The 43157-nt window shown below is 62.3% G+C and carries 35 protein-coding genes and 2 pseudogenes; 16 read left to right on the top strand and 21 right to left on the bottom strand.

Translation table 11 applies throughout. The annotated features are described in order from the left end of the window. Window positions 1-351: 351 nt before the first annotated feature. The gene (gene ppk2, locus PspCFBP13509_RS30205; RefSeq protein ID WP_065928085.1) at window positions 352-1269 is read right to left on the bottom strand and encodes a polyphosphate kinase 2; all 918 of its coding nucleotides are present in this window, start codon (window positions 1267-1269) and stop codon (window positions 352-354) included. A 187-nt stretch (window positions 1270-1456) separates the two neighbouring features. Between ppk2 and pstS the strand changes: the two genes are divergently transcribed. The 6 genes from pstS to PspCFBP13509_RS30235 all read left to right on the top strand — a co-directional run bounded on the left by pstS (window position 1457) and on the right by PspCFBP13509_RS30235 (window position 6636). Beyond that, window positions 1457-2485, top strand: coding sequence for a phosphate ABC transporter substrate-binding protein PstS (pstS, locus tag PspCFBP13509_RS30210; protein ID WP_027603516.1), 1029 nt, complete (start codon window positions 1457-1459; stop codon window positions 2483-2485). Between the two features lie 74 nt (window positions 2486-2559). Then, window positions 2560-3525, top strand: coding sequence for a phosphate ABC transporter permease subunit PstC (gene pstC / locus PspCFBP13509_RS30215; protein WP_027603517.1), 966 nt, complete (start codon window positions 2560-2562; stop codon window positions 3523-3525). Continuing rightward, the gene (gene pstA, locus PspCFBP13509_RS30220) at window positions 3525-4436 is read left to right on the top strand and encodes a phosphate ABC transporter permease PstA (RefSeq protein WP_027603518.1); all 912 of its coding nucleotides are present in this window, start codon (window positions 3525-3527) and stop codon (window positions 4434-4436) included. The genes pstC and pstA overlap by 1 nt, the downstream gene beginning before the upstream one ends. A 76-nt stretch (window positions 4437-4512) precedes the next feature. After that, a complete protein-coding gene (pstB, locus tag PspCFBP13509_RS30225; RefSeq protein WP_010210300.1) occupies window positions 4513-5274 on the top strand; it encodes a phosphate ABC transporter ATP-binding protein PstB in 762 nt (253 codons plus the stop codon). A gap of 55 nt (window positions 5275-5329) precedes the next feature. Further along, the gene (locus PspCFBP13509_RS30230) at window positions 5330-6028 is read left to right on the top strand and encodes a hypothetical protein (protein WP_065947980.1); all 699 of its coding nucleotides are present in this window, start codon (window positions 5330-5332) and stop codon (window positions 6026-6028) included. A gap of 56 nt (window positions 6029-6084) precedes the next feature. Then, window positions 6085-6636, top strand: a complete 552-nt coding sequence (locus tag PspCFBP13509_RS30235) for a hypothetical protein (RefSeq protein ID WP_027603521.1) — start codon at window positions 6085-6087, stop codon at window positions 6634-6636. Between the two features lie 72 nt (window positions 6637-6708). Here the strand turns inward: PspCFBP13509_RS30235 and PspCFBP13509_RS30240 are convergent, their stop codons facing one another. After that, window positions 6709-6960: a hypothetical protein gene (locus tag PspCFBP13509_RS30240; RefSeq protein ID WP_065948007.1), complete on the bottom strand. Its 252-nt coding sequence runs from the start codon at window positions 6958-6960 to the stop codon at window positions 6709-6711. Between the two features lie 172 nt (window positions 6961-7132). Between PspCFBP13509_RS30240 and PspCFBP13509_RS31905 the strand changes: the two are divergent. Beyond that, a pseudogene (locus tag PspCFBP13509_RS31905) lies at window positions 7133-7288 on the top strand (C4-dicarboxylate transporter DctA); the annotation flags it as partial. 41 nt (window positions 7289-7329) lie between these two features. On the opposite strand, the gene PspCFBP13509_RS30250 reads toward PspCFBP13509_RS31905, so the two are convergent. The 4 genes from PspCFBP13509_RS30250 to PspCFBP13509_RS30265 all read right to left on the bottom strand — a co-directional run bounded on the left by PspCFBP13509_RS30250 (window position 7330) and on the right by PspCFBP13509_RS30265 (window position 11971). After that, the gene (locus tag PspCFBP13509_RS30250) at window positions 7330-7677 is read right to left on the bottom strand and encodes a BrnA antitoxin family protein (RefSeq protein ID WP_065947979.1); all 348 of its coding nucleotides are present in this window, start codon (window positions 7675-7677) and stop codon (window positions 7330-7332) included. A gap of 247 nt (window positions 7678-7924) precedes the next feature. Beyond that, the gene (locus tag PspCFBP13509_RS30255; RefSeq protein WP_137213110.1) at window positions 7925-9265 is read right to left on the bottom strand and encodes a c-type cytochrome; all 1341 of its coding nucleotides are present in this window, start codon (window positions 9263-9265) and stop codon (window positions 7925-7927) included. A 16-nt stretch (window positions 9266-9281) separates the two neighbouring features. Further along, the gene (locus PspCFBP13509_RS30260; protein ID WP_137213111.1) at window positions 9282-11513 is read right to left on the bottom strand and encodes a xanthine dehydrogenase family protein molybdopterin-binding subunit; all 2232 of its coding nucleotides are present in this window, start codon (window positions 11511-11513) and stop codon (window positions 9282-9284) included. Next, window positions 11513-11971: a (2Fe-2S)-binding protein gene (locus PspCFBP13509_RS30265; protein WP_137213112.1), complete on the bottom strand. Its 459-nt coding sequence runs from the start codon at window positions 11969-11971 to the stop codon at window positions 11513-11515. Before PspCFBP13509_RS30265 ends, PspCFBP13509_RS30260 begins: the two co-directional genes overlap by 1 nt. A gap of 489 nt (window positions 11972-12460) precedes the next feature. Between PspCFBP13509_RS30265 and PspCFBP13509_RS30270 the strand changes: the two genes are divergently transcribed. Beyond that, entirely contained in the window at window positions 12461-14290 is a 1830-nt protein-coding gene (locus tag PspCFBP13509_RS30270) for a methyl-accepting chemotaxis protein (RefSeq protein WP_446730752.1), read from the top strand. Between the two features lie 55 nt (window positions 14291-14345). Here the strand turns inward: PspCFBP13509_RS30270 and PspCFBP13509_RS30275 are convergent, their stop codons facing one another. The 4 genes from PspCFBP13509_RS30275 to PspCFBP13509_RS30290 form a co-directional block, all read right to left on the bottom strand. After that, window positions 14346-15302 carry a 2-hydroxyacid dehydrogenase gene (locus tag PspCFBP13509_RS30275; protein ID WP_065947975.1) on the bottom strand — a complete coding sequence of 319 codons (957 nt, stop codon included), beginning with the start codon at window positions 15300-15302 and terminating at the stop codon, window positions 14346-14348. Window positions 15303-15336: 34 nt separating this feature from the next. Next, entirely contained in the window at window positions 15337-16095 is a 759-nt protein-coding gene (locus PspCFBP13509_RS30280; protein WP_137213114.1) for an SDR family oxidoreductase, read from the bottom strand. A 42-nt stretch (window positions 16096-16137) separates the two neighbouring features. Then, window positions 16138-16830 (bottom strand): fumarylacetoacetate hydrolase family protein, encoded by a 693-nt coding sequence (locus tag PspCFBP13509_RS30285; RefSeq protein ID WP_137213115.1) that lies wholly within the window; start codon window positions 16828-16830, stop codon window positions 16138-16140. A 98-nt stretch (window positions 16831-16928) separates the two neighbouring features. Further along, window positions 16929-18278 (bottom strand): MFS transporter, encoded by a 1350-nt coding sequence (locus tag PspCFBP13509_RS30290; RefSeq protein ID WP_065947972.1) that lies wholly within the window; start codon window positions 18276-18278, stop codon window positions 16929-16931. Between the two features lie 552 nt (window positions 18279-18830). Here PspCFBP13509_RS30290 and PspCFBP13509_RS30295 point away from each other — a divergent pair. Then, window positions 18831-19763, top strand: coding sequence for a helix-turn-helix transcriptional regulator (locus PspCFBP13509_RS30295; protein ID WP_074846008.1), 933 nt, complete (start codon window positions 18831-18833; stop codon window positions 19761-19763). Window positions 19764-19777: 14 nt separating this feature from the next. On the opposite strand, the gene PspCFBP13509_RS30300 is transcribed toward PspCFBP13509_RS30295, so the two are convergent. Next, window positions 19778-20680 carry a LysR family transcriptional regulator gene (locus PspCFBP13509_RS30300; protein ID WP_065947970.1) on the bottom strand — a complete coding sequence of 301 codons (903 nt, stop codon included), beginning with the start codon at window positions 20678-20680 and terminating at the stop codon, window positions 19778-19780. Window positions 20681-20786: 106 nt separating this feature from the next. Between PspCFBP13509_RS30300 and PspCFBP13509_RS30305 the strand changes: the two genes are divergently transcribed. Further along, window positions 20787-22151, top strand: coding sequence for an MFS transporter (locus tag PspCFBP13509_RS30305; RefSeq protein WP_137213116.1), 1365 nt, complete (start codon window positions 20787-20789; stop codon window positions 22149-22151). Next, window positions 22148-23422: a glucarate dehydratase family protein gene (locus PspCFBP13509_RS30310; protein ID WP_137213117.1), complete on the top strand. Its 1275-nt coding sequence runs from the start codon at window positions 22148-22150 to the stop codon at window positions 23420-23422. Before PspCFBP13509_RS30305 ends, PspCFBP13509_RS30310 begins: the two co-directional genes overlap by 4 nt. A 47-nt stretch (window positions 23423-23469) precedes the next feature. Here PspCFBP13509_RS30310 and PspCFBP13509_RS30315 read toward each other — a convergent pair whose 3' ends face one another. After that, window positions 23470-25152: an AMP-binding protein gene (locus tag PspCFBP13509_RS30315; protein ID WP_065924415.1), complete on the bottom strand. Its 1683-nt coding sequence runs from the start codon at window positions 25150-25152 to the stop codon at window positions 23470-23472. Between the two features lie 264 nt (window positions 25153-25416). On the opposite strand from PspCFBP13509_RS30315, the gene PspCFBP13509_RS30320 reads away from it, so the two are divergent. Continuing rightward, the gene (locus PspCFBP13509_RS30320; protein WP_065924414.1) at window positions 25417-26193 is read left to right on the top strand and encodes an ABC transporter substrate-binding protein; all 777 of its coding nucleotides are present in this window, start codon (window positions 25417-25419) and stop codon (window positions 26191-26193) included. 221 nt (window positions 26194-26414) lie between these two features. Here the strand turns inward: PspCFBP13509_RS30320 and PspCFBP13509_RS30325 are convergent, their stop codons facing one another. The 4 genes from PspCFBP13509_RS30325 to PspCFBP13509_RS30340 all read right to left on the bottom strand — a co-directional run bounded on the left by PspCFBP13509_RS30325 (window position 26415) and on the right by PspCFBP13509_RS30340 (window position 30114). Continuing rightward, window positions 26415-27041, bottom strand: a complete 627-nt coding sequence (locus PspCFBP13509_RS30325) for a helix-turn-helix transcriptional regulator (protein WP_065947967.1) — start codon at window positions 27039-27041, stop codon at window positions 26415-26417. After that, a complete protein-coding gene (locus PspCFBP13509_RS30330; protein ID WP_137213118.1) occupies window positions 27041-28174 on the bottom strand; it encodes an NAD(P)/FAD-dependent oxidoreductase in 1134 nt (377 codons plus the stop codon). Before PspCFBP13509_RS30330 ends, PspCFBP13509_RS30325 begins: the two co-directional genes overlap by 1 nt. Then, entirely contained in the window at window positions 28171-29106 is a 936-nt protein-coding gene (locus PspCFBP13509_RS30335) for an ornithine cyclodeaminase family protein (protein WP_137213119.1), read from the bottom strand. The genes PspCFBP13509_RS30330 and PspCFBP13509_RS30335 overlap by 4 nt, the downstream gene beginning before the upstream one ends. Before the next feature lie 69 nt (window positions 29107-29175). Further along, window positions 29176-30114 (bottom strand): LysR family transcriptional regulator, encoded by a 939-nt coding sequence (locus PspCFBP13509_RS30340; RefSeq protein ID WP_065924410.1) that lies wholly within the window; start codon window positions 30112-30114, stop codon window positions 29176-29178. A 108-nt stretch (window positions 30115-30222) separates the two neighbouring features. On the opposite strand from PspCFBP13509_RS30340, the gene PspCFBP13509_RS30345 reads away from it, so the two are divergent. Continuing rightward, window positions 30223-31722, top strand: a complete 1500-nt coding sequence (locus tag PspCFBP13509_RS30345) for a CoA-acylating methylmalonate-semialdehyde dehydrogenase (RefSeq protein ID WP_027603551.1) — start codon at window positions 30223-30225, stop codon at window positions 31720-31722. Window positions 31723-32193: 471 nt separating this feature from the next. Here the strand turns inward: PspCFBP13509_RS30345 and PspCFBP13509_RS30350 are convergent, their stop codons facing one another. The 3 genes and pseudogenes from PspCFBP13509_RS30350 to PspCFBP13509_RS30355 form a co-directional block, all read right to left on the bottom strand. Continuing rightward, window positions 32194-33291, bottom strand: coding sequence for a methyl-accepting chemotaxis protein (locus PspCFBP13509_RS30350; RefSeq protein WP_419790228.1), 1098 nt, complete (start codon window positions 33289-33291; stop codon window positions 32194-32196). Between the two features lie 195 nt (window positions 33292-33486). Further along, window positions 33487-33783, bottom strand: a pseudogene (locus PspCFBP13509_RS32330) (PAS domain-containing protein); the annotation flags it as partial. 82 nt (window positions 33784-33865) lie between these two features. Further along, entirely contained in the window at window positions 33866-35020 is a 1155-nt protein-coding gene (locus PspCFBP13509_RS30355; protein WP_074846928.1) for a GGDEF domain-containing protein, read from the bottom strand. Window positions 35021-35286: 266 nt separating this feature from the next. Between PspCFBP13509_RS30355 and PspCFBP13509_RS30360 the strand changes: the two genes are divergently transcribed. After that, a complete protein-coding gene (locus tag PspCFBP13509_RS30360) occupies window positions 35287-37485 on the top strand; it encodes an OsmC domain/YcaO domain-containing protein (protein WP_065948281.1) in 2199 nt (732 codons plus the stop codon). A 62-nt stretch (window positions 37486-37547) separates the two neighbouring features. Here the strand turns inward: PspCFBP13509_RS30360 and PspCFBP13509_RS30365 are convergent, their stop codons facing one another. Beyond that, on the bottom strand, window positions 37548-38714 hold the full coding sequence (locus PspCFBP13509_RS30365) for a cystathionine gamma-synthase (protein ID WP_065925186.1): 1167 nt from the start codon (window positions 38712-38714) through the stop codon (window positions 37548-37550). Beyond that, complete coding sequence (locus tag PspCFBP13509_RS30370; protein WP_027608450.1) at window positions 38711-40087, bottom strand: pyridoxal-phosphate dependent enzyme; 1377 nt, start codon at window positions 40085-40087, stop codon at window positions 38711-38713. Before PspCFBP13509_RS30370 ends, PspCFBP13509_RS30365 begins: the two co-directional genes overlap by 4 nt. A gap of 246 nt (window positions 40088-40333) precedes the next feature. Between PspCFBP13509_RS30370 and atzF the strand changes: the two genes are divergently transcribed. After that, window positions 40334-42130, top strand: a complete 1797-nt coding sequence (gene atzF, locus PspCFBP13509_RS30375; RefSeq protein WP_137213122.1) for an allophanate hydrolase — start codon at window positions 40334-40336, stop codon at window positions 42128-42130. A gap of 2 nt (window positions 42131-42132) precedes the next feature. Further along, complete coding sequence (locus tag PspCFBP13509_RS30380) at window positions 42133-42825, top strand: GntR family transcriptional regulator (protein ID WP_065925188.1); 693 nt, start codon at window positions 42133-42135, stop codon at window positions 42823-42825. Window positions 42826-43157 lie beyond the last annotated feature (332 nt).

A 43157-nucleotide genomic window follows, 5' to 3' on the forward strand; every position in this document is an offset into this window, starting at 1 on the left:
TCTTATTGGGGCTGCTACGCAGCCCAGCGCGGGGCAAGCCCGCTCACCACCGGTACGGTGTTCGCTCTTAACTATCCCTGGGTGATAGCCAAGGGCTGGTGTTCAAGGAGGTGGAGCCGACGCCGTAAGCGCAAACGTTATGGCGAATGGACCCTTGTAGTGAGCGGGCTTGCCCCGCGCTGGGCTGCGCAGCAGCCCCAAAACACAGCCCCGGAACTGTCTGGCACACTGCGGCGTTCTTATTGGGGCTGCTACGCAGCCCAGCGCGGGGCAAGCCCGCTCACCACCGGTACGGTGTTCGCTCTTAACTGAACGGCGCGCTCACCACCGGGGAATCTATTGCATCCCGCGTTAATAGACCTGCGGCACGATGATTTCCACCGGCGTCGGATTGCGCGAGTAGTCCTCCTGCCTGACCCGTTGCGGCAGCTCGATCACCGGCAGTTCCACTTCTTCATAAGGCATTTGCCCAAGCAGGTGGTGGATGCAGTTGAGGCGGGCTTTCTTTTTGTCGTCGGCCTGCACCACCCACCATGGCGCTTCGGCGATGTGGGTGCGCTCGAGCATGACTTCCTTGGCCTTGGTGTACGCCTCCCAGCGCCGGCGCGACTCCAGGTCCATGGGGCTGAGTTTCCACTGCTTGAGTGGGTCGTGAATGCGGCTGAGAAAGCGCAGGTGCTGTTCCTGGTCGGAAATGGAGAACCAGTATTTGATCAACTGGATGCCGGAGCGCGCGAGCATGCGTTCGAACTCCGGTACAGTGCGGAAGAATTCCTCGTACTGGTCTTCGTTGCAAAAGCCCATGACTTGTTCGACGCCGGCGCGGTTGTACCAGCTGCGGTCGAACAGCACGATTTCACCGGCGGCCGGCAGGTGCGAGACATAACGCTGGAAGTACCACTGCGTCTGTTCGCGGTCGTTGGGCGCGGGCAGTGCGGCGACGCGGCAGACTCGCGGGTTGAGGCGCTGGGTAATGCGCTTGATCACACCGCCTTTGCCGGCGGCATCACGCCCTTCGAACAGGATCACCACCTTGGCGCCGGTCTTGACCACCCAGCTTTGCAGTTTCACCAGTTCGCCTTGCAGGCGGAACAGTTCGCTGAAGTAAATCCTGCGCGCGGCCTTTTCGGGGCTTTCCTCGACGTGCTCGTCGAACAGCGCGTTGAGGTCGTGCCCGTCTTCGGATAATTCCAGTTCCAGCTCTTCGTCACTGTGATCCAGCAGCTCTCGGTGGATGCGCTGGATCAAGGCGTCGTCTACTGCAGACATGGGAGGCACTCGCGTCGTGGGGGGATGGCAAAGTCTTAGTCGCATTTTGTTACCAACCAATTACATCGAAATACGTGGCTGTGTCGGAAAGACGGGACGAAATAGCGGTTTGCCACCCAATTTTCATAAAAGCGTAACAAAGCTGCTGCAAAGTTCCGGGAGCCCGTAATCACAAGGATTTCCCTGAATGAAACGTCTGATGAAGTCAGCTGCACTCGCCGTTGCGGTTTCTCTAAGTGCCACCTCGGTATTTGCTGCCGAGAACGTCCGTCTGACAGGTTCTGGCGCCAGTTTCCCAGCGCCGATCTACCTCACCTGGTTCAAGGATTTCAGCAAGAAGACCGAAGGCGTCACGGTTGACTACCAGTCCAAAGGCAGTGGCGCGGGTGTACAGGACTTCCTGAACAAAACCGTGGACTTCGCCGCCAGTGACTCGGCCATGAAGGACGAAGACATCGCCAAGGTCGCCGAAGGCGTGCAGTTGCTGCCGATGACCGCAGGCGAAATCGTCCTGGCGTTCAACCTGCCGGGCAATCCTAAAGAACTTAAGTTGCCACGCGATGTGTACTCCAACATCTTCCTGGGCAAGATCACCAAGTGGAACGATCCGCAGATCGTCGCCGCCAACCCTGGCCTGAAACTGCCGGACATGCCGATCACCGTGGTCGTGCGTGCAGACTCCAGCGGCACCACAGCCGTATTCACCAAGCACTTGGCGGCCATCAACCCGCAGTTCCAGAAGGACTTGGGTGAAGGCAACACCGTCAACTGGCCAGCCAGCGACAAATTCATCAAGTCGCCGAAGAACGATGGTGTGACCGCCACCGTACGCCAGACCCCAGGCGCGATTGGCTACATCGAATACGGCTTCGCCAAGCTGGCCAAGGTTGACTTTGCCCAGCTGCAGAACAAGGCCGGCAAGTACGTGGTACCTAACGCCGAAAGCGGTGCCGAAGCCCTGGCTGCGGTGAAAATGCCGGAAAGCCTGGTGGCCTGGCTGCCGGACCCGGACGGCGCCAAGTCCTACCCGATCACGTCCTACACCTGGATGATCTTCCGCAAGGACAACGGCAACCCGGCCAAGGCCAAGGCCATGCGTGAAATGGTCGAGTACAGCCTGACCGAAGGGCAGAAAATCGCCGATTCGATGGGCTATATCCCGCTGCCGAAGTCGGTGGTCGATCAGGTTCGTAAAGCGTCCGCCAACATCCAGTAACGCTTGTGAGGCCTCTCTCGGCGGGCGCTGTCAGCCCGGCCGGGAGGGTTACCCCCCTGTTCCGGAATTAGCCAATGAACACACCGTTTGTCGTACCGGGTAACCCGGATTCTGCCTGCCAGCCACCTTCTGCGAAGGATTTCCTGGTTGATCGCACCTTCCGTGCGCTTGCACGAATAGGCGTGGTTCTGGTGCTGGCGTTGGTGTTTGCCCTGGTGTTCGAAGTCGGGCGCAAGGCCCTTCCAGGCATGGAAAAGCACGGCTTTGACGTGCTGCTGGGCAGCGTCTGGGATGTCAACCAAGGCAAGTACGGCATTCTGCCGGCCATCTGGGGCACGCTCTACAGTGCCTTTATCGCGTTGCTGATCGCAGGTGTTTTCGGCGTCAGCATGGCGATTTTCCTCACCCAGGATTTTTTGCCGGCGAAGCTGGCGGCGGTGTTTCGTACCATCGTCGAACTGCTCGCGGCCATCCCCAGCGTCGTTTACGGCCTGTGGGGCATTTACGTGGTCATCCCGGCGATCCGGCCGTTGACCGCATGGTTGAACACTGAACTTGGCTGGATTCCCTTTTTCGGCACGTCCCTGAGCGGGCCGGGGTTGCTCCCGGCGGCGCTGGTGCTTGCAATCATGATTCTGCCGACCATCGCCGCCGTGTCGCAGGATGCGCTCACCGCCGTGCCGATGAAAACCAAGCAAGCCGCCTACGGCATGGGGACCACCCACTGGGAAGCGATTCTCAAGGTGATGGTGCCGTCCGCCGCCACCGGCATCTTCGGTTCCCTGGTCTTGGGCCTGGGCCGCGCACTCGGTGAAACCATGGCCCTGGCCATGCTGGTGGGCAACGCCAACAACATCTCGCTGTCGCTGTTCGCCCCGGCCAACACCCTGGCAGCCTTGCTGGCGCTGAACTTCCCCGAAGCCGGGCCGAACGAGATCGAAGTACTGATGTACGCCGCACTGGTGCTGATGTTGATCACGCTGATCGTGAACATCTTCGGCTCCATGATCATGATGTACGCCCAACGGGGTAATAAGTGATGACTGACCTCACTGCTGCAACCGACCTGACGTCCCCCGCAGGCGCAATGCCCAGCCTCCAGCGCCGGTTCGAAGGCCGTGCCCTGCGCAGCCTGGTGTTGACCACCCTGGTCTGGGCGGGCGCGCTGCTGGCCAGCGTGCCGCTGATTTCCGTGCTCTACATGCTCATCACCCGCGGCGGTGCGCGCCTGAGCCTTGAAGTGTTTACCGAGCTGCCACCCACCGGTTTCGAGACCGGCGGCGGTTTCGGCAACGCGATGGCCGGTACCTTCGTGATGGTCGGCATTGCCGCTGCCATCGCCGTGCCGGTCGGCATCATGGCGGCAATCTTCCTCGCCGAACTGGGCCCGGACAGCAAGCTGGCGAACGCCGCACGTTTTGCCGCGAAGATGCTCACCGGCCTGCCGTCGATTCTGGCCGGTGTGTTTGCCTACGCCCTGGTGGTGATGACCACCGGCACCTACTCGGCCCCGGCCGGTGGTGTGGCACTGGCGGTACTGATGCTGCCGATCGTGGTGCTGACGGCTGAAGAGTCGATGCGCATGGTGCCCAAGATCATGAAGGACGCCGCCTACGGCATGGGCTGCACCCGCTCCCAGGTGATCTGGAAAATCGTCCTGCCCACCGGCCTGCCGGCAATCCTCACCGGCGTGATGCTCGCCGTGGCCCGCGCCGCCGGCGAAACCGCGCCGCTGTTGTTTACCGCGCTGTTCAGCAACTACTGGATCTACCACGACGGCAGCCTGGCGGTGATGAACCCGACGGCCTCCCTGGCCGTGCTGATCTACAACTTCTCCGGCATGCCCTTCGACAACCAGCTTGAACTCGCATGGGCGGCGTCGCTGGTACTGGTAATGATCGTGCTGGTCGTGAATATCGTGAGCCGTATCTTCGGCAAGCCAAAGTATTGAAAACGGGAGCATCTGAATCTTGAACGTATCAACTGCGCAAATAGCCGCTCCGTTTGTCACCCAGGCGCCTGTGGTCATGGACTGCAAACTGGACAAGATCTTCTACGGCAACTTCATGGCCGTGCGTGACAGCCATGTGCCGATCGAAAAGAACAAGATCACCGGCTTCATCGGCCCTTCCGGTTGCGGTAAAAGTACCGTGCTGCGTAGCCTCAACCGCATGAACGACCTGGTCAAGGGCTTCCGTTTCGAGGGCCATGTGCACTTCCTTGGCCAGGACGTCTACGGCAAGGGCGTGGACCCGGTGGTCGTGCGCCGCTACATCGGCATGGTGTTCCAGCAGCCGAACCCGTTCTCGATGAGCATCTTCGACAACGTCGCCTTTGGCCTGCGCCTGAACCGCTACAAAGGCGACCTGGGCGACCGCGTCAAGCACGCCCTGCAAGGCGCCGCGCTGTGGGATGAGGTCAAGGACAAGCTCAAGGTCAGCGGCCTGTCGCTGTCCGGTGGCCAGCAGCAACGCCTGTGCATCGCCCGCGCCATCGCCACCGAGCCGGAAGTGCTGTTGCTCGACGAGCCGTGCTCGGCGCTGGACCCGATCGCCACGCGCCGGGTCGAGGAGCTGATGGTCGAGTTGAAGAAGGACTACACCATCGCCCTGGTGACCCACAACATGCAGCAGGCCATCCGCGTGGCCGACACCACGGCGTTTTTCTCGGTGGATATTTCCCAGGGCACGCGCACCGGCTACCTGGTGGAGATGGGCCCGACGGCGCAGATCTTCGAGAACCCGCGTGAACAAATGACCGGGGACTACATCAGCGGCAAGTTCAGCTGATGCCCCTGCGGGAGCTGGGATGCTCCCGTATTTTCCACTGCTTATGGGAATGCCGATGCCTGCAACACGACGCCTTGATTTGCCCGCGATTGAACGCGCACTGCGTGAGGTGCAACAGCGCTTTGCCGAGCTCAGCCGGGACTTTACCGAGCCGCGCGACCCGTTGACCGACGAAGTGCTGCACAACGTGCTTGAAGGCTACGCGCTGATTGACGACTATGTGGCGCGGGGCGTCGACCTGTTCGACCTGCAGCAGCTGGACCTGATGCTGGAGATCAACGCCACCGTGCTCTGTGGCAGCGACCCGGCACGGCGCCTGGAATACGCCCACCACCTGGCGGCGACCGAAGAACACTTCTTCAACAATGTCGAAGGTGGCATCAAGGACTTGTACAACTGGTACTGCGCGTATCGCAGTGAATCAGTCTGGAAGCGCGCCGCCGGGGTGTATGTACGCATCCTCAGCAAGCCGCAGCTGTTCATTGAAGGCAACAACCGCAGCGGTTCGCTGATCGTCAGCTATTTGCTGATGCGTGCAGGCCTGCCGCCGTTCGTGCTGACGCTGGAGAACGCCGAGGGCTACTTCAACCCTTCGTCGGTGATCCGCAACTCAGCCAAACATGGAGTCAAGGCGTTGTACGAATTGCCCAAGATCAAGAAAAAATACGCTGCCTTCCTGGAAGAACAGGCGCCGGATCCGCACAAGTTTTTTCTCAAGGACCCGCGCCAGCCCGTTTTTCAAGGAGGCCATTGATGAGCGGTTCTCCGGTATTCGCCAGGGCAGGGCGGGCCCTCCAGCGCATCCTGCCGATGCAGCAGCGCCCGCGTATCCGTATTTCCTTCGATATCGACGACACCCTGGCCTGCCAGCTGCACCACTGCGACGTTGAGCCGAGCCGGCTGCCGGCCTGCGTGCACCGTTGGCTGGGTGAGCCCTTGCGGATCGGCACGCGCTCCCTGACCCGCGAGCTACGCCGCCAGGGCTGCAGCATCTGGGTCTACACCTCGTCCGGTCGCACGCCGTCGTATATCCGCCGCTGGCTGATGCTCTACGGCATCCGCGTCGACGGCGTGGTCAACAGCGTGCTGCACAACCATGCCCTGACGGCGCGCGGGCTGTCGAACGCACCCTCGAAATTCCCCCCGGCCTTCGACATCGACCTGCATGTGGATGACTCCGAAGGCGTGCGCAGTGAAGGCCATGACCACGGTTTTCGCGTGGTAGTGGTGGACCCTCAGGACGAAAACTGGGCGCAGCGGGTGTTGGAGGCCGTAGCGCAGGTCCAGGCGCAGTTGGCCTGGCAGCAGCCGCTCCGGTACAAAAAGACAACACGGCAGCGCGCGGAGGTTTTTTCTTCCTGAGGCGCTGTGAAAACCCAGAAAAGCCACTCGAACGAGTGGTTTTTTTGTCTTGCCGCAGCGCCCCGAGCGGCCTCAGTCGGAGCGCGCAGCCTCCATGCCGCGCCGGATCCGCATCAGGTCCTGATACGCCTCGGTGCGCTTTGCATCGGCTATCTGTTTCGCTTCGGTAAAGCGCAGCCAGTCACCGGCATCGGCCAGGCTGCTGCCTATGATGGCGTAGGCCTGTGTTTCCAGGCGGTCGGCCTCGTAGAACAGCTCGGTGTTCCTGGCCAGCTCTGCTTCCCAGCCGGTGTGTTTCGACGCTTCACGCCTATTCGCTGCCATGGCCTTCACCCCAAGGTCGTCATGTGCGAGCGAAGAGAGCAGGGGCCTGGTCGAGGCCGCCGGGTTCGTTGCTCGCGTAGGAGCGACACGAGCCGTTCTCGTGTCTGATAAGTCCTTCAATGTTGATGGATAAACGTGGGGGTTCGTTCAAATTAGTTCGGGGGGCGGGCGCACCCTCGGCTCGATCTATGTGATACCGGCAGCAGGCCTGGTGCTGATACTGGGCGTCTACCGGTTTATCTCCGAAGGCGGCGCGCTGATCAATGTGATCGGCAACGGCGTGGCCACCCTGTTCATTGCCCGCTGGGATGGGGCGCTGGACCGTTAGCCACTCAAGCGGGAGTTGGGGTAGGTCGCAGAAAGCCTTGGTCAATCGGCCAGTTTGGCTGTGCCCAGCACGCGATTCAACTCGCCAGCGACAGCGATGAGTTGTTGTTCCAGTGCTTCAACCTCAGAAAGGCTAATGCCACTGTTGATAACTTGCAGGGTTTTAGCCCGCTTCTTTGGGGCGGGCGCCAGATTGTGTGCGTGTTGCGAAATCAACGCCTGACGCAACAGATTGTTGATCACGGTTTGATAGCCCGTACCGGCGCTTTCTGCGCGTTCACGGGCAGCATCGATAACCGCATCGTCAAGCATGATGGTGATGCGGGTCTTGCCCTTGTTGCTGGCGACAGCACCGCGTTTGCTGTGGGTGAAATCGTATTCGTCTTTCAAGGTCCAAGCCTCCAGGTACCGACACGGTTCATTTCTTGAGGCGAGTTTGGCGCTGATAATGGCTGATCCGCCATATAGATTGATTCTGTTTTAATTGTCAGAAGAGGCGAACTTGAATGTGCGAATAGTCTGGACAGGTCAACGTGCACGGGGTCAGTTCAAGACTGCGTTTGTTCACATTGCCCCTTTATTCCCCGGCATGCTCATTTCACTGACCACGCCGGGGAAAAGATCAGGACAGCGACTTTTAACGCATATGCAAAATAATCGGACTGCTGCTCGCCGGGTCGGTATGCCCGCGCAGCTTGCCGACTGCCTTGGCGTCGACCGCCTCTGCGTGGTTACCCCAGGTGCTGCGCACGTAGGTCAGCACCTGGGCGATTTCCGCATCGGACAGTTGCTCACGAAACGCCGGCATGCGGTAGGCGTCCGGTACGCCGGCGGCGACTACCCGCTGTGAGCCGTTGAGGGTGATGTTGATCGCCGAGGCACTTTCCTTGGCCAATGCCGAGGTGGCGCCGGCCAGGGGCGGCATCCATTCGGGCTGGCCCTTGCCGTCCGGGCCATGGCAGGAGGCGCAGCGGGTCGCGTAGGTGTGGGCACCGGGGACGTCCTGGCGTGTATCGGCGGCTACGTACTGCCAGGGCGTGCCGTCACGCTGTGGGTCGCCGGGCAGTGACTTGAGGTAACGCGCGATGGCGGCCAGGTCGTCGTCGGCCATGAACTGCGTGGAGTTGTTGAAGGCTTCGGTCATCGAGCCATAGACCACCGCATGGGCGTTGCGCCCGGTCTTGAGGAACTGCACGATCTGCGCCTCGCTCCAGCGCCCCAGGCCGGTGTTCGGGTCCTGGCGCAGGCTCGGTGCGTACCAGCCGTCGAGCAGGGCGCCGGCGAGGAACGGCTTGCCGGATTCGTCCAGGGCTTTTTCGTTGAAGGCCAGGCCGCGCGGTGTGTGGCAGCTGCCGCAGTGGCCAGGGCCTTGGACGATGTAGGCGCCACGGTTCCATAGCGCATCCTGGTTGGGTTTGGCCGCGTAAGTGGCGGTCGGCGCGAAGAGGCCGTTCCACAAGGCGATGGGCCAGCGCAGATTGAGCGGCCAGGGAATATCGCTGGGGATGTTGGGCTCGTTGGCCGGTTGTACGCCTTGCATGAAGAACGCATACATCGCGCGGATATCGTCGTCGCTGAGCTTGGCGTAAGACGGGTAGGGCATCGCGGGGTAGAGCCGGCGGCCGCCCGGTGCTACGCCGTGGCGCACTGCACGGTCGAAGTCGGCGAGGCTGTAGGTGCCGACGCCGTGGGTGCGGTCCGGGGTGATGTTGGTGGCGTGAATGGCGCCCAGCGGCGTGGCCATTTCCAGGCCCCCGGCGAAGGGCGCCTTGCCCGGCAGGCTGTGGCAGGCGACGCAGTCACTGAGGCGGGCGACATACTCGCCGCGACTGACCTGTGCGGGGTCGACGCTGGCGGCTTGTTCCTGCGCGAACGGGGTGGCGGGCTGGCGGGTGACATACCAGGCCAGCAGGGCTGCCGCGAGCAGGCAGGGCAGCGCCAGCCAGCCTGCGGTTCTTACGAATCGACGGTTGTTCATGGGCGTTCCCTGTGAGTCAGCTGAAGGTGTATCGGCTTAGTGGCAGGCTGCGAATTCGCTGCCCCGTCAATTGCGCGACCGCATTGGCCACGGCCGGTGCCACGGCGGGCAGCGGCGGTTCGCCGATGCCGCCCATCTTCTCGCCACTCTCGACAATCTTCACGTGCACCTGCGCCATCCGTGAGGGCGGCAGGATCGGGTAAAGGTCGTAATTGCGCGCCCGTGGCTTGCCGTCCACGTACACCGCTTCTTCCAGCAAGGTTTGCGAGAGCCCCAGGGCCACCGCGCCATTGACCTGAGCTTGCACAATCGCCGGGTTGACGATGCTGCCGGGGTCGATGGCTTCCCAGATGTGGTGGACCTTGACCTGGCCGTTTTCAATCGACACTTCGGCGATCACTGCCGCGTGGGAGCCGAACGGCGAGGCCATGGCCACGCCACGGGCGCGCCGGGTACCGTCTTCGGCAGTGTAGGGGCCCCGTTTCCAGCCACCGGACAACTCGCCCACGGCCTTGAGCAGGGTGGTCAGCCGTGGGTTGTCGCGCAGCAGGTGCAGGCGCAGCTCATAGGGATCGCGGCCGCCTTTGTCCGCCAGCTCATCAAGGAACGCTTCGTAGAAGAAGTCATTCAGCGAATTGCCCACCGAACGCCAGTAGCCGAGCATGGCCGGGCCCTTGACGTAGATCTGCGCGATGCGTTTGTTGGGGATGGCGTAGCTCTTGCCCGACAGGCCTTCAAGGGCGGTGGGGTCGAGTTTTTCGCCCTGCTTGCCGGCGATGGCCTCGGTGGGGCCTTCGGTGGCGCTCACCGCTTCGATCGCCACCGGCAGGCCGTCGGCGTCCAGCGCGGCGCGGAACTTGACCACCGCCACCGGGCGCAACACGTCGCGCAGGAACTCTTCCTCGCGGCTCCAGATCAGCTTGACCGGACGGCCCACCGCCTTGGCCAATGCAATCGCCTGGGGGTAGGGGCTGGCCGAGTCATACAGGAAGTGCCGGCCGAAAAAACCGCCCAGCAGCGGCGAGTGCAGGGTCACCTGCGCGGGGTCGAGCCCGGCGCGCTTGGCGATGTCGGCGCGGAACAGATCGGGCGCCTGGTTGGGCAGCCAGATCTCCAGCGAACCGTCGGGGTTGAAGCGCGCCAGGGCTGACGGTGGCTCCAGTTGCCCATGGTTGAGGTACTGGTTGTGATAGGTGGCTTCGACCTGGGTCTTGGCGTTTTTCAACGCGCCGGCCACATCGCCTTCGTTCTCGTCGTCACGGGCCGGGCCTTGCTGGGCCGCGAGGAAATCGCGAAAGCCGTCGCTGGAAAAATCCGCGGGCATGCCCCGCACTTTTGAGTCGGCCGTCGGTTCCTGCCAGTCGACCTGGATCGCCTCCACCGCACGCTTGGCGTGCCACCAGCGTTCGGCCACCACGGCCACCGCACCGGGCAGCACATGCACCGAGTGCACGCCTTTCATGGTTTCGACCTGGGATTGGTTACGCAGGCTGCCCACGGTCATGCCCAGGCGCGGCGCGTGCTGCACGGCGGCGTGGAGCATGCCGTCGACCTTGATGTCGATGCTGTACTGCGCCTTGCCGGTGGATTTGTCATAGGCATCCAGGCGCTTGACCGGCTTGCCGATCCAGCGGAACTGGCTCGGGTCGCGCAGGGTGATGCTGGCCGGGTCGGGCACCGGCATGTCCAGGGCGCGGCCGGCCAACTCGCCGTAGCCCAGGGAGCGCCCGGAGGCGGCGTGCACCACGCGGCCAGGCTGGGTGGTCAGTTGGGCCACCGGCACACCAAGCTGCTCGGCGCCGGCCTGCAACAGCATGGCGCGGGCGAGGGCGCCCAGGCGGCGCATGACCGGGTAGCTCATGCGCACCGACATGCTGCCGCCGGTGATGCGCATGCCGTTGTCCATCACCACATAGGCCTCACCGGGTGGCGCGGCTTCGACGATAAAGGTGGCAGGGTCGGCATCCAGCTCTTCGCCGACGATCTGCGCCATGGCGGTGTGGGTGCCTTGGCCACCTTCCATAAAGGGGCTGAGCAGGCGCACCGTACCGTCCGGGCGAATCTCCAGGAACGCCGGCACCTGGGTGCCGCGTTCTGCGGCGGCAGCGGCCTGCACTCGGGCCGAGCCCAGCGGCAGGCCAAAACCGATGACCAGCGCACCCACGGCCGTGCTGGCCAGGAAGCGGCGACGCGACAGGTTGATCGGCTCGCCCAATGTGATGCCAGGGATGACGGATGGCGTGTTCATCAGGCGCTCTCCTTCCCGGCGGCCAGGTCATGCATGGCGGCATGGATGGCGTTGTAGGTGCCGCAGCGGCACAGGTTGACCATGGCCGCGTCGATCTGCGCATTGGTGGGGGCGGGGGTGTGCTTGAGCAGCGCGGTGGCTGCCACCACCTGCCCGGACTGGCAGTAACCGCATTGCGCCACCTGATGCTCGATCCAGGCACTGACCACCCGCTTGCCGACTGCATCGGCTTCGATAGCCTCGATGGTGGTGATCTCACGCCCGACCACCCCGGCCACCGGCGTGACGCACGAACGCACGACATTGCCGTCCACCAGCACCGAGCAGGCGCCGCATTGGGCCAGGCCGCAGCCGTACTTGGTGCCAGTCAGCCCCAGGTCATCGCGGATCACCCACAGCAGCGGCGTGTCGGCGTCGGCGTCGACCTGATAGGTTTTTTGGTTGATGCGTAATTCCATGGCTGGCTCACCTGCTGATCATCGGTCGGGATGGCGTGTTTCTTATAAGAAAGGCGATGGGCGCCCATTGTCGAACTCTAGATCAGGGCACAAGGGCCATCTACGAAAAAACCGAACATTCGGAGGATCAGGCAAGTATTCGAGAGGATTGAGTCAGTCAAGCAAGGTGCTCGATCAACACAGGGGCCGGCAGTCGATTGGTTTGTGAGGGTTTATTGATCTGGGTCAGTACAACCCCCTATTGGCTCCAGATGGCCGTCCGAGAGCGGTAGCGCTGTTTTCATGGGTGATATTATGGCGCCACTATCTTGGCGTGACAGGCGCCAGTCTGATCCATGGACATGAGGCTTTAGGGAAATGCTTAAGAACGCTCCGCTGCGTCTGAAACTGTTGTTGATTCTGCTGCTGCCCATGCTCGGGTTCCTGACCCTGGCCGGCGTGTTTGTGGTGGACAACTACAAAACGCTGCGTGACATGAACACCACGGTGATGGCCAGCGCCACCGCCCAGAAGTTGAGCCAGTTGATTACCACCTTGCAGCGTGAGCGTGGTGCCAGTGGCGTGTTCCTCGGCAGTGGCGGCAAGTCCATGGGCGAGCGAATGGTGCAGATGCGCAGGGACTCCAGCGCGGCCGTCGAGGTGGTGCGCGGTTTGTCCACCTCCGGCGGTGCGAACCTGGACAACGTCCTGCGGGCCCTGGACCAGTTGCCGGCGATGCGCGGGCAGGTCGATAAACTGAGCATCAACAGCACCGAATCCGGCGCGCGGTATACCGAGATCATTCAAGTGCTGACCGGTTACACCCATTCCCTGGAAGCGAGCGTCAACAACGCGACCATCGTCTACGCCCTGGGGGCCCTGAATCAATTTATCGAAATGAAAGAGCGGGCCGGACGCGAGCGCGTGGTGCTGGGCCTGGTCTTCAGCCAGGGGCATTTCGATGAGGCCCTGTTGTCGCGCTTCAGCCGCAACCTGGGCGAGTTCGGCGCCTATTACGATGCGTTCCGACGCAAAGCGCCCGCGGCCTCGCTTGCGCAGTTCGATACGCAAATGCAGCAACCGGCCGCCGTCGAAGTCGCCAAGTTGCAGCGCCTGGCGTTTGAGGTGCCGATGGGGCAGGCGCTGGGGATCAAACCCGAAGCCTGGTTTGAAACCTCTACCCAACGCATTGACCTGATGAGCCAAGTGGAGGAAGCCCTGGGCCAAAGTGTCAGCAGCCTGGCGATGCACGAGCGGGATGACGCCCGCCGCGCCCTATGGTTGACCGTTGGCGCAGTGATCGTGTCCCTGTTGGCGGTGGCGGTGTTGTCCTGGCTGATCATCCGCATGATCGATTCGGCGGTGCGCGACCTCAACCGCGTGCTCAATGACCTGGCACAGCGCGATCTCACCGCGCGGGCGACTTATGACAGCAAGGACGAATTCGGTCAGATCACGCGCAACCTCAACCGCATGGCGCAAGAGATCAGTGGCGTGGTGCAGGAAATCGGCAACGCCACCGCACAGGTTGCAACGGCGGCGGAGGAGTCTTCAACCGTGACGATGCAGACCAGCCAAAGCGTCGAGCAGCAGCGCCAAAGCACTGAACTGGTGGCCACGGCGATCAACGAAATGAGCGCCACCGTGCGCGAGGTGGCGCACAGCACCAACGATGCGGCGCAACTGTCGCAACGGGTCAATACCAGCACCACCCAAGGACGTACCGAGATCGAAGGCACCATCACCCTGATCCGCCAGCTCTCCGGGCAGGCCGAGGACACCGCGCTGATCATTGGCGAACTCAAGCAGGAAAGCGATGGGATTTCCTCCGTGCTCGACGTCATTCGCGGCATTGCCGAGCAAACCAACCTGCTGGCCCTGAACGCGGCCATCGAAGCGGCGCGGGCAGGGGATCATGGGCGTGGATTTGCCGTGGTGGCGTCCGAGGTGCGGGTACTTGCGCAGAAGACCCAGGAGTCCACGGGGAACATTCAGCAGATGATCAGCAACCTGCAAAGTGGTTCGGATCGGGCGAGCTCGTCCATGCAGGAGACTCTGGGCAAGGCCCAGGACGGTGCGCGCAAGGTCGAACGTGCAGGTGAATTGTTGTTGGAGATCGCCGAAGGCGTGGCCAGTATCAGTGATCGCAACCTGCAGATTGCTTCGGCGGCCGAAGAGCAGAGTGCGGTTTCAGAAGACATCAACCGTAACGTCAACGAGATCAACGACCTGGTCATCCAGGTCAGTGCCGGCGCCGAGCAAACCGCAATCACCAGCCAGGAATTGGCGCGTTTGGCCGAGCACCAGCAGCGGCTGGTCAATCGGTTCAAGGTGGCGTGAGGCGGTGGTGAGGGGGGCTTTGATCGTTCCCACGCAGGTGGGAACGATCAAATGCTCAATCCGTCACACAACCCTGGGGTTTTTTCCCGGCGAAACTGTCCAGCAGACTCGCCACCACCATGTCCCCCATGCGCGTGCGGGTTTGCAGCGTCGCGCTGGCGCGGTGGGGTTGCAGCACCACTTGCTCATTGGCGAAGAGCGCCTCGGGAACATTCGGCTCGTCGACAAACACGTCCAGGGCCGCCCCCGCGATCTCACCGGCGGCCAGCGCGGCCACCAAGTCCGCCTCGTTGACCAGCTTGCCGCGTGCCACGTTGATCAAGTAGCCGTCCTTGCCCAATGCCTGCAACACCTGGGCGTTGATAATGGCTTCAGCCTGGTCGGCGGCAGCGGCCAGGATCAGCGCGTCGCTTTGGCTGGCCAACTGTTTCAGGTCGGCGATGAAGGTATGGCTCACATCGCTCATCGGCTGCAGGTCGGTGTAGCAGATCGGGCAACCGAAGGCCGCCGCTCGAGTGGCGACTGCCCGCCCGACCCGACCCATGCCGACGATGCCGATGCGCATGCCGGACACCTGGCGCGCCAACGGCAAGGGCGCCAGCGGTGTCGGACTCTGCGGCCACTGGCCCGAGCGCACATAGCGATCACTGGTGCACAGCCCACGGCACACGGCGATCAGCAAGCCGATGGCCAGGTCGGCGACGTCCTCGGTCAGCGCGCCGATCGTTGCGGTCACGCGGATCCCGCGATCCCGGGCATACGCCAGGTCCACCGCATCGGTGCCCACGCCGTTGACCGCCACCACTTCCAATCTCGGCAGTTGCGCCATCAGCGCCTGGCTGATGCCGGTATGCCCGCCGGTGATCACCCCGCGAATGTTCGCACCGTGTTCCTGTAAATAAGCCGGCTTGTCGGCCTGCTGGAAGTAACGTCTGACGGTAAACAGCTCATCGAGCCGCGCGTTGATTTCAGGGATCAGGATCGGGCTGAGCTGCAAGACTTCTGGTTTCATTGGGAACCTCGTGTCACGGAATAAAAAGGCCGGTTTAACCGCGACCGGCAAACGGCATGGCGCTGGCCATGACGGTCATGTTCAGGACGTTCGCTTCCAGGGGCAGCGCGGCGATGTAGCGCACGGCATCGGCCACGTGCTTGACGTCGACCATCGGCTCCACGGCGATGGTGCCGTTGGCCTGGCGTACGCCTTTGGTCATGCGCACCGACATGTCGGTCAAGGCGTTGCCGATGTCGATCTGGCTGCAGGCAATGTTGAATTCGCGCCCGTCCAGGGCCAGGGATTTGGTCAGCCCCAACACCGCATGTTTGCTGGCGGTATAGGCGCTGCTGAAAGGCCGTGGGGTATGCGCCGAAATCGAGCCGTTATTGATGATGCGTCCACCCTGCGGCTGTTGACGGCGCATCTGCCCGAAGGCACCACGGGCGCAGAGGAAAACCCCGTTGAGGTTGGTATCGATCACGTTGCGCCACTGCTCGAACGTCAGTTCATCCAACGGCACGGCAGGGGCGTTGACCCCGGCGTTGTTGAACACCACATCGAGACGTCCGTACACCTCGGCAATCGTTGCAAACAGCGCGTTGACACTGGCCGGGTCGCGCACATCAGTGGGGACGGCCAAGGCTTCGTGGCCTTCGCTGGTCGCCAACTCGGCCAAGGCCTGCAACGGCTCCGGCCGGCGCCCGGCCAGTACCAGGGTGAAACCGTCCGCCATCAAGCCCAGGGCCACGGCGCGGCCGATTCCGCTGCCGGCGCCGGTAACCAGGGCCACCTTCAAAAGATTCGACATGGTGTTATCTCCTTTTTCCATTTACGGGTAGGTGTGCCGGGTTCAAGCGCGCTGGCCGACGCGCATTTCGAGTTGGCCGATGCCGTCGATCCCGGCGTTGATGAGATCGCCCGGTTGCAGCACATCCACGCCCGCCGGGCTGCCGGTCATGATCAGGTCACCGGCCCGCAGCGATACCGACTGGGAGATCCGGCTGATGATCTCGCTGACCGACCAGATCTGGCTGTCGAGGCTGTCACGCTGGCGCTCCTGGCCATTGACGTTGAGCCACAACTCGCCGCTCGGGTGCCCGGCGTGAGTCACCGGCACAATGGCGGTCATGGGCGCGGCGCCGTCGAACACCTTGGCGCCTTCCCAGGGCAAGCCCTGGCTTTTGGCTGCGCGCTGCACATCGCGGCGGGTCAGGTCCAGGCCGGCGGCATAGCCCCACACATAAGCCAGCGCCTGGCTCTCAGGAATATGAGCGCCACCCTCACCGATGGCCACGACCAATTCGATTTCGTGGGCAAACTCTTCGGTCAACGGCGGGAACGTCACCTCGCCCGTCGCGTCCACCACGCTGCTCGCCGGTTTCATGAAGAACACCGGCGGCTGGCGGGACTGGCCTTGGGTATCCGGCCACGGGTAGTTGCGGCCGACGCAAAATACCCGGCCGACGGGGAAGCGCTGCAGGCTACCGGCAACCGGCAAGGTCACGGGCAGATCGGGGGTAAACACATACTCGGTCATGGTCATTTTTATCAGTGTCCTGTTGGAAGCAGCAGCCTACGGCGGCATTCATGGGTGAAGTTGGACGATTGCGGCCTGGTGTTGGAGAAAAACATGTTGTTGACTCAGCGCGCCTTGAGTTCGATGCGGTACAAGCGGCCGAGCAGCAACGAGTAAGACAAGGTGCCAATCAGCGCGACACCGCCGATAAACCAGAACGCGTAGGCAAACGAGCCTGTCGCGTGAACGATGCCGCCAATCACGATCGGGGTGACGATCCCGCCGATATTGGCGGCCAGGCTGGTGATCCCGCCGGTCAGGCCGATCAGCTCCTTCGGTGCCACTTCCGATACGGCGGCCCACGACGACGACGCGATGCCTTGGGCAAAGAAGGCAATGGTCAGTATCGCGATGCAGATCACGTTCGAGTCGGTGAAATTGACCAGCACAATCGACATGCCCAGCATCGAGCCGACCACCAGGGGCAACTTGCGCGCGAAGGACATTGAGTAGCCACGGCGTATCAGCAAGTCGGAGACGATGCCGGCCAATAGAATGCCGACGGTAGCGCCCACGAACGGCAGCACCGCGAAGATCCCGGCCTTGATCATGGTCAACTTGCGCTCTTCGATCAGGTATGTCGGGAACCAGGTCAGGAAGAAGTACAGCGCCGAGGTGCTGGCGAACTTGCCGATGCAAATGGCCCATATCTGCCGGTAGCCGAACAGCTCGGTGATCTGTCGCCAATTGAAGCGGGTGCGCTCCTGGCTGCTCTTGACCAGCCCACCGCCGCCTTCGATGTACTTCAATTCTTCCTGGCTGACGCGCTTGCAGTTCAACGGGTCGCGGTACAGGTACAGCCAGGCCACGCCGAACACGATGCCGAGCAACCCTGTGCTGTAGAACACATGGCGCCAGTCATAAGTGGTGGCCAGCCATAGCAGCACGCCGGTAAACAGAGCCGTGCCCAGGTACTGGCCGCACACATAGATGCTGCTGGCCATGCCGCGTTCGCGGGCCGGGAACCACACCGTCACTGCCCGGCTGTTGGCCGGAAACGCCGGTGCTTCCATGGCGCCGACGGCCAGGCGCAAGCCGAATAACGATGCAAACCCTGTGGCGAAACCCTGGCACACGGTCACGGTTGACCAACTGATCAGCGACACGCCGTAGGTGAGCCGGGAGCCGAAGCGGTCGGCCACAAAGCCTGCTGGTACCAGGGCGAGGGCATAAGTCCAGGCAAACGCGGAGAAAACCAGGCCCATTTCGATCTTGTCCAGGCCCAGGTCCTTGGCCATGAACGGTGCCGCAATCGAGATGTTCACGCGGTCGATGTAATTGATGATGGTTGCAATCAGCAGCAACGACAGCATGAACCAGCGACGCCGGGTCGGCAGCCGCTGGGGCAGGACGGCGTCCCGTACGCCGGCACTCACCGACGGCGCGGTGGACGGGGAGAGGTGCGAGTTCGACATGGGTAGACCTTTTTATTGTCAGGTGAATCGTGAAGTTCGCGCGCAGCCGAAGCCGATGCCCCCAGTACCGGGGCAGAGCAATCGCTGCATTAATGGGAGGCGCGAACAGCCGCTGTCAGGCGCTCAGAGATGCCTTCGCACGGGTCGGGCCGGGGGAGGGGGGATAGGGCAAAAAAGCAGGTTCATGGGGTGCGCACCTTTTGATTGTTTTTGGAAGGTTCGGGCTGCATGGGTGATTACAGTGGTCGTACAACATTCCAAAATCAACGCGTGCGTTAGATCGTTTTTTCTTTATGAAAAGGCCTTGAATGCAGGAGTCCAAGAAAAAACGGATTAATTTATTTGGCTAAAACCGCTGCGTTTTTTAAATAATCTATTGTTTTTTAATGATTAATTATTTTGTGGTGCGCCCGATTTTTTTGGACAGAGAAAATCGCCAACGCAGGTGAAAATAATCCGTCACACCTGGCTGTCATCCGATGACATATTGAAGCCGCGCCGGTCCGCCTGCACAATCACCCCGACCCTGTACCTGTCGAGGAGCCTCAGGCAATGTCATCACCCAGTCGAGTCCCCACTTACGTCATGCAGCAACGCAGCGAGTTGACCGACTTTTACATCCGCGACAAAAAAGGCCGTCGCGCGGAAACCAGCCCCCACCGCCATGAGTATTTCCAGATCCAGGTCAACCTGGGTGGCGACACCGTGCAGCACATCGGCAATGCCGAACGGCCGTTTCCGCGCAATGCGCTGGCGTTCATCCTGCCGCATCGGGTGCATGTGATTCCCCATCCGGCAGACAGCAACTTCATTGTGATCAATTTCTCCCAGACCTTCCTGCTGCCGCATTTGCAGTGCGACCCGATGGATCTGGAAGAGGTTTCGATCCTGCTGGCGCCCGAGTTGTCACCGTTCCGCTTCCAGGAGCATCTGGATTTCATCCTCGGCGATGAGGACTTCGGCATCGTCCGTGGCTTGATCGAACAGATGCGCGCCCTGGATGAAAACCGCCAGTTTGGCACTCGCGAGATGCTCAAGGGATTGTTGCTGCAATTGGTAGGGCGCGTGTGCGCGTTGTATGCCGAACCGCTCAAGCGCTTGGCCGAAGAGAATGCCGCCGAAGTCAGTCGGCGCGATGCACTGAGCAGAATGTCTGAGTACCTGCGCAAGAATATTGCAGACCCCGATCTGAACCTGATCAAGGTGGCGGCGGCGACTTACCTGTCACCGACCTACCTGACGCATTGGTTGCGCAAGGAAATCGGCAAGACCTTTACGGAGTTGGTGCTTGAACGCCGGATGCACGCGGCGCGCAATTATTTGCTCAATGGCACACGACCGGTGGGTGAGGTGGCCAGGTTGTGCGGTTTCGCCGACGAGGCGTATTTCTCCCGACGTTTTCGCCAGATACACGGCCAGCCACCCGGGCAATTCAGGCGCCAGCAGCTCAACCCTGACACGCCGCAATCACCCACCGGCACCTGAGTCGGCACGCGCCGTCAGTTCGCCCACCCGTCACGCACCGCACTGCGAATCCCCTCCAGCAACATCGCGAACGCCGGGTTGTCATTGTTCTCGCGCCAGATCAGGTGCAGTTCACTTTGCGCGCCTTCGCCCAGGTCGATATCGCGAAACACCACGTTCTTGAACACCACACTGCTGGCGCAACGCGGTACCAGCGCCAGCCCCATGCCGGCGTTGACCAGGGCCAGGATGGTCAGGGACGAGCCCAGCCACTGTACGTATTCCGGTGCGACACGGGCCGAGCGCAGCAGCCCGGTGAGCAGTTCGTTGAACGGCGGGTAGGCCGCATGGGCGTACATCAGGAACGGCTGGGCGTCGAGGTCGTGGACGCTGACGCTGTCGGCACTGGCCAGTCGATGGCTGCTCGGCACCGCCAGCACGAAGGGCTCGCGCACCAGGCATTCGGTGGCATAACCGGGTTCCAGCAGGGGCGCGCGGACGATGCCCAGGTCGATGCGCCGCGCGCGCAGGGCTTCGTATTGCTGGTAGGTGTTCATCTCCGAGAGGTCGATCCTGACCTGGGGCTGCTTGAGCCGTGCCTCGGCGATGACCCTGGGCAAAAACTCATACACCGCGCTGCCGACGAAGCTGATATTCACCGTGCCGATATCGCCCTCGGCAAAACGCCGTGCGGTCACGGCTGCCTGCTGGGCGCGCTCCAACAGGTTCTGCGCCTCGATGAAAAACGCCCGGCCGGCGGCGGTGAGGGCAACGCTGCGGGTGGTGCGGGTAAACAGCTCTACGCCGAGGTGATGCTCCAGTAATTGGATCTGTCGGCTGAGGGGCGGCTGGGTCATGTTCAGCCGTTCGGCGGCGCGGCGAAAATTCAGCTCGGTGGCCACGGTGGTGAAGCAGCGCAGTTGCGTCAGTTCGAACATTGATCTAATCCAGGTATCAATCGAATGCCAAGTTAGATTAGACGGGAACAATCCCCGGCGTCCATCATCGGTGCGTCCCTAAAAAAACAATGATTGGGAGTTGCCCTTGGATACCGTCCAGAATCCGCCCGACCCGAGCGTGCTTGCCCGCGCAGCCGCCAAGGTCAAGCGCCATGTACTGCCGTTGTTCGTGGTGATGTTCATCGTCAATTACATCGACCGGGTCAATATCGGCTTTGTGCGCAGCCATATGGAGACCGACCTGGGCATTGGCGCCGCCGCCTATGGCTTGGGTGCCGGGCTGTTCTTCATCGGTTACGCGATCTTCGAAGTGCCGTCCAATCTGCTGCTGCAGCGCTACGGCGCACGGGCCTGGTTGACGCGCATCATGTTCACCTGGGGCGCGGCTGCGATGGCCATGGCCTTTGTCCAAGGCGAAACCAGCTTTTATATCCTGCGCTTCGTGCTCGGCGCGGCCGAAGCCGGTTTTTTCCCCGGCATCATCTACTACTTCACCCAATGGTTGCCGGCCGCCGAGCGCGGCAAGGCGATGGCGATTTTCCTCAGCGGTTCGGCCATCGCCTCGGTGATTTCCGGGCCGGTGTCGGGGGCGTTGCTCAACGTCAGCGGCTTGAGCCTGCATGGCTGGCAGTGGATGTTCCTGATCGAGGGTTTTGCCTCCATCCTGTTGTGCGGGTTTGTGTGGTTCTGGTTGCAGTCCCACCCCCATCAGGCCAAGTGGCTCAGCGACGAAGAAAAACACGTGCTGGTGACGGCCATCGCGCTTGAGCAAACGGCCCGCGAAGCCACCCAGAGCGTGCGGCCGTCGATGTTCAAGCTGCTGGCCGACAAGCAGATCGCGCTGTTCTGCTTTATCTACTTTTCCATCGCCCTGACCATCTACGGCGCCACGTTCTGGTTGCCGAGCATGATCAAGAAAATGGGCAACCTGGGCGACTTCCAGGTGGGGTTGTTCAACTCGATCCCGTGGTTGATTTCCATCGTCGCCATGTATGGGTTCGCCGCCCTGGCGAGCAAGTGGAAACACCAGCAGGCGTGGGTGGCGCTGATGCTGGTGATCGCCGCCGTCGGCATGTTCATGTCCACCACTGGCGGGCCGGTGTTTGCGTTTGTCGCCATCTGTTTTGCCGCGATTGGCTTCAAGGCCGCTTCCGCGCTGTTCTGGCCGATCCCCCAGGGTTACCTGGATGCGCGCATCGCCGCGGCGGTGATTGCCTTGATCAATTCGGTCGGCAACCTCGGCGGTTTTGTTGCACCCACCACCTTCGGCCTGCTGGAGCAGACCACCGGTTCGATTGAAGGCGGGCTGTACGGCCTGGCCGCGACCTCGCTGGTGGCCGCGGTGGTGGTGTTTTTTGCGCGCACCGCACCACGGCCCGGTGTGCCGCCCACCTCCAAACCGACTCATCATCATGCCTTGCGTCCAGGCCCACAGGGAGCCGCCTCTTGAAAATCGTCCGCGTTACCGTCACCCCCATCGCGTTTCGCGACCCGCCGCTGCTCAACGCCAGCGGTATCCACGAAGCCTTCGCGCTGCGCTCGATCATCGAAATCGAGAGCGACACCGGCTACATCGGCCTTGGCGAAAGCTACGGCGATGCCCCGGCGCTGGCGATCCAGCACCAGGTCAAGGATCAACTGATCGGCCTTGATCCGTTCAACCTCAACCAACTGCGCGCCATCGTGCAGGCCACCGTGGCGGCGCACAAACCCGCGAGCATTGCCGGCGCCGAACTGGCCCCCGGTTCCCATGCGAGCAAGGCAGTGAGCAATGCCTATTCGGCGTTTGAGGTGGCGTTTCTCGACCTGCAGGCGCACTCACTGAATGTGCCGCTGGTGGACCTGCTGGGCGGCGCGATCCGCGACCGGATCCCGTTCAGCGCCTACCTATTCTTCAAGTACGCCGAGCACATCGACTCGCCCTATAAACCCGACAGTTGGGGCGAAGCCCTCAACGAAGTACAGATCGTCGCCCAGGCGCGGCGGATGATCGACACCTATGGCTTCAAAAGCATCAAGCTCAAGGCCGGTGCGCTGGACCCTGAGCATGAAGTGGCGTGCATCAAGGCCCTGAAAAAAGCCTTCCCCGGCGTGCCGCTGCGCATCGACCCGAATGGCAATTGGTCCCTGGAAACCTCGATCCGCATGGCCGAACTGCTCGGCGACGACCTGCAGTATTACGAAGACCCCACCCCCGGCCTGGAAGGCATGGCCGAGTTGCACACACGCACCGGCTTGCCCCTGGCGACCAACATGGTGGTCACCGATTTTGACGAGTTCCGCCGCAGCGTGGCCCTGAACAGCGTGCAGATCGTACTCGCCGACCATCACTACTGGGGCGGCCTGCGCGACACCCAGGTATTGGCGAAGATGTGCCAGACTTTTGGCCTGGGCGTGTCGATGCACTCCAACTCACACCTGGGCATCAGCCTGATGGCCATGGCCCACGTGGCCGCGTCGGTGCCCAACCTCGACTACGCCTGCGACACCCACTACCCCTGGCAAGAACCGGACGAAGAAGTGATCAAGGGCGGCAAACTGCCGATTGTCGACGGCTGCGTGAAGATCACCCGCGCACCGGGGCTGGGCCTGGAACTGGACCCTGATCAACTGGGCAAGCTGCATGACCAATACCTCAGCTGCGGCATTCGCCAGCGCGACGACGTGAAGCAGATGCAGCGCTATCAACCGGATTGGAAGACCGTCAAACCGCGTTTCTGAAGCTGGTCGCTTCGTTTTGCCCGGTGACTTGCGTCACCGGGCTTTTTTTAGCTGAAATCTTCTTCGAAGTGCTCCTGTTCACCCCGTGTGTCGCTCTGGCGCCGCACCACCTCCATCTGCCGCAACTCCACCCGGCGGATTTTGCCGGAAATGGTCTTGGGCAACTCGCTGACAAACTCGATCCGCCGCACCCGCTTGTAGGGCGCCAGATGCTCGCGGGCGAAGGCGAGGATGTGCGCGGCCAGTTCGGCGCTGCCCGGGGCGTCATGGGCCAGGATCAGGAACGCCTTGGGCACCGCCAGGCGCAACGGATCGGGGCTGGGCACCACGGCCACTTCCATCACCGCCGGGTGTTCGATCAGCGCGCTTTCCAGCTCGAAGGGGCTGATGCGGTAGTCGGAGGCCTTGAACACGTCGTCGGCGCGCCCGACAAAGGTGATGTAGCCGTCGGCGTCGATCTGCGCGGTGTCGCCGGTGCGGTAGTAACCGTCGCGCATCACCTCGGCGGTTTTCTCCGGGCTGTCTTCGTAGCCGAGCATCAGGCCCAGTGGGCGCACCTCAAGGGGCAGGGCAACTTCACCCTCGGTGCCCGGCACGCCGTCGGCGTCCAGCAGGGCCACCTGGTAGCCCGGCAACGGGCGGCCCATGGAGCCTGGCTTGAGCACCTGGCCCGGCGTATTGCCCACCAACGCGGTGGTTTCCGACTGGCCGAAGCCGTCGCGCAGCGGCAGGCCCCAGGCCTGTTGGATCTGCTCAATGATCTCCGGGTTCAGCGGTTCACCGGCGCCCACCAGTTCGCGCAGGTTCAGGCGCGATTTGTAGCTGGCCAGGTCTTCCTGGATCAGCATGCGCCACACCGTGGGCGGGGCGCACAGGCTGGTCACCCGGTACTTCTCCAGCGCGCCGAGCAACGCCTGGGCACTGAACCGCGCGACGTTATGGATAAAGATGCAGGCGCCGGCATTCCACGGTGCGAACAGGCAGCTCCAGGCATGCTTGGCCCAGCCCGGCGAGGAGATGTTCAGGTGCAGGTCGCCGGGTTGCAGGCCGATCCAGTACAGGGTCGACAGATGGCCGACCGGATAGCTCTGGTGGCTGTGCAGCACCATCTTCGGTTTTGAGGTGGTGCCGGAGGTGAAATACAGCAGCATCGGGTCCGTGGCCAAGGTACGGCCCTCGGCCTCGAACCGCTCGGGGTATTCAAAGGCGGCGCTGTGCGCGACCCAGCCAGTCGGCGCCGCTCCCACGCATACGCGGCTGCAACCTTCGCCCAGGCCCTCGAACTTGCCGACATGCGCCGCGCCGACCACCAGGTGGCGGACCTGGCCCCGCTCGATGCGGTCGTGCAGGTCAACCGGGTTGAGCAGGGCGGTGGCGGGGATCACCACCGCGCCGAGCTTGAAGGCCGCCAGCATGGTTTCCCACAGCGCCACATCGTTGCCGAGCATCAGCAGCACGCGCTCGCCACGCCGAACACCGAGGGCGCGCAGGTGGTTAGCGACCTGGTTGGAGCGCGCGGCCAGTTGCTGGAAGCTGTAGCGCTGCTCGCTGCCGTCCTCTTCGACGATCCACAGCGCGTCGGCGGCATTGCCCTCGGCCATGGCATCGAAGTAGTCCAGGGCCCAGTTGAAGGCGTCCAGTTGCGGCCAACGAAAGTCACGGGCGGCGGTGGCGTAGTCGGTACGGTGCGCGAGCAGAAAATCCCGGGCAGCCAGGAAGGACTGGGTCATGGTCGGTGTCCTTAATTATTGTTGTGGGGACTGGCCCTTCGGGTGCACCGAGAGGCTGGACCGAGTATAGGCACGCATAAATAAGAGCAAAACGCTCAAAAACACCGGAGCGTTGTGCAAAAAAGTCATGGGTGATAAGGGCTGGCGAGTGGTGATTGACGGGTTATACGTAAAAGTCCAGTATGGAATTATAAGTACAAAAGATCCCGCTCCAGCTTTTTCTTCACGCTTGCCAAAACCAATAACAACTCGCGAGACACGACCATGAAGAAACTCCCCCTCATCACCGCCCTGGCCTTGGGCCTGATCGCCTCCAGCCACCTGCTGGCCGCCGAGAAAACCCTGCGTATCGGCATCGAAGCGGCTTACCCACCGTTTGCGTCCAAGACCGAAGAGGGCAAGATCGTCGGCTTCGACTACGACATCGGCAATGCGCTGTGTGCGCAGATGAAGGTCAAGTGTGTGTGGGTCGAAGGTGAATTCGACGGCCTGATTCCTTCCCTCAAGGTGAAGAAAATCGACATGGCCTTGTCGTCCATGACCATCAATGACGATCGCAAGAAGTCGGTGGATTTCTCCCACAAGTACTACTTCACCTCCTCGCGCCTGGTGATGAGGGACGGTGCCGTGGTGGATGACCAGTACGCCAGCCTCAAGGGCAAGACCGTGGGTGTGCAGCGCGCCACCACCACCGACCGTTACGCCACCGAGGTGTTCGAACCCAAGGGCATCAACGTCAAGCGCTACAGCAATAACGAAGAGATCTACATGGACCTGGCGGCAGGCCGGCTGGATGCAATTTTTGCCGACACCATTCCCTTGAATGACTTTTTGCAGATGCCTCGGGGCAAGGGCTACGGGTTTGTCGGCCCGGAACTCAAGGACCCGAAATACGTGGGCGAGGGCGCCGGGATCGCGGTGCGCAAGGGCAATACCGCGCTGGTCAGCGAACTGAACAGCGCCATCGACGGCATTCGTGCCAGTGGGGAATACCAGAAGATTTCACAGCAGTACTTCAAGGCTGACATCTACGGCGATTGAGCGTCATACGCGGGAAAAATGTGGTGGGAGAGGGCAAGCCCTAATGCCAGTCAGTTAAGCGTACATCGCCTCCTGTAGGAGCGAGCTTGCTCGCGAAAAACGTCAACGATAACGCGTGCTTCCTGAATGAACGCGGCGCCTGCGAGTTTTTCGCGAGCAAGCTCGCTCCTACAAAAAGCCTTAACTGACTGGCATTGAGGCAAGCCCCCTCTCACATTTGATCAGCCCTTGAGCTCCTTCAAATGCTTGTAGACCGTGGCCCGGCCCATGCCCAGCACGTTGGCCACGTAGTTCGAGGCGCTTTTGCCCTTGAACGCGCCTTCGGCATGCAGCGCCAGTACCAGCTCACGCTTGTGGTCACGGGTGAGCAGGTTCAGGCTCAGCTGGCGCTCGCGCATCCAGGCATGCAGGAATGTGTTGATGCGCTCCTGCCAGTCATCGCGAAACAGCGAGTCCGGTTGCGGGATCAGCTTGCTCGGCGACAGGAACAGGTCCAGCGCCGCCTTGGCGTTTTCGAACAGTGAGATATTCAGGTTGATGCACAGCACTGCCAGCCGGCGACCTGTGTGGTCATGCAGCACGGTGCTCAGGCTGCGGATTTTCTGGCCATCCCAATTGAGCTTTTCGTAGGGGCCGATATTCACGTCGCTGACGTCGGCGCTGAGCATGTCCTCCAGCGCCGAGTCGTCGCCAATGCCCCTTTTGGACAGGTTATTGGCGATGTAATCGACTTTTTGCGTGCGCAGGTCATGCAGCACCACTTCAGCGTGGGGGAAGAACAGCGTGGCGATTGCATCGGCAATCGCACGGAAATTCTGCATGACTTTTTCGTGTTCGGCGCTGTTCATCAATGGGGCTCCAGGCGGGCGAGGGAGAGCATACCAGCGTCGAGGCCGAACCGTGTCAGTGCCTCCGGCAACGCTTCACCGCGCACCAGCGCTGCACTGGCCTGGCCCATGGCGGGCGATGTCTGGATCCCATAACCGCCTTGCGCCGCCACCCAGAACAGGCCGGGTACCTGTGGGTCGAAGCCGCTGAGCAAATCACCATCGTGCACAAAACTGCGCAGGCCGGCCCAGGTGCGCGTCGGGCGGCGGATAGCCAGGGTGGTGGCTTCTTCTATCTGATAGATGCCCATGGCGATGTCCAGCTCTTCGGGCTGTACATCCTGGGGCTCCACCGGGTCGGCATTGGCCGGCGAGCCGAGGAACATGCCGGCGTCGGGTTTCATGTAGAAGGCTTCGTCGAGGGCCACCAGCATCGACCAGGCGTGGCTGTCCACGCCTTCGGGGCCGGCGAAGATAAATGCCGAGCGCCGCTTGGGTTGCAGGCCGATGGACGCGGCGCCCGCCAGCCCGCCGATATGATCGGCCCAGGCCCCGGCGGCGTTGATAATGATCGGCGCGGTGTAGGTCCCGTCCTGGGTGTTTACGTGCCAGAGGCCCGCGCTGTCACGGCTCAAGCCCAGTACATGGCTGTCGGTACGCACTTCGCCCTGATTGCGTCGGATACCGCGCAAATAGCCCTGGTGCAGGGCGTCGGTGTCGATGTCGCTGGCGGTCGGGTCATACAGCGCGCCATGGACTTTTTCCCGGCGCAGGATCGGCAGGCGCGCGCAGGCTTCATCCGCCGTGAGCCGTTCGACCTGGGGCACCGTGGCCTTGGCGCTCAGGTACTGGGCCTGCAATTCGGCGGCGTCACCGTTGAAGTCCACGGTCATTTCGCCGCGTGGCGTCAGCAGCGGGTGCTCGCAGAAACCCGGCGGCGGGTTATCGAAAAACGCGCGGCTGGCCTGGGTCAACGCGCGCACCTGCGGGGTGCCATAGGCCGCCGTGTAGAGCGCCGCCGAGCGTCCGGTGGAGTGATAGGCCGGGTGGGATTCACGCTCCAGCACCAGCACCTTGCCATGGGGCGACAACCAGAAACCCGTGGACGCGCCGGCAATGCCGCCGCCGATGATGATGAAGTCGGCATGGCTCATAACAGTCTCCAGAGGGCATTGGCCAGGGCGATGTCTTCCAGGCCCAGGCCGATGGAACGGAAAAATACGTGGCGGTCATAGGCCGGGCGCTGTACCTGCTCACTGAGCAGTTCGGGCAGGTCGCCGACGATCGCGTTCTTGTCCCAGCCGTGCTGTTCAGCCGCGATCAGCATCTCGCCAGCCGAGCCCGGCGTGGTCTGGCGATAGTCGCAGAACACCTGCATGGCGTTGAGGCTCTGGGGCGGCACTTCATGGGCACGCGGGGCGTTGGTGCTGATCGAGGTGATCAGCGCCGGCTTGCTCAAGCGCGACGGATCGATCACCGGGCCGGCCGATGAGGTGCACAGCAGGATCACATCGGCGTCGGCCACCGCCGCATCGCAGCTGTTGGCGATGCTCAAACGTGGATCCAGGCGTTTGATGGCGTCGGTATTGGCAGTGGCCAGGCGTGGCGAAAACAGGCTGATGCCCTGCCAGTCCCGCAGATTCTTCACGTAATGCAAATGTGCCAGCGCGACCTTGCCGCTGCCGATGATCGCCAGGCGCCGTGCCACCTGCGGGGCCAGCGCCTCCACAGCCAGCGCAGTGGTCGCGGCGGTGCGCGCGGTGGTCAACTCGGCGGCATCGCACAGCAACAGGGGCTCGCCGGTTTGCATCGACATCAACAGCGTCCAGGCCGTCACCAGCGGCCCTTGCTCGCGCACGATATACGGCGAGGTCTTGACCCCGTACACCCCCTCTTCAGCCAGCACGCCCAGGTAATTGATGAAATCGCCGGCGTCGTGGGGGAACGCCACTAATTGCTGCGCCGGTTGCACCGCGTGCCCGGCGGCCAGGGCGCGAAACAGCGTGTGCAGGATCTGCGGTACATCGACTTGGGCGAGCAGTTCACGGGCCTGGGCCTCGTTGATTACATGGGGCGCGCTGGACATGGATATCTCCGATATCTGAACTTATTTGTCCATTATGGACTTTTAGTTCCGTTGGGCAAGCTAAAAACCTCAGCCCTCGAAGCGGAATCCCGTCGATAACTTTTCCTTCAAATACCCCACCAACGCACTCACCGACTTCGGCACATGGGGCGAATACGGCCGAATCAGGTAGATTTCATCGGCAAACGCGCCCTTGAGTGTCCAGCCCTTGAGCACCTGTACCAGCTTGCCGCTGGCCAGCGCAGCGTGGGCGCTGAAGTCGGGGAGCAGGGCGATGCCCAGGTGGTTGAGCGCCGAATCACGCAGGGCTTCGCTGTTGTTGGTGGCGAAGCTGCCGGCGATGGGCACGGTGAGGCGTTCGACCTTTTTGCTGCCGCGCTCGAAGGTCCATGCGGGCTGGTCGGTGCCGCGCGGGTAGAACAGGCAGTTGTGCGCCGACAGGTCGCCGGGTTCGCGCGGCTCGCCGTGGCGTTGCAGGTAATCGCGGCTGGCGACCAGCACCGAACCGGTGTCGCACAGCTTCCAGGCCACATGGGTTTCCGGCACCTGGAAGCCGTGGCGCACAGCGAGGTCGTAGCCTTCGGCCGCCAGGGAGCTCAGGGCATCCGAGACATCCAGCTGGATACGCACCTGCGGGTATTGCTGCAGGAATTCCGCCAAGTGCGGCACCAGCTGTTGCCGGGCAAATGCCACGGGGGCGGTCAAGCGCACCAGGCCACGAATCTCCCCGGCGGAATCGCGCACCGACGAGAAGCTGCGCGCGATTTGCTCATAGGCACCGCGCACTTCACGGGTCAGCGACAACCCGGCATCGGTCAACCGCACACTGCGCGTGGTACGGGTCACCAGCCGTGTGCCGGTGGCTTTCTCGAGGTCGGAAATGCGCTGGCTGACCGCGGATTTACTCACCCCCAGGCGCGCAGCGGCGGCGGTGTAGGTGCCGTGTTCCTCCAGCACTGAGAGCCAGTGAATGTGGGTCCACAGCCCTTCGATCTCGGATTTTTCCATGGGCTTATTGTTCGCTTATAAGGACAATCAGTTCTTGATTCTGCTCTGGTTTGGAACAAACCGAAAGCCTATCGTGTGTCCCAACGCAACCCACCTGGATCGACTGCCATGACTACAACCATCGAGCACTACATCAACGACCAGCGCGTCAGCCGCGATGATCGCTATCAGGACGTCTACAACCCGGCCACCGGCGAAATCACCGGCCGCGTTGCCCTGGCCAGCAGCCAGACCGTGTCCGAAGCCGTCGCCGCTGCACAGGCCGCTTTTGCCGGTTGGGCCGACACCCCGCCTATCCGTCGCGCCCGCGTGCTGTTCGAATACCTGCACCTGCTGCGTGAGCGCAAGGACGACCTGGCGCGCATCATCGTCGCCGAACACGGCAAGGTCTTCACCGATGCCCAGGGCGAAGTCGACCGTGGCATCGACATTCTCGAATTCGCCTGCGGCATCCCCAACCTGCTCAAGGGCGAGCATTCCGACCAGGTCTCCCGTGGCATGGACAACTGGACGATGCGCCAACCCCTGGGCGTCGTGGCCGGTGTCACGCCATTCAACTTCCCGGTGATGGTGCCGATGTGGATGTACCCGATCGCCATTGCGGCGGGCAACACCTTCATCCTCAAGCCAAGCCCGACCGACCCAAGTGCTTCGCTGTTCATGGCTGAACTGCTGCGTGAAGCCGGCCTGCCCAAAGGCGTATTCAACGTGGTGCAGGGCGACAAGGAATCGGTGGACGCGCTGATCGCGCACCCGGACGTCAAGGCCGTGAGCTTCGTCGGCTCCACGCCGATTGCGCAGTACATCTACGAAACCGGTGCGCGCAACGGCAAGCGTGTGCAAGGCCTGGGCGGTGCGAAGAACCACATGGTGGTGATGCCGGACGCGGATATCGAAAAAACCGTCGATGCCTTGATGGGCGCCGCCTACGGCAGTGCCGGCGAACGCTGCATGGCCATTTCCGTAGCGGTGCTGGTCGGCGATGTCGGTGACAAGGTCATCGCCGCCCTGACCGAACGCGCCAGGCATCTGCGCATCACCGACGGCCGCGACCTCAAGGCGGAGATGGGCCCGATTGTGTCCCGCGCCGCACTGGAGCGCATCAGCGGCTACATCGAACAAGGCGTGCAGGCCGGCGCGCAATTGCTGCTCGACGGACGTGACTATGTACCCACCGAGGCTGGCCTGGAAAACGGCTTCTGGCTCGGCGCGACCCTGTTCGACCACGTGACCCAGGAGATGAGCATCTACCGCGAAGAAATTTTCGGCCCGGTACTGGCCTGCGTGCGCGTGAATGACTTCGCCGAGGCGGTGAAGCTGGTCAACGACCACGAATTCGGCAACGGCGTCAGCTGCTTTACCCGCGACGGCAACATTGCCCGCGAGTTTGCCCGGCGTATCGAAGTGGGCATGGTCGGCATCAACGTGCCGATCCCGGTGCCGATGGCCTGGCACGGGTTTGGTGGCTGGAAGAAGAGCCTGTTCGGCGACATGCATGCCTACGGCACTGAGGGTGTGCGCTTCTACACCAAGCAGAAATCGATCATGCAGCGCTGGTCGGAGAGCATCGAGCAGGGTGCGGAGTTTGCGATGCCGGTGTCCAAATAACGGCCAAAAGAACACAGCGGAACCCTATGGGAGGGGACTTGCCAGTCAGTTAAGGAAAAACACTGTAACTGTGGTGAGCGGGCTTGCTGTGGTGAGCGGGCTTGTCCCGCGCTGGGCTGCGAAGCAGCCCCAATCAGGCTCCCTGTGTTCTGTCAGGTAAACCGCAGTGCCTGGTTTTGGGTCTGCTTCGCAGCCCAGCGCGGGGCAAGCCCGCTCACCACAATAAGCTTGCGCAGGCTCACCCGATAACCCATTCGAGATTGCACCTCCACGCCCCACGTGATCTGAGGACTACTCCTAACCTGTGGTGAGCGGGCTTGTCCCGCGCTGGGCTGCGCAGCAGACCCAAAACCAGGCGCTGCGGTTTACCTGACAGAACACAGGGAGCCTGATTGGGGCTGCTTCGCAGCCCAGCGCGGGGCAAGCCCGCTCACCACAGTAAGCGGGCTTACTAGAGAAGCTTGTCTGCCTCTAGCGGTTGAAGCGCTCAACCAGCGCGTATTGGGTGGCCGCGGTATTGGTCAGTTCCTTGCTCAGGTCCGTGGATTGATGGGCTTGTATCGAGGTCTGGTCGGCCAGTTCGGCGATGGTGGTGATGTTGCGGCTGATCTCCTCGGCGACGGCACTTTGTTCTTCGGTGGCGGCGGCGATCTGGGTGGTCATGTCGGTGATATGCGACACCGCTTCGCTGATCCCCACCAGGGCCTGGTCCGCTTCCAGCACCCAGGCTACGCCTTCCTGGGCCTGGCGCTGGCCGTTTTCCATGCTTTGCACCGCGTTGCTGGAGGATGCCTGGAGCTTGGTGATCAGCCCATGGATCTGGGTGGTCGATTGTGAAGTGCGCTGGGCCAGTTGGCGCACTTCGTCGGCTACCACTGCAAAGCCTCGGCCTTGTTCGCCGGCTCGCGCTGCTTCGATTGCGGCGTTGAGGGCGAGCAGGTTGGTTTGGTCGGCGATGCCCTTGATCACATCCACCACGCTGCCGATTTCGTCGCTGTCCCTGGCCAGTTGCGCCACGGTCACCCCGGTCTCGCCGACCATGGTGGACAGACGCTCGATGGCTTCACGGGTATCGCGCGCCACTTCGCGGCCGCGCCCGGTCAGCACGTTGGCCTGTTGGGTGGCGTCGGCGGTGCGTTGTACATGGCTGGCGACTTCCTGGGTGGTCGCGGCCATCTGGTTGACGGCCGCCGAGACCTGTTCGGTTTCCACGCGCTGTCGGTTCAGGCCTTTGGCGCTGGCGGCAGCCAACTGATCGGATTGCCCCGCCAGGGTACTCAGTTGTTCGGCGCTGTCCTGCAGGCGGGTGAGGCAGGTTTTCAGGCGCGCGGTCTGGCTGAGAAACGCGGTTTCCAAACGCGACTGTGGGCCGCGTGCGTCACTGTACATCTGCGCGATCAAGGCATCCGACGTCGAGGGTTCGACCCCCTCCAATAGACGCAGGGTACTGCCCTGGCGCCAGCGCGAGCACAGCAGGCCCACCGGCAGCGCGACCGCCACGGCCACTGCGACGGCCACCGGTGCACTGAGGAACAGCCCGGCGACGCTGCCAGCCACACCGGTGGCCATGTACGGCACGCAACTCACTGCCGCCGGCAGCCAGGCATCCTGGCGCGGCACGCCCGGCTTGCCTTGGCTCAGACGCCGGTAGAGGGCCTGGGCGCGGCGGATTTCATCGGCCGTAGGCTTGACCCGCACCGACTCGAAGCCAACGACCCGGCTGCCGTCGAAGATCGGCGTGACGTAGGCATTGACCCAATAGTGGTCGCCGTTTTTCGAGCGGTTCTTGACGATGCCCATCCACGGCAGGCCTTGCTTGAGCGGGCTCCACATGTGGGCGAAAACGGCGGGTGGCACGTCGGGGTGCCGCACGATGTTCTGGGGCGCGCCGATCAGGTCGGCGCGTTCAAAACCGCTGATATCGACGAAGGCGTCGTTGCAGTAAGTGATCATCCCTTGAACATCGGTGGCGGAGATGAGTTTTTGCGAAGGCGCGAGTGAAATCTCGCGCTGTGTTACGGGCTGGTTGTTGCGCATTCCGACTACTCCCTGAATTGCCATAAGTTCATCGGCATCACACGGAATAAGTTGATGGCGATTGTTTGATATAAACCGGGACGTGACGAATGGCGTTCAGGAGGGCCTAAGTGGCGAATTGTCCTGGTGCGATACGAAAACAGTTTTTGCCTGCGCGCTTGGCTTCATATAACGCACCATCCGCATGGGCAATCACTGTTTGTGCGCAGGTATGTGACGTACTGTCGGCGCCTTCAAAGAGGGCAATGCCGATGCTGGCTTGCAAGGCATAGGGAAGAGCGCAACGCTCAGAGGCCTGTCGCAATGTTTCTATAATTCGTTGCGCTGCCAGGGTGGCAGAGGTCATGCCGGAATTATTCATCAGCAGAATAAATTCGTCTCCACCCAAGCGGCCGGCGCAATCCTGATTTAGCCTGACAATCGATTTAAGTGTTGCACCAAATTCGGCTAACGCCTTGTCACCTTCGGCATGTCCGTGGTTATCGTTGATGCTCTTGAAACCATCCAGATCTATATAGAGCACCGCAAAGTGTTTATCGGCATGCCGGCTGCGGGCCAGGGTGTTTTCAATCAGTTCGAGTATCCCCATACGGTTGTACAGGCCGGTGAGGGGGTCATGGGTCGCGCGGATTTCGTTTTTGGCCTCGGCCAGTAACGCGCGCACCAGGTTATCGTTCAACGTGTTGAGCAGTAGCCACATGCCCGTCAAGTACAGCGGGGCCTGGAGCAGGAATATCCTCAGCAGCGGTTCCGGCTGAAACAAGGTGGCGAGCTTCATGGGCACATCCGTCAGCAATATTTGAGTAAATGCATAGCGCGGTACACCTTGATTACGCATGGCGATCGCGGCATTCACGCTCACCATTGAGGTGCACCCGAGAACTTGAAGAATCGCATCGCCGCTGATCAGGCAACCAGCGGTACCCAGGCCCAGCTCCGCCGCCCAGACCAGGCCCAGTAATAACGATAGATCAATGACATAAGGATATTTTTGGCCGCCGTATTTATTGATCCAATACAGCAGTGCTAACCGTGAGACCCAGATCATCGAATCAATGATGAGCCAGGCAATGAAGAATTGGCTCGGGTGCAGTGTAACCGCGACTGTGCATATCACCAGGCTGTTAAACCAACCGACCCAGAGCACCCCCTTGGAAGAAAAAGGCCCGGCTATAAGTTCGCTGCGTATGCGCGTGTCATACGGTGCGTCTGCATTCGTCAGCCATCTCATCGCCTTTGTCGCAGGGAGTTGATATTCCATATTGACCCTCATCTGAAGCGCTGAAATCAAATAGTGGCACATGGCCATGCTGGCACCGTTCCAGCAGCTTTTCAAATGCTATGAGATAAAATTTGCGGGGCATTGATTCATGAAATATTCACTTGTTATTCAGCACATCCGTAGGGGAATCGCGCCGGTAGAACCGCTATCCATCACCCCGCATGATTGAAAAGCCTGAAACTTCCCGATGAAAAACCTCATAATGGCGGCCATTTTTGTTTAGCCCGTTATTCTGGTGTGCCCCCATGGAAATCAAGGTCAACTTTCTCGACAACCTCCGGCTTGAAGCCAAGTTCGATGACTTCACGGTGATTGCCGACCAGCCTATTCGCTATAAAGGCGATGGCTCGGCACCGGGGCCGTTCGATTACTTCCTGGCTTCGTCGGCGTTGTGTGCGGCGTACTTCGTCAAGTTGTACTGCAGCACGCGCAACATCCCCACGGACAATATTCGCCTGTCGCAGAACAATATTGTCGATCCGGAAAACCGCTATAACCAGATCTTCAAGATCCAGGTGGAGTTGCCGGCCGATATTTCCGATAAGGACCGCCAGGGCATCCTGCGCTCCATCGACCGTTGCACCGTGAAGAAAGTGGTGCAGGCCGGGCCGCAGTTCGTGATCGAAGAAGTGGACAACCTCGACGCCGATGCCCAGGCCCTGTTGATGCCGAGCGCGGGCAGCGAGGCGGGCACTTATATTGCTGGCAAGGACCTGCCGCTGGAGCAGACCATTGCCAACATGTCCGGGATCCTTGCCGGCCTGGGCATGAAGATCGAGATCGCCTCGTGGCGCAATATCGTGCCGAACGTGTGGTCGCTGCATATCCGCGACGCCCATTCACCGATGTGCTTTACCAACGGCAAGGGCGCGACCAAGGAGGGCGCCCTGGCGTCGGCGTTGGGCGAGTTCATCGAGCGGCTCAACTGCAACTTCTTCTACAACGACCAATTCTGGGGTGAGGAACTGGCCAATGCGCCGTTCGTGCATTACCCGGACGAACGCTGGTTCCAGCCGGGCCCGAATGACGAGCTGCCCGGGGAAATCCTCGACGCCTACTGCCTGAAGGTCTACAACCGCGACGGCGAGCTGCGCGGTTCGCACCTGTTCGACACCAACTCCGGCAATGAAGCGCGCGGCATCGTTTCGCTGCCGTTCGTGCGCCAGTCGGATGGCGAGGTGGTGTATTTCCCGTCCAACCTGATCGAGAACCTCTACCTCAGCAACGGCATGAGCGCGGGCAACACCCTGGCCGAGGCCCAGGTGCAGTGCCTGTCGGAGATTTTCGAGCGTGCGGTGAAGCGCGAAATCATCGAGGGCGAATTTGCCCTGCCGGACGTGCCGGCTGACGTGCTCGCGAAGTACCCGAGCATCCTGGCGGGTATTGCAGGCCTGGAAGCCCAGGGCTTCCCGGTGCTGGTCAAGGACGCGTCCCTGGGCGGCGAATTCCCGGTGATGTGCGTGACCTTGATGAACCCGCGCACCGGCGGCGTGTTCGCCTCGTTCGGTGCCCACCCGAGCCTGGAAGTGGCGCTGGAACGCAGCCTCACCGAACTGCTGCAAGGCCGCAGCTTCGAAGGCTTGAACGACCTGCCGCAGCCGACCTTCGAAGGCCAGGCGGTGACCGAGCCGAACAACTTCGTCGAGCACTTTATCGACTCCAGCGGTGTGGTGTCGTGGCGCTTCTTCAGCGCCCAATCGGACTACGAATTTGTCGAGTGGGACTTCTCAGGCGAAGGTGAAGACTCCAACGCCCAAGAGGCCGCGACCTTGTTCGGCATCCTCGAAGGCATGGGCAAGGAAGCCTATATGGCGGTGTACGAACACCTCGGCGCAACCGCCTGCCGCATCCTGGTGCCGGACTACTCGGAAATCTACCCGGTGGACGACCTGATCTGGGACAACACCAACAAGGCGCTGTTTTTCCGCGAGGACATCCTCAATCTGCACCGCCTGGACGAAGCGGAATTGCAGGGGTTGGTCGAGCGCCTGATCGAAAGCGAGCTGGACGACTACACCGACATCACCACCCTGATCGGCATCGAGTTTGACGACAACACGGCCTGGGGCCAACTGACCATCCTCGAATTGAAGCTGCTGATCTTCCTCGCCTTGCAGCAGTACGAGGAGGCCAAGGAGTGCGTGGAGATGTTCCTGCAGTACAACGACAACACCGCCGAGCGTGGCCTGTTCTACCAGGCGATGAATGCGGTGCTGGAGATGGAACTGGACGACGATCTGGAACTGGCGGACTACGAAGCCAACTTCCGCCGCATGTTCGGCAATGAGCGGATGGATGCGGTGATCGGCTCGGTCAACGGCAGTGTGCGTTTCCATGGGCTGACACCGACCAGCATGAAGCTGGAAGGGCTGGACCGGCATTTGCGCTTGATCGAGAGCTACAAGAAGCTGCATTCGGCGCGTGCCAACATCGTCCAGGGGTGACGCGTACCCAATGTGGGAGGGGCAAGCCCCCTCCCACAGTTGATCCCTGTTGCCTGGGGGATTTATATCCGGGCCAAGGCTTGCGCCAGGTCCGCCCGTAGATCCTCCACGTCCTCAACCCCCACCGACAACCGTACCAGCCCGTCGCCAATCCCCAACTGCGCGCGGGTCGCCGCCGGGATGCTGGCGTGGGTCATGATCGCCGGGTGTTCGATCAGGCTTTCCACGCCCCCCAGGCTCTCGGCCAGGGCGAAGAGCTTGACGGTTTCCAGGAAGCGCGTGGCGCCGGCCAGGTCGCTGTTCAAGTCGACTGAAATCATCCCGCCAAACCCGCGCATCTGCCTGTGTGCCAGTTCGTGCTGCGGGTGGGACGCCAGGCCTGGGTAATAGACCCGGGATACTTGCGGTTGCTGTTCCAGCCAGGTGGCCAGGTCGAGGGCGTTGCTGCAATGGCGCTCCATGCGCAGGGCCAGGGTTTTCACGCCGCGCAGGGTGAGGAAGGCATCGAACGGGCCGGCGATGGCACCAACCGAGTTTTGCAAAAATCCCACGCGCTCGGCCAACTCGGGGTTGTCGCCGACGATGGCGATGCCGCCGATCACATCGGAGTGACCATTGAGGTACTTGGTGCTGGAGTGCACCACGATGTCGAAACCCAACTCTAGCGGACGCTGGATCCACGGGCTGGCGAAGGTGTTGTCGGCCACGCAGAGAATGCCGCGGCTGCGGCAGATACGGGCGATGGCGCCGAGGTCGGTGAGGCTCAGCAGCGGGTTGCTCGGGGTTTCGACCCAAACCATGCGCGTGTCGTCCTGCAAGGACGCTTCGAACGCCGCCACATCACTCAGGTCGACAAAGCTGAAACGGTGCCCGGCACTGCGCTGGCGCACCTTGTCGAACAGGCGGAAGGTGCCGCCGTAGAGGTCGTTGCCGGACACGATATGGGCGCCGGCATCCAGCAACTCCAGCACCGTGGAGATTGCTGCCAGCCCGGACGCGAAGGCAAACGCCTGGCTGCCGCCTTCGAGGTCGGCCACGCAGCGCTCCAGGGCAAACCGCGTGGGGTTGTGGGAGCGGCCGTAGTCGAAGCCCTTGTGTACGCCGGGGCTGTCTTGCAGGTAGGTGGAGTTGGCGTAGATCGGCGGCATCAGCGCGCCCGTGGTCGGGTCAGGTGACTGCCCGGCGTGGATCACACGGGTGGCAAACGCGCTTTTATCGGGCTGGCTCATGCAAGGGATCTCCGCAGGTGGTTGAGCAGGTCGACGCGGGTGATCAGGCCGTGAAAGCCCGCCGCGTCGGCAATGATGGCGACCAGGCCGCGGTCCAGTTCAGCCTGCAATTCGGCCAGGCTGGCGCCGGGGGCCAGGGTGTGGACTTTGTCGCTCATGGCGCTGGCGACCATCATGGAGAAGTCCGCCGCGTCATGGTGCAGGCCCAGCAGGATGTCGGACTCATCGATCACCCCCACCAGTTCGCGGCCGTCCACCAGCACCGGCAGTTGCGACACGTCCGCCAGGCGCATGCGCTGGAAGGCGGTGAGCAGGGTGTCGTCGGGGCTCACGCTGATCACGCGACCATCTTCGAAGCGCCGCGCGATCAAGTCGCGCAGGTCGCCGTAGTGCTTGTAGTGCAGCAAGCCTGCATCGGTCATCCATTGGTCGTTGTAGACCTTCGACAAATAGCGGGTGCCGGTGTCGCAGACAAAGGTGACCACGCGCTTGGGCACCGTTTGTTCGCGGCAATACCGCAGCGCGGCCGCGAACAGGGTGCCGGTGGATGAACCGCCGAGAATGCCCTCGGCCTTGAGCAGCTGGCGGGCGTGGTCGAAGCTGTCTTCATCGCTGATGGAGTAGGCGTGGCGTACGCTGGACAGGTCGGCAATCGACGGGATGAAGTCCTCGCCGATGCCTTCCACCGCCCACGAGCCGGGTGTTTCCAGCTTGCCGCTGCGGCTGTATTCGGCCATCACCGAACCCACCGGGTCGGCGAGGACCATTTCCAGCTCGGGCTGCACCCGTTTGAAGAAGCGCGTCAGGCCGGTGAGGGTGCCGGCCGAGCCGACGCCCACCACAATCGCGTCTACATCGTGTTGGGTCTGGGCCCAGATCTCCGGCGCGGTGCTGGTCTCGTGGGCCAGGGGGTTGGCCGGGTTGTTGAATTGGTCGGCGAAGAAACAGCCGTCAATCTCCTTGGCCAGCCGCGCGGCCATGTCCTGGTAATACTCGGGATGGCCCTTGCCCACATCGGAGCGGGTGATATGCACCTCGGCGCCCATGGCCTTGAGGTGCAGCACTTTTTCCGTGGACATCTTGTCGGGCACCACCAGCACCACCCGATAACCTTTCGCCCGGCCCACCAGCGCCAGGCCCAGGCCGGTGTTGCCGGCGGTGGCTTCAATGATTGTGCCGCCGGGGCGCAGGCGGCCGTCGCGTTCGGCGGCGTCGATCATGGCCAGGCCGATGCGGTCCTTTATGGAACCGCCGGGGTTCTGGGATTCAAGCTTGAGGAACAGCGTGCAGGGGCCGGTATCGAAACGGCTGACCCGAACCAGCGGCGTGTTGCCGATCAGCTCGAGTACGGCAGGGCGGGGTAGTGTGGGCATGTCGTCACCTGGGGGCTTAGGGTGGGGGACAGCAAATCGCAGAGCATGGTCTGGAACAGTAGGTCGGTATTGGGTCGGTCGCAACCGAGGGGTCGATTGAATGACTTTTTTTGGCGCATGGGCGATGCCCGGGTGCGCCATCTACGCGCATGTTTTGCGGCGATACCCTTGTATTCATTGGCAGAGTGACCTGGCGTGGGCTTTGCTTTAGATAAATCCAAACTTGGATACAAGATGGAGTTTCCCATGCACAACGTTGTTGGCTGGACCCTCGGTGAATGGCAGGCCGCTTACCGCAACGGCACGATCACGCCGGACATTTTGCTCACCCTGGCCGCGCAATACCCCGCCGAGGACAGCGCCTGGATCGCCCGCGCCCAGCCGTCGTCATTGGCCGAGCAACTGGCGCAGTTGAGCGAACGATTGGCAGCCCAGGGCGGCGATATGACCCGGCTGCCGTTGTATGGCGTGCCGTTTGCGATCAAGGACAACATCGATGCGGCCGGCTGGTACACCACTGCCGCCTGCCCCGAATTTGCCTACCGCGCGACCCGGGATGCCTCGGTCGTGCAGAAGCTGCGCGCCGCCGGCGCAATCCTGATGGGCAAGACCAACCTCGATCAGTTCGCCACCGGCCTGGTGGGCACCCGCTCGCCGTATGGCGCGGTGGGCAACAGTTTCAATGGCGATTACGTCAGCGGCGGCTCCAGCTCCGGTTCTGCGTCGGTGGTCGCCCGTGGGCTGGTGGCGTTTTCCCTGGGCACCGACACGGCGGGCTCCGGGCGTGTACCGGCGGGGTTCAACAATATCGTCGGCTTGAAGCCGACCAAGGGGCGTTTGTCCAATACCGGCCTGGTGCCGGCTTGCCGCACGGTGGATTGCGTCTCGGTGTTTGCGTTGACCGTGGAAGATGCCGAGACCGTGGCGCACGTTGCGGCGGGATACGACGCCAGCGACGCCTATTCCCGCGCCAACCCCAACACGGCGCCAGTGGCGGTGGGCGCTTCGATCAAGCTGGCCATCCCGGCGGCCCTGGAGTTTTTCGGCGATACCCAGAACCAGGCCGTGTTCGAACACGCGGTCGAACACTTCAAGGCGCTGGGCGCGGTGATCACCCCGGTGGATTTCACTGCGTTCAAGGAACTGGCGGACCAGCTGTACTTCGGCCCTTGGGTTGCCGAACGCACCGTGGCCCTGGAAAGCATGCTCGAAAACCAGCCCGAGGCAATCAACCCGGTGGTGCGCGGCATTGTCGAAAATGGCCGCCAGTACAGCGCCTGCGACGCCTACAAAGCCGAATACCTGCGGGCTGAACTGAGCCGCCGCATCAATGACAGCCTGGCCGGTTTCGATGCCTTGCTGGTGCCGACTTCGCCAACCCTGCGCACCATGGCCGAGATGGCGGAGGAGCCGGTGCGCTACAACTCGCAGTTCGGCTACTACACCAACTTCACCAACCTGGCCGACCTCTCGGCCCTGGCGCTGCCGGCCGGTATCCGCGCCGATGGCTTGCCCAGCGGCATTACCTTGCTCGCACCGGCCTGGCATGACACGGCGCTGGCGCACCTGGGCAAGCGCTGGCAAGCCAGCCTGGAGCTGCCTTTAGGTGCCACCCAGCGCTATCTGCCGGCACCGTCCGCACCCGCCCCAGCCCCCGGCTGCGTGCGCGTGGCGGTGGTGGGCGCGCACCTCACCGGCATGCCGCTGAATGTCCAGCTGACGACGCGCAACGCGGTGCTGGTGGAGCAAACCCTGACGGCCGACACCTACCGCCTGTACGCGCTGCCGGGCACGGTGCCGCCCAAGCCCGGGCTGGCCAAGGCGGACAGCGGTCGGGCGATCATCGTCGAGCTATGGGACATGCCCCTCGCACGCTTTGGCGAGTTCGTCGCCGAGATCCCCGCGCCGCTGGGGATCGGCAACCTGCTGCTGGCCGATGGGCGCAGCGTCAAAGGCTTCATCTGCGAGCCCTGGGCCCTGGCCGACGCCCTCGACATCACCGAGTTCGGTGGCTGGCGCGCCTTTATTGCGAGTCGCGGTTAAGCATGGGGGCCAAGACACGCCCCGACAGCCTGGCCGAGCAGATCTACGCGCAGCTCAAGGCGGATATTTTCGACTTCCGACTGCTGCCGGGCGATCGTTTCAGCGAAGGCGAGGTGGCCGAACGCATGCACGCCAGCCGCACGCCGGTGCGTCAGGCGCTGTATCGCTTGGAACGGGAAGGGTATCTCGAGGTGTATTTTCGCAGCGGCTGGCAGGTGAAACCGTTCGATTTCGCCTACTTCGAAGAGCTCTACGACGTGCGCATCGTATTGGAACTGGCGGCTGTCGGCCGGTTATGTGCGATGGACGAACCGAACCCGATGCTGCAAGCGTTGCAGGCCACCTGGCAGGTGCAGGAGGGCGAGCGCCTGGAGGACGCCCAGGCCGTATCGGCGCTGGATGAGCGTTTTCATTGCGCGTTGGTGGAAGCCACCGGCAACCGTGAAATGGCGCGCATGCACTACGCCATCACCGAGCAGATCCGCATCATCCGGCGGCTCGACTTTACCCAGGCGCCCCGCATTGCGGCGACGTACGAAGAGCATGGGCAACTGCTCTCGGCCATCGTGCAACGCCAGGCTGACCAGGCGCAGCACCTGCTGCAGCGGCATATCGAACTGAGCAAGCAGGCGGTGCGCGAGATCACGTTGCACCGGTTGCATACCGCCCGGCAGGTGGGGGGGCAGATTTCCTGATGCCCTGAGCTTCTGTGGTGAGCGGGCTTATTGTGGTGAGCGGGCTTGCTGTGGTGAGCGGGCTTGCCCCGCGCTGGGCTGCGCAGCAGCCCCAATCAGGCTCCCTGTGTTCTGTCAGGTAAACCGCAGCGCCTGGTTTTGGGTCTGCTTCGCAGCCCAACGCGGGGCAAGCCCGCTCACCACAGGTTACGAGTAGTCCTCAGATCACGTGGGGTGTGGAGGTGCACTCTCGAATGGGTTATCGGGTGAGCCTGCGCAAGCTTATTGTGGTGAGCGTGCTTGCTGTGGTGAGCGGGCTTGCTGTGGTGAGCGGGCTTGCCCCGCGCTGGGCT

Origin of the sequence: Pseudomonas sp. CFBP13509 (assembly GCF_005233485.1) — a bacterium.
GTDB lineage: Bacteria > Pseudomonadota > Gammaproteobacteria > Pseudomonadales > Pseudomonadaceae > Aquipseudomonas > Aquipseudomonas marginalis.

What these genes read in the sequence shown, in the direction of transcription:
- PspCFBP13509_RS30230 (WP_065947980.1), top strand. Translation starts at nt 5,330, where the DNA reads ATGCCTGCAACACGACGCCTTGATTTGCCCGCGATTGAACGCGCACTG.
- ppk2 (WP_065928085.1), bottom strand. Translation starts at nt 1,269, where the DNA reads ATGTCTGCAGTAGACGACGCCTTGATCCAGCGCATCCACCGAGAGCTG.
- PspCFBP13509_RS30300 (WP_065947970.1), bottom strand. Translation starts at nt 20,680, where the DNA reads ATGTTCGAACTGACGCAACTGCGCTGCTTCACCACCGTGGCCACCGAG.
- PspCFBP13509_RS30325 (WP_065947967.1), bottom strand. Translation starts at nt 27,041, where the DNA reads ATGAACAGCGCCGAACACGAAAAAGTCATGCAGAATTTCCGTGCGATT.
- PspCFBP13509_RS30380 (WP_065925188.1), top strand. Translation starts at nt 42,133, where the DNA reads ATGGGGGCCAAGACACGCCCCGACAGCCTGGCCGAGCAGATCTACGCG.
- PspCFBP13509_RS30240 (WP_065948007.1), bottom strand. Translation starts at nt 6,960, where the DNA reads ATGGCAGCGAATAGGCGTGAAGCGTCGAAACACACCGGCTGGGAAGCA.
- PspCFBP13509_RS30365 (WP_065925186.1), bottom strand. Translation starts at nt 38,714, where the DNA reads ATGAGCCAGCCCGATAAAAGCGCGTTTGCCACCCGTGTGATCCACGCC.
- PspCFBP13509_RS30280 (WP_137213114.1), bottom strand. Translation starts at nt 16,095, where the DNA reads ATGTCGAATCTTTTGAAGGTGGCCCTGGTTACCGGCGCCGGCAGCGGA.
- PspCFBP13509_RS30315 (WP_065924415.1), bottom strand. Translation starts at nt 25,152, where the DNA reads ATGACCCAGTCCTTCCTGGCTGCCCGGGATTTTCTGCTCGCGCACCGT.
- atzF (WP_137213122.1), top strand. Translation starts at nt 40,334, where the DNA reads ATGCACAACGTTGTTGGCTGGACCCTCGGTGAATGGCAGGCCGCTTAC.
- PspCFBP13509_RS30345 (WP_027603551.1), top strand. Translation starts at nt 30,223, where the DNA reads ATGACTACAACCATCGAGCACTACATCAACGACCAGCGCGTCAGCCGC.
- PspCFBP13509_RS30320 (WP_065924414.1), top strand. Translation starts at nt 25,417, where the DNA reads ATGAAGAAACTCCCCCTCATCACCGCCCTGGCCTTGGGCCTGATCGCC.
- PspCFBP13509_RS30270 (WP_446730752.1), top strand. Translation starts at nt 12,461, where the DNA reads ATGGCCAGCGCCACCGCCCAGAAGTTGAGCCAGTTGATTACCACCTTG.
- PspCFBP13509_RS30355 (WP_074846928.1), bottom strand. Translation starts at nt 35,020, where the DNA reads ATGGAATATCAACTCCCTGCGACAAAGGCGATGAGATGGCTGACGAAT.
- PspCFBP13509_RS30290 (WP_065947972.1), bottom strand. Translation starts at nt 18,278, where the DNA reads ATGTCGAACTCGCACCTCTCCCCGTCCACCGCGCCGTCGGTGAGTGCC.
- PspCFBP13509_RS30340 (WP_065924410.1), bottom strand. Translation starts at nt 30,114, where the DNA reads ATGGAAAAATCCGAGATCGAAGGGCTGTGGACCCACATTCACTGGCTC.
- PspCFBP13509_RS30260 (WP_137213111.1), bottom strand. Translation starts at nt 11,513, where the DNA reads ATGAACACGCCATCCGTCATCCCTGGCATCACATTGGGCGAGCCGATC.
- PspCFBP13509_RS30370 (WP_027608450.1), bottom strand. Translation starts at nt 40,087, where the DNA reads ATGCCCACACTACCCCGCCCTGCCGTACTCGAGCTGATCGGCAACACG.
- PspCFBP13509_RS30330 (WP_137213118.1), bottom strand. Translation starts at nt 28,174, where the DNA reads ATGAGCCATGCCGACTTCATCATCATCGGCGGCGGCATTGCCGGCGCG.
- PspCFBP13509_RS30335 (WP_137213119.1), bottom strand. Translation starts at nt 29,106, where the DNA reads ATGTCCAGCGCGCCCCATGTAATCAACGAGGCCCAGGCCCGTGAACTG.
- PspCFBP13509_RS30285 (WP_137213115.1), bottom strand. Translation starts at nt 16,830, where the DNA reads ATGACCATGACCGAGTATGTGTTTACCCCCGATCTGCCCGTGACCTTG.
- pstC (WP_027603517.1), top strand. Translation starts at nt 2,560, where the DNA reads ATGAACACACCGTTTGTCGTACCGGGTAACCCGGATTCTGCCTGCCAG.
- pstB (WP_010210300.1), top strand. Translation starts at nt 4,513, where the DNA reads ATGGACTGCAAACTGGACAAGATCTTCTACGGCAACTTCATGGCCGTG.
- pstS (WP_027603516.1), top strand. Translation starts at nt 1,457, where the DNA reads ATGAAACGTCTGATGAAGTCAGCTGCACTCGCCGTTGCGGTTTCTCTA.
- PspCFBP13509_RS30255 (WP_137213110.1), bottom strand. Translation starts at nt 9,265, where the DNA reads ATGAACAACCGTCGATTCGTAAGAACCGCAGGCTGGCTGGCGCTGCCC.
- pstA (WP_027603518.1), top strand. Translation starts at nt 3,525, where the DNA reads ATGACTGACCTCACTGCTGCAACCGACCTGACGTCCCCCGCAGGCGCA.
- PspCFBP13509_RS30265 (WP_137213112.1), bottom strand. Translation starts at nt 11,971, where the DNA reads ATGGAATTACGCATCAACCAAAAAACCTATCAGGTCGACGCCGACGCC.
- PspCFBP13509_RS30295 (WP_074846008.1), top strand. Translation starts at nt 18,831, where the DNA reads ATGTCATCACCCAGTCGAGTCCCCACTTACGTCATGCAGCAACGCAGC.
- PspCFBP13509_RS30350 (WP_419790228.1), bottom strand. Translation starts at nt 33,291, where the DNA reads ATGGCCACCGGTGTGGCTGGCAGCGTCGCCGGGCTGTTCCTCAGTGCA.
- PspCFBP13509_RS30275 (WP_065947975.1), bottom strand. Translation starts at nt 15,302, where the DNA reads ATGAAACCAGAAGTCTTGCAGCTCAGCCCGATCCTGATCCCTGAAATC.
- PspCFBP13509_RS30235 (WP_027603521.1), top strand. Translation starts at nt 6,085, where the DNA reads ATGCAGCAGCGCCCGCGTATCCGTATTTCCTTCGATATCGACGACACC.
- PspCFBP13509_RS30360 (WP_065948281.1), top strand. Translation starts at nt 35,287, where the DNA reads ATGGAAATCAAGGTCAACTTTCTCGACAACCTCCGGCTTGAAGCCAAG.